Source organism: Pseudomonas sp. 50_B, from assembly GCF_017491625.1.
Lineage (GTDB): Bacteria > Pseudomonadota > Gammaproteobacteria > Pseudomonadales > Pseudomonadaceae > Aquipseudomonas > Aquipseudomonas danubii.
Window position 1 is genome coordinate 1 of sequence record NZ_JAFGYX010000023.1, and the last position, 57,671, is coordinate 57,671.

A 57,671-nucleotide genomic window follows, 5' to 3' on the forward strand; every position below is an offset into this window, starting at 1 on the left:
CTGGGGGTGGCGGCTGTACCTGCGCAATCCCCGGGCACGCTTGAGCTGGCACAGCCGGATTCTGCGCCTGCCGCTGTTCGGGCGTTTTGTCCTGGGGTTGAACACCGCGCGTTTCGCCTCGACCCTGGCGATTCTCAGTGGCGCCGGGGTGCCGCTGCTGCGGGCCCTGGACGCGGCGCGCCAGACCCTGTCCAACGACCGCCTGAGCCAGAGCGTCAGCGAGGCCACGGCCAAGGTGCGCGAGGGGGCCAACCTAGCGGCTGCGCTGCGGGTGGAGAAAGTCTTCCCGCCGGTGCTGATCCACTTGATCGCCAGTGGTGAAAAGACCGGGGCCTTGCCGCCGATGCTGGAGCGGGCGGCCCTGACCCTGTCGCGGGATATCGAACGCCGGGCCATGGGTATGACCGCGTTGCTCGAACCGCTGATGATCGTGGTCATGGGGGGTGTGGTGCTGGTGATCGTGATGGCGGTGATGCTGCCGATCATCGAGATCAACCAGCTGGTGACCTGAACCGCACATCCCGACCTGACCTGACCGCGTCCGGTCCGGTCCGTAGGCGCTGGCTTGCCAGCGAAGGCGTCGGCCCCGGCGATGCAGGTCTCGCGAGCCCCTTCGCCGGCAAGCCGGCTCCTACGAGGGGCGTAGCGAAGGTGTGCTCCGAAGCGCAGGGCAGGGCAGCCAGAAAATTTCACGCGGCCTGCCTCACTCCCGACCTGGCAATCGGCCAAGCTCGGGTTCCTTGTTCTGTCATGTTCCGGCGCTGTCTGCACCCGCTTCGGCGCTTGCAGAGCGATGCCGGCGCCAGCTCGGACAGACTGGCGCTCAGCGACCCGGGAAAGGCCCGGAAAACGGCGCCAAACACCCGAGAATCTTTTGCCAAAACAGTCGGTTTCTCCCGAGGTTTTTTCCTTTATCTGTCACCGGAAGCTGCGAACTTCTCTCTCCATGGCCTCACCCCTCAAGCCCTCTGGATCAAGGCTTCTGGCCCGAGTGCCATGGCGTCATGCAAGAGCTATTCACCCAACGTACGAACACGACGAAAGGAGATTCTTCATGTTTAAGCGCAACGTTCTCGCGGCATCCCTGACCCTGGCTGCCCTGTGCTCGGCACAGGCTGCTCTGGCTGATATCAACGGCGGTGGCGCCACCCTGCCACAACCGCTGTACCAGACCGCTGGCGTACTGACCGCCGGCTTCGCTCCCTACATCGGCGTAGGCAGCGGCAACGGCAAGGCTGCCTTCCTGAACAACGACTACACCAAGTTCGTGGCCGGCACTACCGGCAAGAACGTGCACTGGGCGGGTAGCGACTCCAAGCTCAGCGCTGCTGAGTTGAGCGCCTACGCCACCGGTCACGAAGCGGCCTGGGGCAAACTGATCCAGGTGCCTTCGGTGGCCACCTCGGTAGCCATTCCGTTCAACAAGGCCGGCACTGCTGCGGTCAACCTGAGCGTCAATGACCTGTGCGGCGTGTTCTCCGGCCGTGTTTCCGACTGGAGCCAGATCGCCGGTTCAGGCCGTACTGGCACCATCACCGTGGTTTACCGCAACGAAAGCAGCGGCACCACCGAGCTGTTCACCCGCTTCCTGAACGCCAAATGCGCCGAGACCGGCACCTTCGGCGTGACCACCAACTTCGCTACCAGCTACACCGGTGGCCTGCCTGCCGGCGCTGTGGCCGCTGTGGGCAGCCAAGGCGTGATGGATGCCCTGAACGCCGGCGACGGCCGCATCACCTACATGAGCCCGGACTACGCCGCGCCGAGCCTGGCCGGTCTGGACGACGCCACCAAGGTGGCCAAGGTGGCCGGCGTTTCGCCTGCACCTGCCAACGTTTCCGCCGCCATCGGTGGCGTTCCGGTTCCAGCTGCGGCCGATCGCGGCAATCCGGACAAGTGGGTACCTGTCTTCGGCAAGGCCGGCGCAACCGGCACCGTGCCTTATCCCGATACTGGCTACCCAATCCTGGGCTTCACCAACCTGATCTTCAGCCAGTGCTATGCCGACGCCACTCAGAGCGGCCAGGTGCGTGACTTCTTCGCCCGTCACTACGGCGCGACCACCAACAACGACGCGGCCATCACCGCCAACCGTTTCGTACCACTGCCTACCGCTTGGAAAACCGCGATCCGCACCACCTTCGTGACCGCTTCCAACACCCTGAGCATCGGCAACACCAACGTCTGCAACAACATCGGTCGTCCGCTGTAACGGCGAACCCCACCGAGCGGCAACACCCGATCAGCAACGGTTTCGGCCGTTGCTGATTTTTTTCATCCAGCATCTGTTCAGAGCGCGCATCCAGCGGGCTTACGCCCTCCGAACGGCCAGTGACATCACCGGATAGGACAGGAGTCTTGTCATGCCCAAAGCTCAATGGTTGATCGCTTCACTGTTATACGGCGCGTTCTGCGTCCAGCAGGCCCAGGCGGATATCAACGGTGGAGGCTCGACCTTTACCCGGCCGCTGTATCAGACCGCCGGGGTGTTGACCGCGGGGTTTGCGCCCTACATTGGCGCGGATCAGGGCCGGGACAAGGTGGCTTTTCTACAGAACAACTACAGCGTGCTGGTGCCTGGCGCAGCCCCCAAGACCGTGCACTGGGTGGCCAGTGAGTCGAGGCTGAGCGCGGTGGAACTGAGCAACTACGCCTTGGCCTATCAGGCGCAGTTCGGCAAGCTGATCCAGGTGCCTTCGGCAGCCACGAGCGTTGCAATTCCGTTCAACAAGCCCGGCAGCCATGAACTGGACCTGAGCATCGACACCTTGTGTGGGGTGTTCTCGGGGCGTCTGTCCCGCTGGGAGTGGATCCAGGGTTCCGCACGTAGCGGCCCGATCACCGTGGTTTATCCCAAAGGTAGCAGCGGCTTCACCGAGCTGTTCACGCGTTTCCTGAATGCCAAGTGCAATGAAACCGGGACCTTTGCCGTGACCACCTACTTTGATTCCAGCTATTCGGGCGGGCTGCCGGCCGGCGCGCTGGCGGCCAATAGCGGTGACGCCATCATGACGGCGGTGAATGCCTGGGATGGCGCCATCACCTTCATGAGCCCGGCCCTTGCGGCACCGACCCTGGCCGGTCTGGATGACGGGAACAAGGTGGCCAGGATTACCGGCGTCTCGCCGGCGCCGGCCAACATTGTCAATGCCATCAATAGCGTTGCGCTGCCTCCCATCGCCGAGCGCAGTAACCCGGACAAGTGGGTGCCGGTGTTCGGCAGGAACTGGGAACAGGGCGTCTTGCCTTATCCGCAGAGTGGCTATCCGATCCTGGGCTACACCAACCTGATCTTCAGCCAGTGCTATGCCGATGCCACTCAAAGCAATCAGGTCCGTGACTTCTTGGCTCGCCACTATGGCGCGCTTGAGGCTCGAAACAATGACCAGGCAATCAGGGCTCAGGGCATGCTGCCCTTGCACCCGTCCTGGAAAGCCGCCGTGCGTTCCAACTTCCTGAGCGCCACCAATGCCTTGAGCATCGGCAATCCCAACGTCTGCAACGGCATCGGCCGGCCACTGTGAGCGGGCTCCGGCAGCGGCTTGGGCCGTTGCCGGAGCCCAACGTCGCCTGCATTACACCCGCTAGATGAATTTTTCGTGACATCCGTTCGGTCGCGCTCCGCGCCAACGGCCTATCCCCTAAAGCAGTGACGCGTGCCCTGGGCCCTAGGCTCTGTACGAAAAGATTTGAGACGAAGGTCAGGCAAGGCGAAAACGGTCGAGGAAGCGGAGTTTACGGGTTGTAAATGAGCATTCCGAGACCGTTTTCAACGCAGCATCACCGAGTATCAAGGCTTTTCGTACAAAGCCTACAAGCGTCGCGCTCCCGTGGGCGTCATAACAAAGGATGAGTAGTCATGGTTCGCTGCAAACCACCGGTCAAATCCCCAGCCCAGCGCCTTGATGGCGAGTTGCCGAGCCTGCGGCTCAAGCCCCTGGCCCAGGCCATTGCCTTGCTGATGGTGGCGGGCAGTGCCCATGGCGCCACGGCCTTCAGTTCCGGCTGGTTCGCCGCCAAGGGCGCGTCCCAGGCCGCCACCGCTGCGCGCACCAACGGCCAGGTGCCGGGGATTCCGTCGTTGTCCCAGCAGACCCGGGCCAACCAGCAGTTGCAGCGTTCCTTGAGCAATCTCAACGCCAGCGTCGCCGCCATTGCCGCCCAGCAGGCGGCCCAGGCCGCAGCACGTCAGGCGGCCTTTGGTACGGTGAGCCAGATTCCCGATGGCCTCGGCCAGGGCGGGCTCAAGGTCGACAACAGCCTGGCCCAGGGCTGGATCAACGCCAAGGGGCCGGTGCAGAGCCAGTCCGGCGGCAAGACCACGGTGACCATCGAACAGACCGCCGACAAAGCCATCCTCAACTGGGAGACCTTCAACGTCGGGCGCAACACCACCGTGGATTTTCAGCAGCAGTCCAACTGGGCGCTGCTGAACAAGGTCAATGACCCCAACGGTCGGCCCAGCGAGATCCAGGGCCAGATCAAGGGCGCCGGCACGGTGATGATCATGAACCGCAACGGAGTGATCTTCAGCGGCACCAGCCAGGTCAACGTGCGCAACCTGGTGGCGGCTGCGGCCACCATCAGCGACGAGCAGTTCACCAAGCAAGGCCTCTATGTGGACGCCAACGGCACCCAGCCGACCTTCACCGATGCCCTGGGCAAGGTCCAGGTGCAGCGCGGCGCGCTGATCCAGACCCACCCGGCAGCCAGCTCCACCGAGTCTGGCGGCTACGCCTTGCTGCTGGGGTCGGAAGTGGAAAACGCCGGCACCATTGTCACCGCCAAGGGCCAGACCACCCTGGCGGCCGGCGACAGTTTCTACATCCGCCGCGGGGTCGGCACCAGCGGCAACCAACACTCGACGACACGGGGCAACGAGGTCGCCACCTCGCTCAAGCCCGGCAGCACGGCGGGCACGGTCAGCAACACTGGCCTGATCATGGCGTCCACCGGCGACATCACCCTGACCGGGCACCGGGTGCAACAGAACGGCGTGGCCCTGGCCAGCACCTCGGTGGACACCCGCGGCACCATCCATTTGCTCAACGCCGCCAGCGACAGCACCGGCAGCGTGACCCTGGGGCAGGGCAGCACCACCGCGATCCTGCTGGACAGCAGTGGCAACACCGCCCTGGACAGCCAGCGCAACAATGGCCTGATCAACCTCGACGGCACCCCGACCAACCTGATCAGCGGGCCGTTCAACAACTTGAGCAGCGTGGCCGACCGCAGCGACCAGTCGCGGGTGGAGATCGTCAGCGGCGGCACCGTGGATTTTCAGAACGGCTCCATCACCCTGGCCACCGGTGGCCAGGTGGCGGTCAGTGCCGGGCAGCGCAGCCTGGTGCGCGACGGTGCGGTGATCGACGTGGCCGGCGCGGTCGGGGTCAAGGTGGCGATGGAGTCCAACACCATCAAGATCAACGTCCAGGGCAACGAGCAGCGCGACTCGGCGGGCAACCGCGACAGCGGCCAGTTGATCAACAACGACGTCTGGGTCGACCTGCGCGAGCTGGTGTTCGTTCCGGCCGGTACCAACGGCTATGCCACTGATCGCTGGTACACCGCCGGCGGCCTGCTGGAAGTGGGCGGCTACCTGGGCACCCAGGGCCACAACATTGGCGAGTGGATGGCCCAGGGCGGCACCCTGACCTTCACCGGCAAGGAGGTGGTGACCCAGTCCGGGGCCCAGTTGAACCTGTCCGGCGGCACCGTCGATGTGCAGGCCGGCTATATTCAGCAGACCTGGCTCAAGGGCGTTGACGGGCGCCTGTACGAGCTGTCCCGAGCCCCGGGGGATTTGCTCTACACCGGCATCTACAAAGGCTACGTGGACAGCAGCCCGCGCTGGGGCCGCACCGATTACTACTACAACCCGCTGATCGCCCAGCAGCGCCGCTACGAGGCCGGCTACAGCGTCGGCCGCGACGCCGGCAAGCTGGTGATCGGCACCGGCAACGCAGTGCTTGAAGGCCAGCTGGTCAGCGAAGTGTTCAAGGGCGACCGCCAGACCCAGGCGCCCAACGTCAACCTCGACGGCTACCAGCAATCGCACAAGGCCGCGGCCCAGCGCGCGCAACTGATCATTGGCAACTACACGCCGATCTACAACAAGGCCAGCGGCACCCTGCGCTATGCCCTGAGCCCGACCGTGGACAAGGTGCTGATCGAGGCCAACCAGCAGCAGATTGCCGCCGGCCTGGACCTCGCCACAGCCCTGCCGGCCAACCGCCAGGGCCAGCTGGTGCTCGACAGCGACACCCTCAACGGCTTCCAGTTGGGGGCGATCAAGGTCGGCGCCAAACAGCAGATTCAGGTCAACGGCGCGCTGCAGGTGGCGCACGGTGGCGATATCACCCTGTTCGGGCCAGAGGTCCAGCTCAACGCCAACCTCACGGCCCACGGCGGCAGCATCAACGCCGGCAACGTGCTGAACCAGGTGGATGTGAACCGCAACTTCGTGGTCGGCGATGTGATCCTCGCGCCCAGCGGCGGCGCCCAGGCCCGGGTCAAGGTGGCCGATGGAGTCAAGCTGGATGTCAGCGGACGCTGGAGCAACCTGGCCCTGGACCCGTCGGACAGCAGCGGCCTGGCCTTTATCAACGGTGGCAAGCTGTCGTTGCGCAGCAGCGGCGACCTCAACCTGGGCAACGGCACCCTGGTGGATGCCAGCTCCGGCGCCAGCCTCGGCTATGACGGCAAGGCCAGCGGTGGCAAGGGCGGCGACGTGACCCTGGCCGCCGACGGCCAGCTCGACCTCAAGGGCGAGCTGCGCGGCCATGGAGTCAACGGTGGCGGCACCCTGGCCCTGCAGGCGCACAAGGTGCTGATCGGCGCCAAGGACGTGGCCCCGCCAGCCGGAACCTTGCAACTGGCGGGGGACTTCTTCAACAAGGGTTTCGGTGCCTACGACATCACCGGCAATGAAGGCCTGACGGTGGCCGACGGCGCCCAGGTCGAGGTCAAGATGCCGGTCTACCGCCTCGCTGCCCAGGCTGGCAGCAGTGCCACTGGCAGCGATCCGGCCAGCGTTCTGCAGCCCTGGCTGCCGGACCTGTACCAGCAAGACGCGGCCAAGGGCGTGCTGACCCAGCGCCGTGGCGCCGGGTTGACCCTGAGCGCCGGCAATCAGTACTCCACGGCGGCCCAGTTGGCCACCACGGCGTTGTCCGTGGGGCAGGGCGCGGTGATCAGTGTCGACCCGGGGCAGGCCATCAACCTGCGCAGCGTCGGTCAACTGACGATGAACGGCACCCTCAATGCCTGGGGCGGCAGCGTCAGCCTCGATGGTTTGACGGTGGCCAGTTCCGAGGCCGCCAATGCCGCCGGCCACGGGCGTTCGATCTGGGTCGGCGAGCAGGCGCTGATCGACGTGGCGGCGCGGGCGGTGAGCGCGGTGGACAACCGTGGCCGTCATTACGGTCAGGTGCGCAATGGCGGCAAGATCGCCATCGGCGGCGAGATCGACCTGGCCAGCGGCATTGCCAAGGCCAGCGACCTGTTTGTGGTGGTGCGCGACGGTGCGCGTCTTGACGCTTCCGGGGCCCAGGCGGCCCTGGACATTCCCGGCCAGGGCCGGGTGCAGGTGGCCAGCAACGGTGGCAGCATCAGCTTCGCTTCCAACAACGGCCTGTACCTGGACGGCCGCTTCGTCGCCCGGGCCGGGGGCGCCGGCGCGGCGGGGGGCACCTTGTCCCTGGCCCTGGAAAGCCCGTACTACATCAAGAACGCGGTCAACGACCGGGTGCTCAAGGCGCGGGAGCTGGTGCTCAGCCAGGTCCACCAGGGCAGTGGGCTAGCGGCCAGTGCCGACGCCGCAGCCGCCAGCCTGGAGTACGGTCATGGCCGCCTCGGGGTGGATCAGGTCACGGCCGGCGGTTTTGACAATCTGGCGCTACTGAGCAACGGCCTGCTGAGCTTCGACGGCGATGTGTCGCTGAACATGGGCCAGAGCCTGCGCCTGTACAGCGGCGCGCTGAACCTGAGCGAGAGTGCCGCGGCCAACGCCCGGGTCAATCTGTCGGCGCCCTACCTGTTGCTGGCGGGCATCCTTGCGCCACTGGAGGCCAAGGATCAGTACCTGCGCCCGGTGTCCACCGGGACGCCATCGCAACGGGGCACCCAGGCGCAGTTCAATGCCAGCGCCAACCTGATCGATGTGCGCGGCAACGTGGTGTTCGGCAGCAAGGGCACCTTGCGCCAGGCCGACAACAGCCTGCTGAACGTCGAGCGCCGTGGCTTCGACCATGTGCAACTGACCAGCCAGGGCGATATGCGTTTCCTCGCCGGGGCCGGTGTCGATGTGATCGCCAAGGGCATCAGCACCCAGCTGCTGACCCAGGGCGACATGACCCTGCGGGCCGCGCAGTTGTACCCGGCCACCGAGGTCGGGGCCCGGGTGATTGCCGGTTACCTCAACGATATCTCCGGCACCCGCATCAACTTCGACCCCAGCCGTACCCTGACCATCGGCCGCACCGGAAATGGCGACCCGGCGGTGCCGTACTCGGCCTTCGGCCGCCTGCAACTGGGTGCGGCCAGCATCAAGCAGGGCGGGGTGATTCGTGCGCCCCTGGGCCTGATCGAGATCGGCAACCTGGGCGCCAGTCAGGTGGAGTTGCTGCCCGGCAGCCTGACCTCGGTCAGCGGCAAGGGCCTGGTATTGCCTTACGGCGGCACCGTCGACGGTCAGGTCTACAAGTACAACGGCAAGACCGTGACCTTCCTCGGCCAGGGCGCCCTGGTGAATGAGAACAGCGACCTGAGCGTCGGGGTGATCCTCGGGGGCCAGTCGGTGCAGGTGCAACCCAATGCCACCGTGGACCTGTCCGGTGGCGGCGAGCTGCTGGGGGCCGGGTTCATTTCCGGGCGCGGCGGTTCCACCGATGCGCGCTACAGCCCGCTGGTGCAGATCGGCGCCAACGGCAGCTTCATCCTGCCGGGCCTGGGCAGCAACCCGATCTACGCCATCGTCCCCGGGGCACAGCCGGGCTATGCGCCGGTGGCACCGGAAGGCGGCGCGGTGGACCCGTTGATCGGCCAGCAGATCACCATCGGCAGTGGCGTGCCGGGGCTGGCGGCGGGCACCTACACCCTGATGCCGTCCACCTATGCGCTGATGCCGGGGGCCTTTCGCGTCGAAATCAACGGCTTGGCCGGGCTTGGCAGCGAAAGCGCGGCCCAGCAGCTGCGCAATGGCTCCTGGTCCACCGCCGGGCGCCTGTCGATCGCCAACACCGGGATCAGCAACAGCGTGGCCAGCCAGTTGATCCTGACCTCGGCCGATACCCTGCGGCGCTATTCCCAGTACAACGAAACCGGCTACGCCCAGTTCGCCCTGGCCGATGCGGCGCGCCTCGGAGTGCCCCGGCCGATGCTGCCGGTGGACGCCAAGACCCTGAAGCTGGCGCTGCAAACGGGGGCCGGGGCGCAGGCCTTCTCCTTCCGCGGCATCGGTCGTTTCGACGCCGCCCAGGGCGGCTACGGCGGCACCGTGGCGATCTTGAACATGGGCAGCGGCGGCATTGAAGTGGTGGCCGCCGGCAAGTCGGCCACCAGCGGCTTCAGCGGCGTCACCCTGGACGCGGACAGCCTCAATACCCTGGGCGCGGCGCGGCTGATGCTCGGTGGCCTGACGCTGGTCAAGTACGGCCAGGGCGGCAACTACATCACCCTGGCCGAAGGCATCAACGCGCCCAAGGGCTCCATCACCTTGCGCGAAGGCGTGACCCTGGCCGCGCCGGAAGTGTTCCTGGTGAGCAACAGCGGCGAGATCGTCCTGGAGCAGGGCGCCTCCATCAACACCCTGGGTCGCGGCAAGGCCAGCTATGACGCCCGGGACGGCTTCACCTACCAGGTGGCCAATATGCTGGCGGTGTCCAATGGCCTGCTCAATGTCATCAGCAAGGTCCAGGCCGGCGGGCAAAGCAGCGGCGGCATCAAGGTCGGTTCCTGCGCCAGCGCGCCCTGCAGCGGGCAGACCGCGCTGTATTCCGAAGGCAGCATCGTCGCCCTGACTGACAACACCTTCGAACTGGGTGATCAGGTGCGCTACGGCACCCGTCACCTGAACCTGGGCCTGAACAACATCAATGTCGGCAGCCCCGAAGCCCTGGCGGCCGCGGCGGCGGGCAACCGCCTGCCCAGTGGCATGACCCTGACCCAGCAAGTGCTGGATCGCCTGCTGCGCGGCGACACCCAGTTCGGCGCGCCGGCCCTGGAGACCCTGCAGCTCTCGGCGCGGGACGGTTTCAACTTCTACGGCAGCGCCACCCTGGACACCTACGACCCGCTGACCGGCAAGTCGCTGCTGAGCAACCTGATGCTCTCCACTCCGGCAATCTACGGCGCGGGCGGGGCCAATGACGTGGCCAGCATCCACACCGCCAACCTGATCTGGCAGGGCGCGGTGACCCCGGCCGGGGCGGTGGTGGCCGGAGGGGCCGGGACCGGCAGCGGGCGTCTGCAGATTGACGCCGAGCGCATCGAGTTCGGCTACGGCGCCTTCGCCCAGCCCAGCACCACCCAGAACTTCGACCGCCTGGCCCTGGGCTTTGCCAACGTCAACCTGAATGCCAGCCAGCGCATCACCGCCAACCACAAGGGCAGCCTGGCGGTCTACCAGAGCCAGGGCGCCTTCGACCCGCTCAGCGGCTTTGCCTACAGTGGCGGCAACCTGAATATCCTCACCCCGCTGATGACTGGCGAGGCCGGCTCGGTGAACCGCATCAGCGCCGGTGGCGCCATCGACATCGGTGCCTCGGCGGGCCCCCGTGGCGCGGCCAATGGCCAGGGCGCGGAACTGTCCCTGCAGGGCGACAGCATCCGTCTGGCCAGCGCCGTGGTCCTGCCCAGCGGCAAGGTGACCCTGGGCGCCCGTGGCGATGTGCTGCTGACCGACGCGGCGCGGGTCGATGTGGCCGGTCGCGCCATCGCGTTCAACGACCTGACCCGATACGGCGCCGGCGGCGAAGTGTTGCTGCAAAGCCGCAGCGGCAACGTGCTGCAGGCGGCCGGCTCGACCATTGATCTTTCGGCCAGCCACAACCAGGCCGGCAAGCTGCGGGTGGTGGCGCTGGACAGCGCGGCCGGGCGGGTCGACCTGGCGGGCAGCATCCTCGGCGGCAGCAGTGGCCAGTACGATGCCGGCGGCACCCTGGTGCCGTTCCTCCGCGGCGCGGTGGAAATCCAGGCCCAGCACCTGGGCAGCAGCGGCAGCCTGGACGAGCAGTTCGCCGCCCTCAACCAGCGCCTGAACCAGGGGCAGGTCTTTGGCGCCCGCAGCTTCCAGCTCAAGCAGGGCGACCTGACCATTGGCGACGGGGTCAAGGCCAGCAGCATCAACGTCTCGCTGGACCATGGCAGCCTGCGGGTCAGCGGGCGGGTGGACGCCAGTGGCGCTCGGGTCGGCAGCATCAACCTGGCGGCCAGCCAGGGCCTGACCCTGGACAGCGGCGCGCTGCTGGACGCCCACGGCAGCACGCTGCGGGTCGACAGCTTCGGCAAGATCATCGACTCGCCGAACCGCGCCAGCGTGGTCCTGAGCTCGGGCCAGGGCCGCCTGACCCTGGCCGACGGCGCGCGCATCGACCTGCGCCACGGCACCGATGTGGCGTCGGGCAGCGCCCCGGGGCAGAACGACGGCCGCAGCCGCGGCACCCTGGAATTGAACGCGCCGCGCATCGTCCAGGCGGACCAGAGCAGCAATGACATCGACATCGATGCCCGTGGCCGCCTGGCTATCCAGGGCGCGCGCTCGATCGCGGTCAACGGCATGATCAGCTACGACGATGCCCCGGAAAAAACCGACGCCACCGCCAGCGGGCGCCCTTACCAGGAGATCACCCAGGCCTACCTGGAGGCCAAGCACCTGCAAAGCACCGCCTTTATCAACGCTGCGCTGCAGAACAACGACCTGCTGCACAACAAGCTGGCCGGCCTGAACAACGCCACCTACGCCGATGCCTTGCACCTGCGGCCCGGGGTGCAGATCGTCAGCAAGACCGCCGACGGCGACCTGGTGGTGCAGGGCGACCTGGACCTGTCCGGCTACCGTTACGCCAGCCTCAACCCCCACACCCAGAAGGACGACAACGTCTACGGCTCCGGTGAAGTGGGCAGCCTGAGCCTGCGCGCCGGTGGCGACCTGAACGTCTACGGCAGCATCAACGATGGTTTCGCGCCGCCGCCGGGCACCGATGACGACAATGGCTGGATTTTGCGGGCCGGCATCGACTTCACCGGTGGCGATATCGTGATTCCGGGGGGCGGCCTGTCCCTGGCCGACGGCACCCTGTTCCCTGGGGGCAGCACCCTCAACTACGACTTGCCGATCAAGGCCCTGACGCTGCCGCAGGGCACGCGCCTGCCGGTGGCGGCGACCCTCAGCGAGAGCCTGGTGCTGCCGGCGGGCACGGTGCTGGCCGCCGCGGTGCGCGACAGCAACGGTACGCTGCTGTTCGCCGCCGGCACCCTGTTGAACCAGAGCCTGACCCTGAACCCGGGCAGCGTGCTGGAGGCCGGCACCCTGCTGACCGCCAATACCGCGGTGAATGCCCTGACCTGGCCCAAGGGCGTGCCCCTGCCGGGCGTTGCCGGGGCGCGTAACCTGGTGGTGCTCGACGGTGGCAAAGAGCTGTCCCGTGGGGCGCTGATTCCTTCGGGCACCGATATCAAGCTGCCGGGCGGGGTGGCCTCGGTGCTGTTGCGGCCGGTAAACGGCGGGCGCCAGGGCAAGCTCTGGGCCATCGCGCCGATGCTGACAGAGGGCGCACAGTCCTGGTCCCTGCGCCTGGTGGCCGGGGCCGACACCGCGGCGGCCGACAGCCGCGTGCTGCAGAGCCAGCCCACGGCCGGCAACCTGCACCTGGCGGACAGCCATTACGGGATGTTCGGTCAGGCGCAGTATGTCTGGACCGAAGAGGGCTCCCTGGACTTCTTCGGCGACGACAGCATGGTCGGCCAGCCGGTCAACTTCGACGAGTTCGGTGACCCTGCGCTGTGCGACAACACCCCCAGCTACTGCGCCGTCGGCGACTCCTACGCCCTGGTGCCCAGCAGCACCCGGTTCAGCGTCGTGCGCACCGGTGCCGCCGACCTCGACCTGCTGGCGGCGGGCAACCTGAGCATGGATTCGCTGTTCGGCGTGTACACCGCCGGCACCTCCTCCAGCGCCACCTCGGCCAGCGATCCCTACAACCTGGCGCGGGGAGGCAACGGCCATAAAGTGCTGAACAACGTCGCCGGCGGCTACGAGTCCCTGGTGGACGGTGGCGCCAGCAGTGTCTACCGGGCCTGGTACCCGGACGGCGGCGGCAACCTGCGGATCAAGGTCGGGGCGAACCTCGGCGGCAACATCGTGACCCTGCCCAACCAACTGCCCCCGGGCCGCCCGGTGGCCAGCGACACCGGCAACGACTCCAGCAACGTGGGCAACTGGCTGTGGCGCCAGGGCAACGACCTGAGCGGCGGCGTGGAGCGGGACACGGCCTGGTGGATCAACTTCGGCACCTACACCGCCAACAGCGCCGGCGGTGCCGATCAGATGGTCGGCTTCACCGGCTTCGGCACCCTGGGCGGCGGCAACCTGGAGGTCGAGGTCGGCGGTGATGCCGGTGCCCTGGCGCCCATGGCGGCGCCGGTCTACGCCAGCTACGTCAACCCGCGCAGCACCGGGCTGATCCTGGCGGTGGGCAGCACCGGCCGGGTGGCCGCCGATGGCAGCCGGCAAGTGACCGGCGGTGGCGACCTGACCCTGCGCGTCGGCGGGCAGGTCAACCCCTACAGCCAGGTCGGCTTTGGCGTGTTCAACGGCGCCCTGGTGAACCTGCGCGGCCATGCGCAACTGAGCAGCGCAGCCCTGGGCAGCCTGGATCTGCACTACGGCGCCCAGGCGGCGGACCAGAGCCGCAGCGAAACCCGGGCCTTCGAGCCGCAGCGGGCGACCCTGGCGGTGGCCGCAGGCGGCATGACCCTGATGCCGGGCGATGCCACCTTCAGCCTGTCGACCCGTGGCGACCTGGTGCTGCAGACCGTGGCCGACCCCGGGCGCGCGCCCCTGGCCAATGGCTGGGCCTACCAGGGCGCCAGCGGGGCCACCGGTATCGGCCAGAGCTGGTTCTCCCTGTGGACCGAGCGCAGCGCCATCGACCTGTACTCGGCCGGGGGCAACCTCACGCCGTTGACCAGGGGCACGGAAACCGACATGGCCACCGTCTACCCGCCGACCCTGCGCGCCGTGGCGGCCAGCGGCAGCCTCTACTACGGCCAATCCAGCCTGTATGAGGCGGGGGCGGCGGTGGTTCCGGCGGCACTGGTGCTGGCGCCTTCGCTGTACGGTCAGTTGCAGCTGCTGGCCGGTGACTCGATCTACGGTGGCGAGTTGACCGTCAGCCGCTCCAGCGCTTCGGCGCAGGCGCTGGCGACCCCCGAGCACCCAGCCTTCATGGCCACCAGCGCGACCCTGGAAGGGATTCCCCTGGCGGCCAGCGGCAATCTCTCCGCCGATGGCAACCGGGCCCGCGGCGGGGTGTTCCCGCTGTTTGCCTTCGGTCCCAACACGGCGACCAACCAGTGGGCGGGCAACACCGAGCCGTCGCGGTTCTATGCCATCAACGGCGACTTGCTGGGGGTCAGCAGCGGCCGCGTCCTGACCCTCACCACGGCGTCCGACCCACGCCTGGGGCAGACCTACTATGAAGGCGGTGGCGCAGTCTGGATGAAGGCCGGCCAGGACATCGTCAGCAGCGGCACCGGTCTTGGCGGGGCCAAGGGCGGCAACAGCACCTATGGCGAATACACCTTCAGCGGCAACCTGTTCGTGCAGCACAACCCCAGCGACATCTCCATCGCCAGTGCCGGGCGCGACATTCTCTACAGCAGCTTCAACGTTGCCGGCCCCGGGACCCTGGAGCTGACTGCGGGGCGCAACATCCTCATGGAAGACCGGGTCAGCGTCACCAGCCTCGGCGCCGTGGCGGCGGGGGACAGCCGTCCCGGGGCGAGCATCGTGATGCAGGCCGGGGTCGGTGCCAGCGGCCCGGATTATCGACGCTTTGTCGAAGCCTATCTGGACCCGAGCCGCCTGGCTCAGCCTGGCGAAAGCCTGTCAGCGGGCAAGGTGGCCAAGACCTACGAGGGTGAGCTGCTGGACTGGCTGGCGCAGCGCTTCGGCTTTGTCGGCGACAGCGCCCAGGCCCGGGCCTACTACGCGGCCTTGCCGGCGGAGCAGCAGCGGGTGTTTGCCCGGGATGTGTATTTTGCCGAGCTCAAGGCCGCCGGCCGCGAGTACACCCAGGACGGCGGGATACGCCAGGGCAGCTACGCCCGGGGTCGGGCGGCGATTGCCGGGCTGTTCCCGAGTACCGATGTGGCCGGCAACCCGATCACCTACAAGGGCGATATCACCCTGTTCGGCGGCGCCGGGGTGCACACCGATTTCGGCGGCAATATTCAGATGCTGACCCCGGGCGGCCACCAGACCTTCGGCATCGAAGGCACCGCGCCGCCGGCCTCGGCCGGGGTCATCACCCAGGGCGCGGGGGACATCCAGCTGTACTCCCTGGGCAGCATCCTCCTGGGCCAGAGCCGGATCATGACCACCTTCGGCGGCTCGATCATGGGCTGGTCGGCGGCGGGCGACATCAACGCCGGCCGGGGCTCCAAGACCACCGTGGTCTACACCCCGCCCAAGCGGGTCTACGACACCTGGGGCAACGTCAGCCTGTCACCGTCGGTGCCCAGCACCGGGGCCGGGATCGCCACCCTCAACCCGATTCCCGAGGTGGCGGCCGGCGACATCGACCTGATCGCACCCCTGGGCACCATCGATGCCGGCGAGGCGGGTATCCGGGTCTCGGGCAACGTCAATATCGCCGCACTGCGGGTGGTCAACGCGGCGAACATCCAGACCCAGGGCAAGTCGTCCGGGGTGCCGGTCACGGCGGCGGTCAATACCGGCGCCATGAGCTCGGCCAGTGCCGCGGGTTCGGCGGCGTCCCAGGCAGCGGAGGAGGCGGCGCGCAATCAGCAGGCGGCAGCCAGGCAGGGCCGGGCGTCCATCGTCACCGTGGAAGTGCTGGGCTTTGGTTCCGAACCGGTGCAACGCCAGCGTGAAGAAGCCAGCCGCGCCCCGGGCTACAACCCCGACAGCCCAGTGCAGGTACTGGGGGCCGGGCCCTTGAGCGAACAGGCCCGGGCGCGCCTGACCGATGAGGAGCGTGGGCAACTGACGCTGTAAGGTGCTCTCGTGGTAGCAAGGTGTGGGATGAAGGTGCTGCCCAGGGGGCGTATGGCCCTGGGCAGCGACGGCCCCGCCGTGGCGGGGCCGTTTTGCAGCGGGTGGTCAAACCGTGGCGATCATGCACCCTATGGCGCCGGATTCCTGGTAGATGACCCGGGTGTTGTGGGCGTTGGCGAAGTCCCGCAAGCCACGTTTGGCAACGTCGCTGTACCCCAAGGCCACAGCCCAGCGTGCCGCGACGGGGCTGGTGTACTTGGTGAGTTTTTCGATGTCCTTCTGAGTTTCGGCCAGCAGCTTGTTGCCGGCGTTGGTGGCACTTTCCACCTTCAGCTCAATGGCGTAGTTCTCACCGTTTTGCTGGGCCAGCACGTCCAGGCGCAGGCCTGAATTCGGATTGGGATAGGGCACTTCGCGGGCGGCGGCCACATGGGCCGAACGCAGCAGCATCAGAAACTCCACTTGAAACCACACCTCCCAGGCGGCGCCGGTGCTGATGGCGGCTTCGATGCGGGCGTGGTCGCTGAGGATGAGTTGGCTGAGGTCGGTGTTTTTCATCGGGTATTCCTCTTTGTTGGGGGTGCAAAGAGGAACGTGCGGAAGGGGGCGGGTGTGAATCTGTTGGTTGTGCCAGCACAGGATCAAGCCTCAATCCGCTTCCCTGGCTACAGGCTGGCTCAGGTTGGCCGCGCCCAGGCAGTAGAACAGCCCCCCGGCGACAATGAACGCTCCCAGCATGTAGAAGATCCAGTGCGCCGGCTGGCTGGCCAGGACCATGCCGCAGAGTATCGGGCCCAGGGCGCCGCCGAGGCTGGAGAGGTTCTGGGCGCCGTAGTACAGGCCCCGCAACGCCTCAGGGGCGATCAGGTCGATGAACATGTACTCGGCGGGAAACACGATGATTTCCCCCAGGGTGAACACCACCATCGACAGCACCCACAGCGGCAGGCTGGTGGACAGGCCAAACCCGCTGATCCCCAGCAGGAACAGCCCCAGCCCGGTTGCCAGCCAGCGGTTCAGGTGGCGCGGGGAAATCCTGCGGCCAATGCTGTACTGCAAGGCAATCACCAGCAGGGCGTTGGTCGCCACCAGGGTGCTGATGATGCGGTAGGTGGCCTCCGGGGACGTGGTGACCACCAGGTACTGCGAGAGGTAGGCCGAGAACTGGCCAAAGACCACGGCGCTGAGCAGGCCGCCGAGGGTGAAGCACACCAGGCGGTAGTCCCGCAGCAGCTGTTTGCCCAGGGTCGGGAAGGAGAGTGGCGTGGATGTGGCGCCAGCGGCATCCAGCTGTCTCTCGCCCCAGAGGTGGTGGATGGCCAGGAACCCGGCGCCCAGGGCGGCGGATATCAGGAACGGCAGGCTGATACTCAGGTGCGCCAGCCCGGCGCCGAGAAACGGGCCCACGGCGTAGCCGATGTTGGTCAGGGTGTACTTGATCGAGAAGGCTTCGCTGCGTTGCTCCACCGGCAGGCGCTGGGCAAAGCCGGCCTTGATCGCGATGTCGATCACCGCGTAGGCCAGGTTGATCAGCACCAGGCACAGGTAGAACAGCCACAGCTGGCGGGCGGTGAAGGTGCCGACAAAACCTAGGGTGAACAGCGCGCAGCAGCCGAGGATCAGGCGGTGGCTGGGGGTCCTGTCCACCAGGAATCCGCCATACAGGCTCAGCAGCGAACCGAGGATCAGGCTGCTGCCGATCACCAGGCCGATGTCGCTGACCGGCAGGCCGAAAGCACTGTTCAGGTAGATCACCAGATAGGGCAGGGTGATGGCCCGGGCCAGGGTCAGCACCAGGGTGCCGGTGAGCAGCAGGTTGATCGCCTTTGGGTAGCCTTTCAGGGTGCGCAGCATCCGTGCCTCATCGTCTGTAGCAGGGTCTTGGGAGAATGCCAGCCAGCTTACTGGGGAATCTGATTCTGTTTTATGATGATTTTTACCCAATGAATGGAATCAAATTCATGAATGCGAGGCACCGATGTTTTCTTCCGAGCGCTTGAAGGGGATCGATGTATTTGTCTGCGTCGCCGACTGCGGCAGCTTCAAGGCCGCCGCCGAGCGCCTCAACCTCACCGCTTCCGCCGTCAGCAAGGCCATTGCCCGGCTGGAAGGGCGGTTGCAGGCACGGCTGTTCCAGCGCACCACTCGAAGCCTGGCGCTGACCGACGCGGGGATGGCTTTCTACCGCACCTGCAGCGGTGTGCTGGCCGATCTGGAAGAGGCCGAGCTGGCGCTGAACGCGGAACACACCGAGCTGCGCGGGCGGGTGCGCATCGATCTGCCCGGGACCTTTGGCCGCTCCCAGGTACTGGCTGCCGTGTTGCGGTTTGCCCGGGAACACCCCGGTTTGCAGCCGCACATCACCTTTTCCGATTCCGCCATCGACCCTCTCGAAGCCGGCGTGGACATTGCCGTGCGCCTCGGCGGTTCGGAGCTGTGGCCGGCGGCACTGGGGCATCGCTGCCTGGGCCGCGAGTGGCACCTGTTCTGCGCCTCCCCCGATTACTTGCGGCGCCATGGCACGCCGCTGACCGACCAGGACCTGGAACGGCACCAGTGCATTGCCTATGGCTGGGTGGACGGCCGGGTCAGCCCCTGGAACTTTGCGACCGGACGTCCGGGCGAGAGCGAGCGCCGGGTCATGTCCGCCAGTTGCGTGGTGGGGGATGGCGAGGGGCTGCTGATGACCGTGCTGGACGGTTACGGCATCGCGCAATTGCCTTCGTGGCTGGTCAAGCAGCAGCTGGCGCAGGGCACCCTGGTCGAAGTGCTGCCGCAGTGGGCCAGCGAAGGGCAGGCGATTCATCTGCTGTGGCTGAAAAGCCGGCAGGGGTTGCCCAAGGTCAGTGCATTGCTGGAGGTGCTGGAACGGAGTCTGGGTGGATGAACATGAAGAAAAATGGCAGGGGCGGCTGGATTCGAACCAACGCATGGCAGGATCAAAACCTGCTGCCTTACCGCTTGGCGACGCCCCTGTAGCTGTTGCGACGTTACTTGCTTTGACTGCCGGCCCGGGGAGGGCCGCTGCAAGAACGGGCGCAAATTTATCAACTTATAGACGGGCTGTGAAGCCCCCCAATGCAAAAAAATGAGTTTGAAAACAGCTGCTTAGTCTTTTTCTGAGCGCTTTTATCCGCCCTGGGGCTTCAGGGGGCCAGGTAGCCGGGCTGTGAATCCTTCAGGGGCCGGGCCATGTCCAGGGCGCGGCGGATGGCCCGCAACTCCGCGCCTTGCAGGAGGCGCCGGCCAAAATCATAGTCGTCGCCCCCCGGGCCCAGGTGCACCGAAAGCAGCCCGAACAGTTGTCCGCCCAGGTCCTCGATGAACATTTCCATATAGGTTTCGTCGCGGCGGTAGGCGCTCAGGTAGATCAGCCCCTGGATCTCGGCGCGACCACAGTTGTCGATGGCCTCCCAGGTCAGGCAACTGCCCTGTCCATTCTCGATCAGCGGCATGTGCCAGGCGTCCTGTGTCAGCGGCTGGGCGCGCAGGGCCGTCGGCAGTGGCTGGCAGGACAGGACCAGGAAGCGGTACCTCGGCCGGCCATGGTGGATGGCATTGCGTGGTGTCGGCGGCTCGGGCGCCGGGCCGGTGATCCGCACCCGCAGCAGCTGGCTCAGGGCAATTTCCGAAGGCTGCTCGTTCCAGCCATTGAGGTCGGCAACCGGCGGGCACCAGATCAGTTGCAGGGTGTCGCCGATCAGGATGCCGTCCCGGTGCTGGAAGAAGGCCGAGTGTTCCTCTCCCACCACGGGCAGCAAGTCGTGCAGTTGCAAGGTCGGCGCGCCGTAGTCGATGCCCAGGTCGGTGGACCAGAACAGCGGGGCGCAGGTTTTCAGGGGTGCCGGCATGGACGCGAGCCTGTGATGGGGAGGGTGAGGATTCTTCGGTAATTGGCGCCGGATGTCACCTGTGCCTGACTCAATCGGCTACATCCTCTGGCGCGATGCGACCGTGACAGCGTTCAGCCGCGCACTAGTATAGGGAGCCTGAAGCAAGACCTATAAGAACAGCACAAGGACACACGTATGCGACGCTGGAACGGCTGGGGGGATGTATCCACGGTGGTCGAATTGCCGGCCCAGGGCGCGGGATTTCTCGCCGAGCGCCTGGGCCCGGGGCGCCGCTTGCCGGAGGCGACTCTGGAACAGGCGCTGGCCAAGGTGCCGGCCTCACGCCTTGCTGCCCACCCGCTGTATTGCATCGATCCCCAGGAACGCCTGCTGCATGCCCGCGGCCAGAGCCTGCCGGACTGGCTGGCCCTGCGCGAGGGCGAGCTGGGGGTCTATCCGGATGCCGTGGCCTTTCCGGAAACCGCCGAGCAGATCCGCCAGTTGCTGGCCCTGGCCGAGGACCGCGACCTGTGCCTGATTCCCTACGGCGGCGGCACCTCGGTGGCCGGGCATATCAATCCGGGCTGGTCCGAGCGGCCGGTGCTGACGGTGTCCCTGGCGCGCATGAGCCGCCTGCTGGAGCTGGACGAAGACAGCCTGCTGGCCACTTTCGGCCCCGGTGCCAGTGGCCCGCAGGTGGAGAGCCAACTGCGCGCTCGCGGCTACACCCTGGGGCACTTCCCCCAGTCCTGGGAGCTGTCGACCCTGGGCGGCTGGGTGGCCAGCCGCTCCAGTGGCCAGCAGTCGCTGCGCTATGGGCGCATCGAGCAGCTGTTCGCCGGGGGGACCCTGGAGACCTTTGCCGGGCCGATGGCCATCGCCACCTTTCCGGCGTCTGCGGCCGGGCCGGATCTGCGGGAAGTGGTACTGGGCAGCGAAGGGCGCTTCGGGATCATTTCCGAGGTCAAGGTCAGGGTCAGCCGCTTGCCGGACGACGAGCGCTTCTACGGTGTGTTCCTGCCGGACTGGACCCGGGCGCTGCAAGCGGTGCGCGCCCTGGCTCAGGCCCGGGTGCCGCTGTCGATGCTGCGCCTGTCCAATGCCCTGGAGACCGAAACCCAATTGGCCCTGGCCGGCCATCCGACGCAGATCGCCTGGCTGGAAAAATACCTGTCCCTGCGCGGTGCGGGGCCGGGCAAGTGCCTGCTGACTTTCGGCGTGACCGGCAATCGCCAGCAGAACGCCTTGTCCCTGCGTCACGCCCGGCGCCAGCTCAAGGGGTTTGGCGGGGTCTTTACCGGGACGTTGCTGGGCAAGAAGTGGGCGCAGAACCGCTTTCGCTTTCCCTACCTGCGCGAAAGCCTGTGGAATGCCGGCTACCTGGTGGACACCCTGGAAACGGCCACCGACTGGAGCAACGTTGATCGCCTGCTGCAACGCATCGAGGGCAGCCTGCGTGATGGCCTGGCCGCCGAGGGCGAGCAGGTGCATGTGTTCACTCACCTGTCCCACGTCTATGGCGAAGGGTCGAGCATCTACACCACTTACGTATTCCGCCCCGACGCCCAGTACCCGGCGACCCTGGCGCGCTGGCAGGCCCTCAAGCACGCCGCCAGCCAGACCATCGTCAACCACCACGGCACCATCAGTCATCAGCACGGAGTGGGCAAGGACCATGCGCCGTACCTGCTGCGGGAGAAGGGCGCGTTGGCCGTCGACACCCTGCAGGCCTTGAGCCGCCACTTCGATCCCGCCGGGCGCCTCAACCCCGGCACCCTGCTGGAGCAGTAACGCCATGAGCCAGGACTGGAACGGCCAGTGGCGCCAACAGGCGCTGCCCGGGCTGGGGGCGCAACCCTGGGACCTGATCGTGATCGGCGGTGGCATCAGCGGCGCCGGCATCCTGCGGGAAGCGGCGCGGCGCGGCTGGCGTTGCCTGTTGCTGGAGCAGCGGGACTTTGCCTGGGGCACCTCCAGCCGTTCCTCGAAGATGGTCCATGGCGGCTTGCGCTACATCGCCAAGGGCCAGTGGCGCCTGACCCGGGACTCGGTACGCGAGCGCCAGCGCCTGCTGCAGGAAGCCCCCGGGCTGGTGGAACCCATGAGTTTCCTGATGCCCCATTACCGCGGCAGGTTCCCCGGGCCCAAGGTGTTCGGTGGCCTGTTGACCCTGTATGACGCCCTGGCCGGGCGCCGCAACCACTGCTTTCACGATGCCGCGCACCTGCGCTTCCTGGTTCCGGGGGTGAAGGAGCCGGGCCTGCTGGGGGGCACCTGTTTCCTGGATGCCCTGACCGACGATGCGCGCCTGGTGATGCGGGTGCTGGCCGAAGCCCGGGCCGATGGCGCCGTGGCCATCAATGGCCTGCGGGTGACCCGCCTGCTGCGGGAGAACGGGCGGGTGTGCGGGGTGGCGATCGAGGACAGTGAAACGGGCGCTGTGCACACCCTTGGCTGCGCGGCCCTGGCGGTGGCCACTGGAGCCTGGGCCGAGCGCCTGCGTCCGGCCCAGGCTCCGCGCCAGCTGCGCCCGTTGCGCGGCAGTCACTTGCTGCTGCCGGGTTGGCGCCTGCCGGTGGCCCAGGCCTTGAGCTTCATGCATGCCGAGGATCGGCGGCCGGTGTTCGTCTTCCCCTGGGAAGGCGCCACGGTGGTGGGCACTACCGATCTTGATCACCGCGACGATCTGGACCAGAGCGCCAGCATCAGTCAGGAAGAACTGCGCTATCTGCTGGCCGCCTGTGCCCAGCAGTTTCCCCTGGCTCAGGTAAGCGCCGCCGATGTGCTCTCGACCTGGGCCGGGGTGCGCCCGGTGGTGGCCGGCGCGGGGGGGGAGCAACAGGGCAAGCCGTCCAACGAAACCCGCGAGCATGTGCTGTGGCAGGAGCCGGGCTGCGTGACCCTGGCCGGCGGCAAGCTCACCACCTTCCGGCCCCAGGCCATCGAGGTGCTGCAAGCCTGTGGCGCCATGCTCGGGCGCAACGTGGAGGACGACGGCGAGCCGGTGTTCGCCCCCCAGGCGCCGGTGGACATTCCCGGGCTCAGCGCGGCTCAGTTGCGGCGCCTGGCCGGGCGCCACGGCCGCGACTTGCCCCGCGTAGCGCAACGGGTGGTCGAGCTGGGCGGCGATTGCGTCGGCGCCAGCGACACCCTGTGGGCCGAGCTGGCCTTTGCCGCCGAGGCGGAAATGGTCCTGCACCTGGACGACCTGCTGCTGCGCCGCACCCGCATCGGCCTGCTGCTGGCCGAGGGCGCCGCCCAGTACCTGCCGGCCATCCGCCGCCTGTGCCAGCCCCGCCTGGGCTGGGACGATGCGCGCTGGCTGGCCGAAGAACAGCGCTACCGCGACCTGTGGCAGCGCCATCACAGCCTGCCCCCCGTCACCGATTGAGCCCCAACCAAGAGAGCCCCATGGACACGCACAACAACAATAAGCAGGACTACCTGCTGGCGATCGACAACGGCACCCAAAGCGTGCGCGCGCTGCTGTTCGACCTGTCGGGCAACCTGCTGGGCAAGGGCAAGGTGGAGCTGGAGGCCTATTTTTCAAGCCAGCCCGGCTGGGCCGAACAGCACCCGGACTATTACTGGGCCAAGCTCGGCGAAGCCTGCCAATTGCTCTGGCAGCAGACCGGCATCGACCGCTCGCAGATCCGCGGCGTGTCCCTGACCACCCAGCGCGGCACCCTGATCAATGTCGACGCCCAGGGCAAGGCCCTGCGTCCGGCCATTCTCTGGCTCGACCAGCGCCAGGCCGAGGTCGAGGGTCGGATCAAGGGGCCTTGGGGCTGGCTGTTCAAACTGATCGGCGCCGAGGCCACGGTGGACTATTTTCGGGCCCAGGCCGAAGCCAACTGGGTGGCCCAGCAGCAACCCGAGGTGTGGGCAGCCACTGACAAGTTCCTGCTGCTCTCGGGCTTTCTCACCCATCGCCTGACCGGCAACTTCGTCGACTCCGTTGGCTGTTGCGTGGCGTACCTGCCGTTCGACTACAAGCGCCTGCGCTGGGCCGCCCCCAGCGACTGGAAATGGCAGGCCCTGGCGGTGCGTCAGGAGCAGTTGCCGACCCTGCTCAAACCCGGCGAAACCCTGGGCCGGATCAGCGCCGAAGCCAGTCGCCACACCGGTATTCCCGAGGGCTTGGCGCTGATTGCCGCCGGTGCCGACAAGGCTTGCGAAGTCCTGGGCTCGGGCGTCCAGGATTCCACCACGGCCTGCCTGTCCTACGGCACCACGGCGACCATCACCACCACCCGTTCCCGCTATCTGGAAGTGGTGCCGCTGATTCCGCCGTACCCGGCGGCGGTGCCGAACCACTACAACTGCGAGGTGATGATTTTCCGCGGTTACTGGATGGTCAGCTGGTTCAAGCAACAGTTCGGCCTGCGGGAAGTGCAGCAGGCAGCCGAGCAGGGGCTGGAGGCGGAACAGCTGTTTGATGCCCTGGTCCAGGCGGTGCCGCCCGGGTCCATGGGGCTGACCCTGCAACCCTACTGGTCGCCGGGCATCCGCGAGCCGGGCATGGAAGCCAAGGGCGCGATGATCGGCTTTGGCGACGTGCACACCCGGGCCCATATCTACCGGGCGATCCTCGAAGGTTTGGCCTATGCCCTGCGCCAGGGCATGGAACGCATGGAGAAACGCTCCAAGCTGAAGATCACGCGCCTGCGGGTGGCCGGCGGTGGCTCCCAGAGCGATGCGGCGATGCAACTGACGGCGGATATCTTCGGCCTGCCGGTAGAGCGCCCCCACGTCTATGAGGCCTCGGGGCTGGGGGCGGTGATCGCCTGTGCGGTGGGCCTGGGCCTGTACCCGGATTTTCCCACGGCCATCAGCGCCATGACCCGGGTCGGCGCGGTGTTCGAGCCACAGCCGCAAGCGCAGCAGATGTATCAGCGGCTGTACAGCGAGGTCTACCTGCGCATGTACCGCCAGCTCAAGCCGCTGTACCAGAGCATCCGCGAGATCACCGGGTATCCGGCCTGAGGACACGGCAGGCGCAGGTCGCCGGGGCAAGGATTCCCTGGCGAAAAAAAAGGTCCTGCCGGGCAAGGCTCATCTATCGTCATCAAGGTAGACGGATCTCTCCGAAAACCTGAACCGACGAGCTGAACATGAACCGCCAGGAAGCACTGAACATCCTATGGAAGCGACTGTTCATCATCTTTGTGCTGCTGTTGGCGGCGTCCCTGGGAGCGGTCGCCCTGGCCGACGGCTACACCATCCCCTCGGTGGTGTTCATCGTCGGCAATATTGGTGGTTATGTGGGGTTTCACCGGCAACTGTCACACCTTTGCGAGGAGGAGATCATCAGCCTGTGCAGTTCCTGGTTCAATGTGCTGCTGCCGTCGTTCATTGGCGGCATCCTGGCGGGCCTGCTGTACATCCTGTTCATCTCCGGCGTGGTGCAAGGGGAACTGTTTCCCGAGATCGTCAGGGACAAGAGTTGCAACTACCCCGAGAACAGCTTCTATGTGATTTTCTGCCAGCACGCTGACGGCTACGCCGCCTACGGCAAGTTGCTGTTCTGGTCCTTCGTTGCCGGTTTCAACCAGAACTACGTGGTCGATCTGATCGAAAACATCAAGGGCAGTAAAAAAGCACAGGGTGAAGCATGAGCAAAGACGGTAAGACCCAAGACAACAAGAGCCAAGCCAGCCAGGTCAAAGGCCCGGCGTCGTACTTTCCTTCCATTGAAAAAAACTACGGTCAGCCCATCAGCCACTGGCTGGAGCTTCTTGGCGCCCTCAGCGGCAAGAAGCACATGGAACTGGTGGCCTGGCTCAAGTCCGAACACGGCATGGGGCATGGTCATGCCAATGCCTTGGTGGCGCACTTTCTGGCGGGGGCCAAGACCCCTTAGCGCTGCGTGCTGGACGCTGTGGCTTCGCCAGTGAAGGCGTGACTGCCGACATCCGCTTTCCTGGCGAAAAAAAGCCCAATTCCCCTGTGTTCTCTTGGTTCTTTCCTGCGTCGCAACTTGCATTGCCCCCTTTCTGCCTGTCGGAGTTTTCTCGATGTCTTCGCCAAAATCCTTGCCCACGGCCCTGTTGGGCCTGGCCCTTGCCTGCCCGGCAATCGCCGAGACCCGGAGCGTGGAGCTGGCCCCGGCGCAGGTCCTGGGGCAGGAGCAGGGCGCTGAGGGACAGCAGGTGGCAGAGGCCGAGGCGGGGCTGGCCCAGGTGCCGGGCGCCAGCAATGTGGTGGACATGCGCCGGCCGCTGCAGGGGCGGGTGGCCAGCAACCAGGATGTGCTGGCCTATCAGCCCGGGGTCTATGCCCAGTCCGCCGGGAACGAAGGGGTGAAGATCTCGATCCGTGGTTCGGGCATCAACCGCGCGCCGGGGGCCCATGCCTCGGGGCTGTACACCATGCTCGACGGCTTGCCCCTGACCGGTCCCGGCGGCACCCCTTATGAATTGCTCGAGCCCCTGTGGGTCGATCACGTAGAGGTGCTGCGCGGCGCCAATGGTTTCGACCGTGGCGCCCTGGCCCTGGGGGGCGCCATCGACTACATCAGCCACACCGGCTACGACGCACCGCTGTTGCAGGTGCGCTACGCCACTGGCAGCCACGGTTATCAGCAGCGTCAGCTCAGCTCCGGGCAAGTGCTGGGGAATTTCGACTACTACGTGTCGCTGACCGACGCCAACGCCGACGGTTACCAGGACCACACCCGCAGCCAGAGCAAGGGGCTGATTGGCAACTTCGGCTACCGCTTCAACCCGAACCTGGAGACGCGTTTCTACCTGCGCTACCGCGAGACCGACAACGATCTGGCCGGGCGGGTCAGCAAAGGTTCCATCGAGCACGACCCACGGGCGGCCAACCCGGCCTATGTCAACCGCGACGACCGGCGCAAGCAGCCGGGCAGTACCTTTGTCGGCAACAAGACCACCTATTACATCGACGACGATTCGAGCATCCAGACCGGTCTGGTCTACCACGATTACCCCATGGACCTGCGCGAAGGTCCCAACCGCCTGAAGGTGGCCTACAGCGACGTCAGCGGCACCTTCGACTACAAGCGCCGCGACACTCTCTGGGGCCGGGAAAGCCGCAGCACCCTGGGCCTGCGGGTCACCCAGCACCTGCCCAATGATGGCGCCAGCGAATTCGTGCGGATTCCCACAGGCAACACCGCCAGCTATGCGCCAGGCACGCGAATCCGCAACTTCACTTACCAGGGCTCGGATACGGTCCTGCACGTTGGCAATGACCTGGAAGTTGCCGATGACCTGTGGCTGACCACGGGCCTGGCGGCCATCTACACCCGGCGTGAAAGTGCGGTGACCTACCCCGAGGGCGGCGGCAAGACCAGCCTCGGCGATTGGGACTACGCGCCGCGCCTGGGCCTGCGCTACCAGCTGACACCGAATGTGCAGCTGTTTGGCAATCTCAGCCGCTCGGTGGAAGCACCGCACCCTTGGTCGTTGATCTACAGCTCGAACCTGCGCTTCCCGGCTGGCAGCGGCGTCGCCACGGGCGCCCAGCGCGATCCGATCAAGCTGCGCAACCAGACCGCCACCACCCTGGAGCTGGGCGGCCGCGGCGATAGCAGCCTGGGCGAGTGGAGCCTGGCCTGGTACTACGCCCAGGTGCGCCACGAACTGCTCTCGGTATGGCCGGACGCCAACGCCACCATGCCCTACGAGCTCAACGCCAGCCCCACGGTGCACCAAGGCGTGGAGGCCAGCCTGCAGAGTGAGCTGTGGTCGCAGCCAGGCGTCGGCCGCCTGAGCCTGCGCCAGGCCTACACCTTCAGCGACTTCCACTATCGCGATGACGCGCGTTTTGGCGACAACCGCCTACCGGGCCTGCCGATGCACTATTACCAGGGCGAGTTGCGCTACGACTGGCCCCTGGGTTTCTTCGCCGCCGTCAACACCCAACTGGTGTCCAAGGTAGCGGTGGATTACGCCAACAGTTACTACGCCGACCCTTACGCGCTGTTCGGCGCCACCCTGGGCTACAACGCACCAAAGAACGACTGGCAGACCTGGGTCGATGTGCGCAACCTGACCGACAAGCGCTACGCCGCCACCGTTACTCCGGGCTACGACGACAAGGGGCTGGACGCGGCGCGCTCGACCCCGGGAGAAGGCTTGGGGGTGTACCTGGGTGTGTCCTGGAGCTTGCGCTGACTCAGTTCCGAAAATACAGCTCGTCCAGCTGCCGCCGGCGGATCACCAGGTACTCCTCCCAGACCTTGGGAAAGTCCTCGTCCCGGGTGAAGGGAAATGTCAGGTAGACGGTGCGACCGATGACACTGATGTACTCCCGCACTCGCTTGTACGCCGGTTGCTCCAGCAGCGAGATGTATTCGTCATAGGCGTAGTGGTAGTGGGAAATGGTCACCCGGTGGGGCGCGATCATGCAGCGGGAGAAGTCGATCACCCAGCCGTGACTCATGCCGTTGCCCAGGTACCCGTAGACCCCGTCCTCGGACAGGCTGATGAAGTTCCGTGCCTGCTCGCCATCCTCATCGTTGACCAGCACGATCTGGGTTTCGAAATAGCGGATGGCCTGTTGCTCGGGGCCGCGCAGGTGCAGGTTCCAGCTGATGGCGCCCATGCGGAATTCACCTTGTTCGGCAAATTCGGCAATCCAGCCGTTGGCGAGGGTAATGCGGTGTGTGGTCATGGTGAGTGGTCCGGCTCGGGCGGTGCATGGGGGAAGGGCGCTAGTGGCGTGGCGCGGGGATTGTAACCACCCGGCTGGGTGCATGGCTTTATATCAGGGGAGAAAATGGAGCGCTGCAAACAATGCTTCTATAGTGTTTTTGCAGCACAAAAAAAGCTGAAAACAAACCCCCAACGGTTGCCGATAGCAAAGAGTCTCTCCTTTAGCAGGATGCGCCCATGTTCAATACTCGTTTGAAAATGCAGTTGCAGTCCCTTCAGTCGGAGCTTTCAGTGGCTCGACAGTTGCTCAAGGGGATTGAGACTTGCCTTGTGCGTGCGGTCCTTGACGCCAACTACAACGTTATAGATGCCAATGAAGGCTTTCTGAACATGTTGGGGTGTGGCGCCAACCAAGTACTGAACAAACCGATCGACAATTTCATTCCGCAGTATGTACGGCAGATGGATTGCTATCGTCGTTTGCTCGACAGCGTGAACAACCACGACGCGGTTATCGATACTTACCGTTTTCAGCGTCCCGATGGTGGACTGTCGTGGTTTCGTGGCCTCTGGCAGCCGATTGTCAATCAACAGGGGCAATTGGAAAGTATTCATGCCTTTGGTTCGAACATCACCGAGACCGTTGACACTTCGGCGGAGAATTCGGCGTTCATTCAAGCGCTGCTGCGCTCCACTGCGGTGATCGAGTTCGATCTTCAAGGCCATATCCTGCAAGCAAACGAGCAGTTTCTGCGCTCAATGGGCTATGAACTTGGGCAAATCAAAGGCAAGCACCACAGCATGTTCTGTGACCCAGCCGATGCCGCGTCCAGTCATTACAAGGAGTTCTGGGCGACCCTCAATCGCGGTGAATTCGTGGCTGACCGTTTCAAGCGCGTCGATGCCCATGGTCGAGTCGTTTGGCTGGAAGCGACCTACAACCCGGTGCACAACGCACAGGGCGTCCTTTACAAGGTGGTCAAGTTCGCTACGGTCATTACCGAGCAAGTGGCTCGCGAGCAGCAGGTGAACGAGGCGGCGACCATCGCGTTCGAGATCTCCCAACAAACCGACATCAGCGCCCGCCGAGGTGCCGACGTGGTGCAGAACACCGTGCAAACGATGCGCATGATCTCGGATGAAATGCAGGCGGCATCCGCCGGGATTGAAGCGTTGGGCAAGCAATCACTGCTGATCAGCTCGATTGTCCAGACCATTGGCGGCATCGCCCAACAGACCAACTTGCTCGCGCTCAACGCCGCAATCGAGGCGGCGCGGGCCGGTGAGCAGGGCCGGGGGTTTGCCGTGGTCGCCGATGAAGTGAGGCAGTTGGCGGGGCGCACCAGTGCCGCTACCGAAGAAATCGTCAGCGTTGTACAGCAGAACCAGAGTCTGGCGGATGCAGCCGTAAGCGGCATGGCCAACAGTCGCGGGCAGGCTGAAGAAGGCCTGGCACTTGCCAACGAGGCCGGCTCGGTGATTCTCGAAATCCAGGAGGGCGCGCGCCAGGTTGTGGGGGCCGTGGGGCGTTTCGCCAATCAGTTGAAATAGCCTGCGCAACATACCGTCGCGCGCCCCTGGCGGTGCATCGCTGAGGTGCGCTGTCAGGCGGGTAAAGGCCCGGGGCGCCTTATGGGCGCCTCGGGCCTTTGCGCTTAGCGAGCGAGTGACAAGGCCGGTGTGCGTGGTGGAATCAGGCGCTTGCTGCCGGTGGATTCGAAGGCCGACGCCAGGCGCAGCAGGCTCGAATCGTCATAGGCGCGGCCAGCGAAGGTCAGGCCGACCGGCATGCCGATGTCTGCCATCACGCCCATCGGCACGGTCACCGTGGGCACGCCCAGGTGGCGGATCGCAAGGTTGCCGTTGGCCACCCACACACCGTTGCTCCAGGCAATGTCCGCCGACTCGGGGTTGATATCGGCATCGGCCGGGCCGACGTCGGCCACGGTGGGGAACAGCACCGCGTCCAGCCCCAGGCGATCCATCCACTCTTCCAGATCGATGCGCCGGGTCTGCTCCAGGCCGCGCAGGCCGTCAGCCAGGGAGGCGATCTGGTCCCAGGTCTTGAGCCCGCGCTTGGCCATGGTCACGTACTGGTCCATGCCGGCGGCCAGGTCGTCTTCGCGGTTGGGCAGGGTGCCGGGGTCGTGGGGGAAGATCTGCGGCCCGTCGACATCCGCCAGGCGGTTGAGCTTGGGGTCGTCGTTGGCCCGCAGGAAGTCGTCGAAGGCCCAGCCCGACAGTTCCCACAATTCGTCATGGAGGAACTCCTTGCTGACCAGGCCGCGGTTGTACACGGTCGGTGCGCCGGGGCGGTCGCCTTCGCAGTTGGACACCAGGGGGAAGTCCACTTCCAGCACTTCGGCGCCGGCGGCTTCCAGGGCTTGACGCGCCTGTTGCCAAAGGTCGATCACCGAGGGCCGGGTGTGAATGCGCTGGCCGGTGGGGCCGCCGATGCCGGGTTTGTCGCTGGTGCCGGCTTCCGGGTCGGCATTGATGTACATGCGCGGCACACCAAAGCGTTTGCCCTTGAGCGCCGTGGCGTCGGCCGCCAGTTGCGGGTAGGACGCCGGGCGCACCGAGCTCACGCTGGGGATCGGCACCCAGGGCTGCAGGCGCCACAGGTCGCCGCGGGTGTCCGGGTCTTCGGCCACCACCACGTCCAGCACTTGCAGCAGGTCGGCCATGGTCCGGGCGAAGGGCACCACCACGTCCATGGTCGGGGTCAGCGGCCAGTTGCCGCGCACCGAAATCACTCCACGCGATGGTGTGTAGGCGCACAGGCCATTGTTGGAGGCCGGGCCACGCCCGCTGGACCAGGTTTCCTCGGCCAGGCCGAAGGCGGCGAAGCTGGCGGCGGTGGCCGTGCCGGCGCCATTGGAGGAGCCCGAGGCGAAGGGCGCGGTCAGGTAAGCGGCGTTATAGGGACTTTCCGCGCGGCCATAGACGCCGCGCTGCATGCCGCCGTTGGCCATGGGCGGCATGTTGGTCTTGCCCAGGCAGATGGCCCCGGCAGCCCGCAGGCGCTCGATGGTGAAGGCGTCGCGGTAGGCCACCAGTTCGGCAAAGGCCGGGCTGCCCGAGGCGGCGGTCAGGCCCTTGACCAGGTAGCTGTCCTTGGCGGTGTAGGGAATGCCGTCCAGCGGGCCCAGGGTCTGGCCCTTGGCGCGACGCTCATCGGACGCTGCGGCCTCCTTCAGGGCCTCGGGGTTGCGCACCACCACGGCGTTCAGCGCGGTGGCGGTCTGCGGGCCATCGTAGGCATCGATCCGCGCCAGATAGGCCTGGACCAGTTCCACGGCGGTGGTCCGGCCTGATTCCAGGGCGGCGCGCAGGTCGGCAATGGACACTTCGGTGACTTCGATCATGGGGCTACCGCCGTTGGCTGGTGGGTGAGGAGGTCAAGAGGGCGCAACGGAGCGCGGGTGTTCGGGTAATGGCTGTGCATGGTGATTCTCGTGGTACGGCTGGGCACGACAAGGGGTGCAAGGGAAAACTGTGGGCCTTTTTAGCATCTAGTGCGGGGCAGAGGAACCGTTGAACTCGCCCAGGTAGTCCAGTGTCGGCGTGCTTTGCGGCGGGCGCTGATTGGGCCCGGAGGCAACCGATCGCTGGTCGCCATCAATCGACTCGCTGCCGACGATGATGAAGTGGCTGTAATGCGCCTTGATCCGCGAGCGCAGCTGCTGTTGCTCGGCATCACTACGGATCAGCGACTCGAGGTATTGCGGGCAGTCGTCTTTGCCGATCAGCTCGACGAAATCGGCGTCCATGTAGTAGCCCAATTCCTGCCTGAGGCGCCAGCTGGGATTGCGCGCTTCCCAGGCGCTGAATTCGGCGTCGCTGGCATCCGCCGCAGGTTCGGGCTCCCACTGTTCGAAGGCGAACAGCTCAGCCTCGGCCTGGCTGGGGAAGGGGGCGGCGAACAGGTGAAAGGCGAAGTAGGCATCGGCGGCTTCGAGCAGGGCCCGGTTGGCGGCCCCGGCCTGTTCCTGGGGCTGGACCGGATCGGGCGTTGCATGCGCTTCATGGGGCGCCTGGAGTGTGTCAGTGGCCGACGGTGCCGGCTTTTCGAGAGGGTCGAACAAGGTGCTGAAGACGCTCATGGGCGGTCCTTGCGATCAGTGAGGCGGGCGGTTTGGGGGCAACTCTGGCCTGAGGCGGCGCATTGTGACGGGTTGGGGCTGGTGTGAAAACCATGGGCCGTGCGCCACTGGACGCCTGGTCATTTTATCGATTGCCAATCGGAGCAACCCGGGTAGACTGCGCGGCTCTAACAACTGACGCCTTTATAGCCAAACAGTGCAGGCGTTTCGACGATGTTCGACGGATGATTATCCATGTGTCTAGGGCGCACGGACGTGAATGATCCATAGCCGGCAGGCAGTTGGCGCAACATCGAAATCCACTGTCTGCTTGCTCATCCGGACTTTTTTACATGCCTACCCGGCCCAAGCCCAAGCTTAATCTTCGTGTGCTGATTCTGGTCTTCGTACTGTTTGCAGCATTGGCCACCCTGGCCAACAGCTTCTGGGTCATGTTCAAGATCCAGAAGCAGGAGCTCATTGAAAACGCCCTGCAAGTCAACCAGGCCTATGCCGCTCGGATCGCCTCCGGTGTGGAGCAGGTGCTCAGTTCCGATCAGGATCGCTTGAAGTATGCCGCCGCTGTTCTGGGTGGAGACTTTGACGATTCGCAACGACTGGCCGGCGAAGCCCAGCGCTTGCTGGGGCAGGACAACAGCTTCAACTCGGTACTGATCACCAACGCGACCGGCACCATCATCGCCTCAATGCCCGAGCACCTGCATCTCAATGGCCAGTCCCTGCAAGACCAGACACCGCTCAGGCTGCGTCAACCGATCATCAGCAAGGCCTTCAAGTCCATTGCCGGCAATCTGCTGGTTTTTGTATCCCAGCCGGTGTTTGACGGCAAAGGGCGGTACCTGGGGCTGGTCGGCGGCAGCATCCGACTTGAACAGAAGAACGCCCTTCAAGATTTGATGGACCGGCAGGTCCGTGAGGATGGCGCCCATGTCTATCTGGTGGACAGTAATCGGCGGGTTCTCTATCACCCCTATCCCGAGCAGATCGGCCAGATCGTTGCCGATGACCCGATCGTCGATGCGGCCTTGAGCCAGGGCGGGGGTTCATTGCAGGCGCTGGATGCCCAGGGCGTGGAAATGCTCGCGGGTTTCACCCATGTGCCCAGCAGCGGTTGGGGGGTGATCGCCCAGCAGCCCCTCGGCAACATCCAGGCCACGCTGCAGGTAACCATGTCCAAAGTCGCCAAGGGCATACTGCCGCTGGCGCTGTTCGGCCTGGTGCTGATCTGGTGGTTGGGGACGAGGATTTCGGCGCCGCTGTCGCGGCTGGCCGAGAGTGCCAGGCGCCTGGACAGCCCTGAGAGCTATGAGCGCATCAGCGCGATCCCGGCGCAGTATTCTGAAAGTTGGCAGATTCGTCGGGCGCTGCTGCTGGGCACCAGCCTGCTCCAGGAAAAGATCGGCCGGCTCAACCAGCAGGCGCAAAGTGATGCGCTGACCGGGCTGGCCAACCGGCGGGCGATGCAGGACACCCTGGCGCATTGGCAGCAGGCCAATCAGCCGTTCGCCATCGTTTCCATGGACATCGATCACTTCAAACGGGTGAACGACACCTTCGGCCATGGCGTGGGGGATGAAACCCTGAGAGCGATTGCCGACCTGATGAAGCAAAACTCGCGCACTGACGACCTGCCGTGCCGGGTGGGCGGCGAGGAGTTTGTCCTGCTCTTGCCGAACAGTTCGCTATGGGCTGCAACCGATGTCGCAGAGCGCCTGCGAGCCTCGATCGCCGCGGCGCAGATCGATACCGTCGGGCACATTACGGTTTCGTTGGGCGTCAGCGTGTGGCAGCCGGGAAGTGGTTCGATCACCGCCGCGTTGGAAAAGGCCGACCAGTTGTTGTATCAGGCCAAGCAGAAGGGACGTAATTGCGTGGTAACCGAACAGCGCTCGCTGGCCGTCAGTTGAACACGGCGGCTGCCGTCGACTTGCTTGCACAGCGGCCAGTACCGGAGAATCCACCCGGTCCGATACCTAGCAGAGGCAAGCCGCATGCTTTACCCGAAACAACTCAGCCCGGAGTTTTCCGGAGCGTTGCGCACCTTCAGTTTCTGGGTAGCCAACGGCACCCTCGGCTACCCGCTGCTGGAGGGTGTCGACTATCGCAGTTGCCTGAGCGAAGAGCCGAGCATGCTGGAGATGGCCTACGCGATTTTTGCCAATGTGCTGGAGCTGGACGAAGAGGGCGTACCGGTGAATGCCAAGTACGCCGAGTACCGTGCCGCCCAATACATTCGCCAGTACTGCGATCCGGGATACAGCGCATCGCCGGCGTTCGAGGACTGGGAGCAGGAGCTGTATGGCCCGCCTGATAGAGAGGACCGCAAGCCCTGGCCGCCCGGGCTGCGCGATGGCTGACGAGTCACTGTAGAAGCGAGCCGGCTGGCGATGGTCGCCAACGAAAACGCCGCGTTCATTGGGGAACGCGGCGTTCTTGAGGGCTTCGCGGGCTACAGGTTCGGGGCGCTGTGTCAGCGGTTGGCTGCGCTCCACTTGGCCCGTGCCGCGTGCAGCTTCTTGTAGCTGTCGATGAGCCGCAGGTGACGGTCCAGGCCTTCGAGCTGCAGGTTGGTCGGGGTCAGGCCGTAGAAGCGCACGCTACCGTCCACCGAGCCGATCACCGCGTCCATCCGTTCGTTGCCGAACATGCGCCGCAGATTGGCTTCGTAGTCGCCCAGCTCCAGTTCGTCGTCCAGTTCCACTTCCAGCACCGCGTTCAAGGCCTGATAGAACAGCCCGCGCTCGACGGTGTTGTCGTTGTATTGCAGGAACATCTCCACCAGTTCCTTGGCCGGGTCGAACTGCCCCAGGGCCACGTGGAGCAGCAGCTTGAGTTCGAGGATGGTCAACTGGCCCCAGGCGGTGTTGTCGTCGAACTCGATGCCGATCAGGGTGGTGATGTCGGTGTAGTCGTCCAGCTCGCTTTCTTCCAGGCGCTCCAGCAGTGAGCGCAAACCGTCTTCGTCCAGGCTGTGCAGGTTGAGGATGTCTTCACGGAAGAACAGCGCCTTGTTGGTGTTGTCCCAGATCAGGTCGTCCACCGGGTAGATTTCCGAATAGTCCGGCACCAGGATGCGGCAGGCGGTGGCCCCCAGGTGCTGGTACACCGCCATGTAGACTTCCTTGCCCAGGCCTTCGAGGATGCCGAACAGGGTCGCGGCTTCCTCGGCGCTGGCTTTTTCCCTTTCGCTGAAGCCGCTCTGGCTGGTGAAGTCCCACTCGACGAATTCGAAGTCCGCCTTGGCACTGAAGAAACGCCACGACACCACGCCGCTGGAGTCGATGAAGTGCTCGACGAAGTTGTTCGGCTCCATCAGCGCCTGGCTTTCAAAGGTCGGTTGCGGCAGGTCGTTCAAGCCTTCGAAGCTGCGGCCCTGGAGCAGCTCGGTGAGGCTGCGCTCCAGCGCCACCTCGAAGCTTGGGTGGGCGCCGAACGAGGCGAACACGCCGCCGGTGCGCGGGTTCATCAGGGTCACGCACATCACCGGGAACTCGCCGCCCAGGGACGCGTCCTTGACCAGCACCGGGAAGCCTTGCTCTTCCAGGCCCTGGATGCCCGCCAGAATGCTCGGGTACTTGGCCAGCACTTCCTGGGGCACGTCCGGCAGGGCCAGCTCGCCTTCGAGGATCTGGCGCTTGACCGCCCGCTCGAAGATCTCCGACAGGCACTGCACCTGGGCTTCGGCCAGGGTGTTGCCGGCGCTCATGCCGTTGCTCAGGTACAGGTTCTCGATCAGGTTGGAGGGGAAGTACACCACCTCGCCGTCGGACTGGCGCACGTAGGGCAGGCAGCAGATGCCGCGCTCGATGTTGCCCGAGTTGGTGTCGTACAGGTGGGAGCCGCGCAGCTCGCCATCCGGGTTGTAGATGGCCAGGCAGTGTTCGTCGAGGATCTCCTTGGGCAGCTCGTCCTTGCGCCCCGGCTGGAACCAGCGCTCGTCCGGGTAATGCACGAACTCGGCGTTGGCGATTTCCTCGCCCCAGAACTGGTCGTTGTAGAAGAAGTTGCAGTTCAGGCGCTCGATGAACTCGCCCAGGGCCGACGCCAGGGCGCTTTCCTTGGTCGCGCCCTTGCCGTTGGTGAAGCACATCGGCGACTGCGCATCGCGGATATGCAGCGACCAGACGTTGGGCACGATATTGCGCCATGAAGCGATTTCGATCTTCATCCCCAGGCCCGCGAGGATGCCGGACATGTTGGCGATGGTCTGCTCCAGGGGCAGGTCCTTGCCGGCAATGTAGGTGCCTGCGCTGGCGCCCGATTGCGGCATCAACAGCGCCTGGGCATCGGCGTCGAGGTTTTCCACTTCCTCGATGATGAACTCGGGGCCGGTCTGCACCACCTTCTTCACGGTGCAACGGTCGATGGAACGCAGGATGCCCTGGCGGTCCTTGTCGGAGATGTCCGCCGGCAGTTCGACCTGGATCTTGAAGATCTGGTTGTAGCGGTTTTCCGGATCGACAATGTTGTTCTGCGACAGGCGGATATTGTCGGTGGGGATGTTGCGGGTCTGGCAGTACAGCTTGACGAAGTACGCCGCGCACAGCGCCGAAGAAGCCAGGAAATAGTCGAACGGACCCGGCGCCGAACCATCGCCCTTGTAGCGGATCGGTTGGTCGGCCACCACCGTGAAGTCGTCGAACTTGGCTTCAAGTCGAAGGTTGTCGAGAAAGTTGACCTTGATTTCCATGGGGGGCACCGGCATCACAAAGCAAAAAATGGCGGGCATTATCCGGGATTTTGCGCGGGAAGTGTTGCGGTTTTCGGCGCACGGGTGGATCGCCAGGGCTGGCTGCCGGTCACAGACACCGGCACCCGGCCCCGGGCATCACTCAGGCATTCAGTCTTTGAGGATGAAACGATTGGATATCCGCGAATAGCCCAGGGGCAACAACTCGGCTTCGTGCTCCTTGATCAGTTCATGCAGCGCGTTGGCGGTTTCGGTCACCGGCCTGGCTTGCTCCCTGGCCTGTTGCATGACCTGGCACGACTGCCTGAACAGGCTTTCGTAGGCGGGCGAGTTCAGGGACAGGCAGCCAGGGAAGCGCACCGCCTCAAGCGCTGCATCGAACTGGCGGGCGTCGCCACTGTGTTCCAGGTCGTGCAGCAGCTTTTGCAGAAAGGCACTGCCCAGGTTGGAGCCACTGAGCCAGACCCGATGCCACACGTTCCACAGGTGAAAGTCGCTGAAGGCTTCATAGGAGCAGGAAACCAACTGGTCATTGGTCGCCACCGCGTTCAGGCAATGGCGCTCGACTTCGATGAACTGTTCCCGTTGCCAGCGGTTGCTGCGGGCGGCGTCCAGCACCTTGGGGGCCAGCCTGAGGATGGACTCGAAGGTGGTGATCAATCCCCTGGAGAACAGCGGGTCGATAAACCCTGTGGCTTGCGGCAGCAGGCAGAAGCGATCCCCGACATTTTGCACGCTGCGGTAGTTGATGCGCGGCGCGTAGATCCACTCCCGGGCATTGACCGCATCCTTGAAGTGTTCGCCGATGGCCGGGTACTTTTTCAGCAGTTTGCGAAACTCGATCTCCGGCGCCTCGGTGGGACGGTACTTGGCGTTGTTGAACTGGAAGCCGACGCTGCACAACTGATTGGTGCCCTGCGGATGGTTATTGAAGGGGATGACCCACAACCAGCCCTCTTCGAAAATGTGGTGCAAGGTGCTCTTGAACAGTTCGATGGGGGAACGAGTGCGGGACAACGGAGCCAGGGCATCTTCGTAGCTCTTCACGTTGAGCATGTGGGTGAAGAATGAGCAGGTGTCGGTCGCCAGCCCTTCGGTGGTGCGCAAGCCCAGTTGGCGGGAGAGCGGAGAGCCCTGGGCAGCAGCGTCAATGATGAACGCGGCCTTGACGGGGGCGGCGTTGGACAATGCCACCTCGACCCCGTCGTCGTTGAGGCTGATCGACTCGATCTTGATGTTCTGTCTGGATTCGGCGCCGTGTTTCAGGGCAATCATCAGAGCGAAATAGTCGATGTCCTGCCGGAAAAGATGGGCTTCCGGCGCCTTCAGCGGCGGGGCCACAAGGTGGTCGGGGGACGACGGCGCGTTCTCTTGATGCCAGGCAAAACTGAAGCCCAGCTTGATCCCGCAGGCGCTCGAACCGACGTGCTGGATGATCTTGTCGGGGTGCGAGAGGTAGGCGATTTCAGGGATGTCGAAGCGCTTTGCGAGCAAGCGCAGCAGAAAACCGCTTTCCGGTGTCGCCGCTTCGCCGACGGAGAATCGTGGGTGCTGGGCCGAGTCGAGGATCAGTACGTTCAGCCCGGACTTCGCGAGGACAGCGCCGGTCAGCGCGCCGGCGATACCACTACCGATGATAATGACGTCGTACTGATTCATGATGTCTGGCTCTTGTCGTGCAAGGTGGTGGCTCTGGAAAGCGCTGAATGCATTGCCGTATCGAAATGCAGGGTGGCCAGGGTCTGCGGTATTTCCTTTTCAAACGGCAAGTCCCAGTAAGGCGTGCTGCCGATCGAGCGTTTCAACTCATTGATGAACAGGCGGGTCTTGGCCGGGACAACGCTGCTGCGTGCCCTCAGTGCGTAGATCGCTCCCTGTTGCGGATCGGCCTCGCAATATTCGTCGAGCAGCGACACCAGTTGGCCGCTGGCGATCTGTTCATGCACCAGCCAGGTGGGTGCGTGGATGATTCCTATGCCTTGAAGGGCGCCGTCCACCAGCAACTCGGAACTGTTGACCGATAGCCGGCTGCTGGGCATGAGCTTCTTGAACAGGCCATCGACCTTGAATTGCCAAGTCAGTGAGAAGTTGCTGCAGGTGCTGTGGATCAGGCAGGCATGTTGGTACAGGTCTTCAAGAGTTTGCGGACAGCCGTGTTGCCGGATGTATTCCGGGCTTGCGCAGAGCACGCGCCGCATATCCGCAAGTTTCGTTGGAATCAGATTACTGTCCGGCAATATGCCCAGCTTGATACAGATATCGACGTTATCGATGCTGGGGTCGAGAACGTTGTCGTTAAGCGAGAATTCAATGTTCAAACCGGGATGATGGTTCAGTATTCTGCTCAACAAAGGCGCTACATGGCGCCGTCCAAAGGCCACGGGTGCTGAAACCTTGAGAATGCCAAGGGTCGATGCAGTGTGTTCTTTGACTTCTGATCTAGCATGCCCAATGCATCTCGAGATGTTCTTTGCATGTTCGAGAAAGAGCAGGCCTGTTTCGGTAAGTACCAAGCATTTTGTCGATCGATTGAATAGGCAGGTTTCAAGTTCTTTTTCGAGGCTATTGATTCTGCGCATCACCGAAGAAGGTGGGATGCCAAATAGTCTTCCTGTTTCGGAGAAACTACCAGTTTTAGTTACGGATATATAAAGGTCTATGTCATTGACAACGCCTAGCGCCTTCATTACTAAATCCTTTTAGAGTTTTTAGTGTCTTGTTTTTGTAAAGACAAATTACAAATAGATCATGACAGCCTCCTTAGTACGGCTAGGCTTTTTGTTTGTCAAGCAGTGCTGGGCCCTTGATTAGTTGGCTTTGATAAAATTGATTCATAATATTTCAGGCTCCGCAGCTCCACCCGGCGCAGAGCGGAACACCGCCCAAGTGCAAGGCTTGGTTTGCACTATCTGGATACAAAAATAGTTCTAGTGGCCAATTGCGCAGAGCGCCAAAACTATGCTTTGGCGCTCGAAAATGACTTTCTGAAGATCGTCATACAGGCCTGTGGAACACCGTTAAGTTGTGTTGATTTCGATGTTGTCGGGGCTGTTTTGCCTTTGCGGATATGCAAAGGCCTTTTGCAAAATCGGCTATTCACAAGTGCATTCTGATTGAGGATTGTAGACGGGTTTTCCCAACCCACGATTGTCGAGTGCAGGAGCGTACGTCTATGGACGGAGAGGAAGTTAAAGAAAAGATTCGTCGCTACATCATGGAAGATTTGATCGGGCCAAGTGCAAAGGAAGATGAGCTTGATGACCAGACTCCACTACTGGAGTGGGGCATTCTCAACTCGATGAATATCGTCAAGCTCATGGTCTACATCAGGGATGAAATGGGTGTCTCGATTCCAAGTACCCATATCACCGGCAAATATTTTAAAGACCTGAATGCAATATCCAGGACTGTCGAGCAACTAAAGGCCGAGTGCGCCTAACAGGGAGTGGGCAATGAGCGATCATGATTATGATGTAGTGATTATCGGTGGCGGGCCGGCGGGTTCGACCATGGCCTCCTACCTGGCAAAAGCCGGTGTCAAATGCGCGGTGTTCGAAAAAGAACTGTTCGAGCGCGAGCATGTTGGCGAGTCGCTGGTACCGGCCACCACTCCGGTGCTGCTGGAAATCGGGGTGATGGAAAAGATCGAGAAAGCCAACTTCCCGAAGAAGTTCGGCGCTGCCTGGACCTCGGCAGATTCCGGCCCCGAAGACAAGATGGGCTTCCAGGGGCTGGACCACGATTTCCGTTCGGCGGAAATCCTCTTCAACGAGCGCAAGCAGGAAGGGGTCGATCGCGACTTCACGTTCCACGTCGACCGCGGCAAGTTCGACCGCATTCTTCTGGAGCACGCAGGTTCGCTGGGGGCCAAGGTCTTCCAGGGCGTGGAGATCGCTGACGTCGAGTTTCTCAGCCCGGGCAATGTCATTGTCAATGCCAAGCTGGGCAAGCGCAGCGTCGAGATCAAGGCGAAGATGGTGGTGGATGCCAGCGGTCGCAACGTGCTGCTGGGCCGCCGGCTGGGCTTGCGAGAAAAGGACCCGGTCTTCAACCAGTTCGCGATTCACTCCTGGTTCGACAACTTCGACCGCAAGTCGGCGACGCAAAGCCCGGACAAGGTCGACTACATCTTCATTCACTTCCTGCCGATGACCAATACCTGGGTCTGGCAGATCCCGATCACCGAAACCATTACCAGCGTGGGCGTGGTTACGCAGAAGCAGAACTACACCAACTCCGACCTCACCTATGAAGAGTTCTTCTGGGAAGCGGTGAAGACCCGGGAAAACCTGCATGACGCGCTGAAGGCCTCGGAGCAGGTCCGCCCGTTCAAGAAAGAGGCGGACTACAGCTACGGCATGAAAGAAGTCTGTGGCGACAGCTTCGTGCTGATCGGCGATGCCGCTCGGTTCGTCGACCCGATCTTCTCCAGCGGCGTCAGCGTTGCACTCAACAGTGCGCGCATCGCCAGCGGCGACATCATCGAGGCGGTGAAGAACAACGACTTCAGCAAGTCCAGTTTCACTCACTACGAAGGCATGATCAGGAATGGCATCAAGAACTGGTATGAGTTCATCACGCTCTATTACCGCCTGAACATCCTCTTCACCGCGTTCGTTCAAGACCCACGCTACCGCCTGGACATCCTGCAATTGCTGCAAGGGGACGTCTACAGCGGCAAGCGCCTGGAAGTGCTGGACAAGATGCGCGAAATCATCGCTGCGGTTGAAAGCGACCCGGAACACCTCTGGCACAAGTACCTGGGCGACATGCAGGTTCCTACCGCCAAACCCGCGTTCTAAACACTCAACACCCAGTCGAAGGAGATGACTGAATGGATGCTCGTGCGCCCATGGATTTTGAACCCATTGCAATCATCGGGAGTGGATGCCGCTTTGCCAAAGGTGCATCGACCCCCGAGGCATTCTGGGAGCTCCTTCGTGCTGGGACCGATTTTGTCGGACCGGTTCCCGCAGAGCGCTGGGACACAGCAGCGATCTACGATGAGAACGCTGCTGAAACCGGTACGACCTACAGCAAGGTGGGGGCGTTCCTCGAGCACATCGACCGCTTCGATGCGCATTACTTTGGCATCTCGGCCTCTGAAGCCAAGGAAATGGACCCGCAGCAGCGCCTGCTGCTGGAGGTCGCCTGTGAAAGCGTGGCCCGGGCCGGCCTGACCCGCGAGCAGCTCAAAGGCAGCAGGACCGCGGTCTATGTCGGCATGCTGGGCATGGATTACCTGGCGCTGCATTCCCGCGAGGCCGGCATCGAACAGATCAATCCCTACTATGCCGCCGGCAAGGAATTCAGCTTCGCCGCCGGGCGCATTGCCTACCACCTGGGTGTTCATGGGCCGGCAATGACCGTGACCACGGCATGCTCTTCGTCCCTGGTGGCCATGCACCTGGCCTGTCGCGCCTTGCAGGCAGGGGAGGCGGACATGGCCCTGGCCGGAGGGGTGAACCTGATGCTGGCGCCGGACCTGACGATCTACATGAGCCAGATCAGGGCGATCTCGCCCAGTGGCCGCTGCCGGGTATTCGATGCGGCGGCCGACGGGATCGTCCGGGGCGAGGGCTGCGGGGTCACGGTGCTCAAGCGCCTGGCAGATGCCCTGCGCGATGGCGACCCGATCCAGGCTGTGATCAGGGGCTCGGCGATCAACCAGGATGGCGCCAGTGCCGGCCAGACCGTGCCCAACGCCAATGCCCAGGCTGCGGTGATCCGCCAGGCCCTGAAAGTGGCCGGCTTGAGCGTGGACGACATCGACTATGTCGAGGCCCACGGCACCGGTACGCCCCTGGGCGATCCGATCGAACTCTCTTCGCTGGACCGTGCCTTCCAGGGGCGTGAGCGACCGCTGTGGGTGGGCTCGGTCAAGGCCAACATGGGCCATCTGGATGCGGCCGCCGGAATGGCCAGCGTGATCAAGACCATGATGGTTCTCAAGCACGCCGAGGTGCCTGCGCAACTGCATCTCGCACAGTTGAACCCACTGGTGGACTGGAAGCGTTCCCGGCTGGCGGTGCCCACGGCGATCGAGTCGTTGCCCGACCGGCCGCGCCTGGCTGGAATCAGCGGTTTCGGGCTCAGTGGCACCAACGTCCACATGATTCTCGAAGATGCCAGCGCCTATCGGCAGGCACAGCCGCAGCAGGAACCATCGGCACCGGGCCGGCCCTGGGTCCTGCCGGTATCGGCCAGGTCCGCGCAGGCCGTGGTGGAGCAGGCCAGGGCCTATGCCATTCATCTGCCGCAGCAGGACGATGGGCAATTACAAGCCTTTGTCGCCAGCGCCATTCATCGTCGTGATCACTTTCCCTACCGGTCGGCCGTGGTGGGTGCGAACGCCGCGCAATTGAAGAGCCAGCTGGAGCAGTTGCCGGCCCCGACCTTGGCCTGCGCGACGGACGAAGAGGATCGGCGCGGGCCCGTGCTGGTGTTTACCGGGCAGGGCGCCCAGTGGGTGGGAATGGGCCGCGACCTGCTTGAACGGGAGCCGGCCTTCCTGGCGATGATCCGGCGTTGCGACCAGGCGCTGGCCCAGTGGGCAAACTGGTCGGTGGAGGCCGAGCTGCGCAGCGACGCCAGTGGGTCCCGCCTGCACCTGACCGAATTTGCCCAGCCCTGCATCTTTGCCATCCAGGTGGCGATCAGTGAATGCCTGCGCCAGTGGGGTGTGATCCCGGCGGCGGTGGTCGGCCACTCCATGGGGGAAGTGGCCGCGGCCTATTGCGCCGGAGCACTGAACCTGGAGTCGGCGGTGCGGGTCATCCACCATCGGGCCCAGGCCATGAAGGACACCCTGGGGCAGGGGCGGATGCTGGTGGTGGGCTTGCCCGCGCCGACGCTCCAGTCGCGTCTGGCGAACAACCCGCAACTGGAACTGTCGGTGGTCAACAGTCGAAACAGCTGTGTGGTGTCCGGCAGCCCGCAGGCTGTACAGGCTCTGGATCAGCAACTGCGTGACGAAGGCATCTTCACTTACCTGATGCCGGCGGAATATGCCTTCCACTCCTGCCAGATGGATGAGTGCCTGACGCAGATCCGCGCGGGGCTGGAGGATTTGCCGGTGGTTGCCGCGCACACGCCCTGGATTTCCACCAGCGCGATGCCCGAGGAGCCGATCCTGGCAGATGCCGACTACTGGGCGAGGAATGCCCGTGGCATCGTGCGCTTCGATCGCGCCATTGAACAGTTGATCGAGCAGGGGCACCGGCTGTTCGTCGAGATCGGCCCACACACCGTGCTGGCGGCGTCGATCAACCAGGCCCTGGCCGACAAGGGAACCCAGGGGCTGGTGTGCGGCGCCTTGCACAAGCAGGGCGACGCCGCCCTGGAGCTGGCCAGTATTGTTGCCCGCCTGTACGAGTGGGGCGCGGGTCCCGACTGGCAAGCCTTCCAACCCAGGGAGGCGGCGCTGGAGCTGCCGGCCTATCCCTGGCAGCAGGAGCGTTTCTGGTTTGCCCCGGCGCCGCGGCCGCAGCCGGCGGGACTCGTGTCCCAGCTGCGGGCGCAGGTACTGGTGTATGACGCCCAGGGCAATCTCTGCGCCCAGGCCAACGATGTGGCGCTGAGCGTGCCGCAGCTGGCACAAGTCGCAGTGCCGGCACCGGCCAAGGTGCCCGCTGCGGCGCAGCCGGTGGGGGATGTGCGGGCGCAGATTGGTGCACTGCTGACGCAGATCATCGGCGTGGCCTGTGCCGACCCGGACCCGGATCGAGGCTTCTTCGAACTGGGCCTGAGCTCGATTTCCCTGGTTGAATTCAAGCGCATGCTGGAACGCCAGTTCGCCCTCAAGCTGTCGGCGACCGTGGGCTTCGACTATCCCACCATCAACCGGCTGGGCCAGTACCTGGAAGGGCTGCTATCCCGGGAGCCGGCCAGTACCCCGGTAACGGTCGATGCCGGGGCGACCGACGCCGCGGGGAGCATCGCCGTGGTGGCCATGGCGTGCCGGTTTCCCCAGGCCGACAGCCCCGAGGCCCTCTGGAAGCTGATACTGGAACAGACGGACACCGTAGGGCCGGTACCGCCGTCCCGGCTCGCCGGCGCCAAACCGGAGGAAACCTTCCCGCGGTTTGCCAGCCTTATCCAGCGCCCCGAAGGGTTCGACGAAGCGTTCTTCCGCATTTCCCCCAAGGAAGCCCGGAGCATGGACCCCCAGCAACGGCTGTTGCTGATGGTGGCCTGGGAGGCTCTGGAACGGGCCGGTATCCCTCAGGAGAAGCTGCTGGAACAGAGGGTCGGGGTGTTTGTCGGGGCCAACGCCCACGACTACGAAACCCGGGTCCTGGGTAGCGCGCAAGGCGTGGATGCCCACTACGGCACTGGCAGTTCGTTTTCGGCGATCTGCGGGCGCCTCTCACATTTTCTCGGCGTGCGTGGGCCGAGCCTGACGGTGGACACCGCATGCTCGTCATCGCTCACGGCCATCCATCTGGCGTGCAACAGCTTGCGTGCCGCGGAGTGCGACATCGCGATTGTCGGTGGGGTGAATGTCATCGCCTCGGCATCGATCTTTCAATCCATGGGGCAGGCCGGCGCATTGGCCCCGGACGGCATCAGCAAGGCCTTCGACGACAGTGCCGACGGTTACGGTCGAGGGGAGGGCTGCGGCGTGGTCATTCTCAAGCGCCAGGCCCAGGCCGAGCGGGAGCGTGACCCGATTGTCGCGACGATTCTCGGTTCGGCGGTCAATCACGACGGTGCCTGTGCCGGGCTGACAGTGCCCAATGGTCCGGCGCAAGAGGCGCTGATCAGCGAAGCACTGGCCAACGCCGGCGTGCATCCGGGGCAAGTCAGCTACGTCGAGGCCCATGGCACCGGCACGGTGCTGGGTGACCCCATCGAGCTCAACGCCTTGCACAACGCCTATCGCCAGGCCAGCCCCGACAGTCCGGCGCTGACGGTGGCCTCGGTCAAGGCCAATATCGGGCACCTCGAGGCGGCAGCGGGCATCGCGTCGCTGATCAAGGCCTGCCTGGTGGTGGAGCACGGCCGGATTGCCCCGCAAGCCCATCTGCAGCGGGCCAACACCCGTGTCGATTGGGCGGCCATGAACCTCAAGCTGGCGCATCAGGCCATGGACTGGCCGGGCCGGCCGGAGTCGCGGGTGGCCGGGGTCAGTGCCTTTGGTTTCACCGGAACCAACGTGCATGTGCTGCTCAAGGGCTACACGGCGCCCGCGACAGCGCCTTTGCCTCCCGCCACCGCGCCAGTGGCCTTGTGCCTGTCCGCGGCCACCCCGGCGGCATTGGCGGAGCTGGCCCAGCGCTATGTGTCCTTCCTGGGCACTACCGAGCACTGCCCACAGACCATCTGCTACAACGCGCTGGTGCGGCGCACGGCGTTCAAGGAACGCCTGGTCGTCCAGGGCCAGGATTGCCGCGAGCTGGCTCAGGCACTACAGGCCTGGCTGGCCGGCAGCCCCATCGCCAATGACCGCAAACCCGCGGCCGGCGAACCCTGGGCAACCCTGGCCGAGGCCTTTGGCCGCGGCGTCCAGGCGCCGGGCCCCGAGCGCTTGCCGGACGGCTGTCTGGCCATCGGGTTGCCCACCTATCCGTGGCAGCTCAACGACTACTGGATCGACGCTGGGCAGCCGGCCACGGCGGTGCAGCCCGCCCGGGCAGCCTCGGGCCACCCTTGCCTGCAGATGCTGGTACGGCCGGCCGGGCAGCTCTGGTACTGGTCGGGGGCTCTCGCTCCCCAGGCCGGGCATTACGACCCGCTGGGCGAACAGGGGTACAGGGTCAAGACTCACCTGTTGCTGGATGCCGTGCTCCAGGCGGTGCGGGAAACACCGCGGGGCGTGCAGCAGATCCGCGACTTGCAGATTGCCCAGCTGCGTCTGCGCGGCGAACAGCACCTCACTTCGCACCTGAGCATCCACCTCAGCCAGGCCGCTGACGCCTGCTTCGAACTGGCCTTGCAAGGGGCCGGCGACGAGCGCCGCCAGGTCTGCATGAGCGGAACCCTGGTTGACTGTGCAGCGCAGTTGCAGGAGCAAACCCTGCGCGCGGTGTCGATGCTCGATGAGCCTTCAGCGCCGGCGCCGGACGTTGGCCTGTGCCCATGGTCCGGGTGTGCGGCCACGGGCGGGCAGCGGGCCTTGTACCGCTTTGCCCACTCCCTGACGGCGGCCGAGCGCCAGACCCAGTTGCTGGCCAGTGTGGTCGAGCTGTTTGAAGGCGCCCACGCCGCCGCGCTGGTCGGGTTCTCCGGGCTCCAGGTATGGGCAGACCTGCCGGCGCAGGTATGGATTGTGCTGGCCGGCCATGACGCCGACAAACCCGACAGCCTGCAGGTAGTGGATGCCCGGGGTTGCCAGCTGGCACTGTTCGAAGGTCCGCAGTTTGGCCATCCTGGTTCGTGGTACTTGCCCGACCTCCAGAGCGCACCCCTCGAGCTGCCGATGATCGTTCGCCAATGGCAGGACTATCCGATGCCGGGCGAGGGTGCTCGGCAACGCGAGGGCTACTGGATGGTGCTGGCCTGGAGCACCGCCGAAGTCCAGCCACTGGCTGCGGCGTTCGCGGCTGAACAGCGTCCGGTCGAAGTCATCGAGCTGCACGCCGGGCAACAACCTCTGGCCCGCCAACTGTCCTCGGCGTTGCGCGGGGCAGTGGCCGATCCGTCCTGCCTGGGGGTGATCGTTGCCGGCGCTGATGCTCAGGAGGCCGACGACCTCGGTTTATCCCTGGTGGCCTCTGCGGCGCTGGTACAGGCCTTCGCCGGTGCGATTGCCAGCGTCGGAACACCGGCAAAGCCGGTCTGGTTCGCCCTTCATGCCAGGGATGCTGCATCGCCGGCCATGGGCGCTGCCCAGGCCACCTGGCAGGGCGCCGCGCACATTTTCGCCCTGGAGCATCCTGCCTGGTGGGGCGGTCTGGTGACTTTGCAGGGCAGCGACGGAAGAAGCTACGCCAGCCTCTGCCGGCTGTTGCACGGCCAACCTGGCCATGATCACTTTGCGATCAGCGGCGCCCGGGTCGAGGTGCAATACCTGGTGGAGGATCAAACCGACCCGCTACAGCGCCTGGAGCCGCCGGCGCTGAACGGAACCGTTGTGCTGCATGCCGTCCCGGGATGTGACCTGGAGCTTGCGCTGACGGCACTCGGGCAGCGGGGTGTGCAGCGTGTGCTGCTGCTCTGCGAGGCCCCCGGGCAACTGCACATGCCTGAGCGGATGCCCGGGGCGATGGCGATCAGCAGCCTCTCGGACCTGAGCCGGGAAAACCTGGCTGACACCTTCGCGACGCTGCGAGCGCAAGACCGCATCGCCGGCTTTATCCACCTCGATCTTGACTGGCGCACGGTTGCGCTCAAGGAGCCAGAGTTTGTCGTGCGAATGCAGGAAAGCGCTCGGCCGCTTGAGGTCTTGCAGCAGGTTCACCAACTGATCGATGACCCCGAAGCGTTCTTCCTGATCCTGGGCAGTGTGTCTTCCCTGCTTGGCGGGGCCGGCTTCGCCCGCTCGGCGATTGCCGATGCGTATGCCTCGTGGGTGCATGCACAGCGCCGGCGCCAGGGGTTGAACTGCCAGCTGCTGCACCTGACGCAGAGCGAACAGGAGCTTGAGCAGGACGCCGCCGCCCGCACGGCCATGCAAGGCAGCGGCCTGCAGCCTTTGCAGCGCTCGCAGATAGTGCAAGCCATAGCTCGCGTGCTGGGCGGCCAGGGCCAGTGCGGGCTGCTCAATGTCGACTGGCAACAACTCAAAGGGCTGTACCTGAGCGTGCTGCGCTGGCCCCTGCTCGAACACCTGGGCGCCGCGGATAGCGACGCGGATCAGCGTCTGGCCGAGCTGATTGGCCTGCCACCGCTGCAGCAGCGCCGGGCCATGCAGGCGCTGGTCTGCGAGGTAGTGGGGCAAGTGTTCGGCGTTGCCGATGGCCTGGAGCTCGATGTCAGGAAGGGCTTCTTCGACATGGGCATGTCCTCGGTCATGTCGCTGGACCTGCGCTCACGGCTGGGCCGGGCGTTGAGCATCGACCTGCCTTCGACCTTCGGCTTCGAATACACCTCCATCGAACAGGTCACGGACTACCTCATGGGCCAGCTCCTGGCGCCTGAAACCCGGGAGCCGGTGACGGCGCCCGAACCTGTGTCGCCAGCGTCGCGGCATCAGGACCTGCATGAACTGTCACGGGCCGAGCTGATTGGTGCTCTCGAAGACGAGCTGCGCGATATCGCCAATTACTAGCCCTGGGGCTGGATGACCACTGCCAGAGAATCACTGATCGAGGCCTTTATGGATAACGATGTCCGCGATGTAAGCAAGGAACAGCTGCAAGAGAGTCTTGCTCAGGCAATCACCACCATCCGTGCGCTCAAGGAAAAGGTGGCCGGCAAGAGCTCGGCGCCTGTCGAGCCGATCGCCGTAGTGGGCCTGGGGTGCCGGCTGCCGGGCAGTGCCGACACACCGAAGCGGCTGTGGAGCCTGCTGAAAAATGCCACCGATGCGGTGGGCGACATGCCCCGCGACCGTCTGTACGGCACCGACTATTACCATCCTGATCCCCAGGCACCCGGCAAGGCCTACGTCATGCGTGGCGGCTTCATCGAGGGGGTGGATCAGTTCGACCCGGGCTTCTTCGGCATTTCGCCCAAGGAAGCCGAAGGCATGGACCCCCAGCAGCGCCTGGCCCTGGAGGTCGCCTGGGAGGCCCTGGAGAACGCCGCGATCGCCCCCGACAGCCTGCATGGCAAGAAGCTCGGCGTGTTCATGGGGGTCAGTACCAATGATTACGTGCGCCTGCGCCAGCAGTTGGGCGCGGTCGAGGACGTCAACGCCTACCAGTTCTATGGCGAAACCAGTTTCGTGGCCGGACGCATTGCCTACACCCTGGGCTCCAGGGGCCCGGCGGTGGTGCTCGACACCTCCTGCTCCTCATCCCTGGTGGCCCTGCACCAGGCCTGCAACAGCCTGCGCAGCCGCGAGAGCGAGCTGGCGCTGGCCGGTGGGGTCAATCTGATCCTGTCGCCCTACGGTTTCATCCTGGTCAGCAAGCTGCGGGCCGTGGCCCCCGATGGCCGCTGCAAGACCTTCGACGCTGCGGCCGATGGCTACGGGCGTGCCGAAGGCTGCGTGATCCTTGCGCTCAAGCGGCTGAGTGATGCGGTACGCGACCAGGACCCGGTGCTGGCCGTGATCGAGGGTAGTGCGGTCAACAACGACGGCGCCAGTAGCGGCATCACCGTGCCCAACATCCACGCCCAGGAAGAGGTGATCAGGCTGGCGCTCGGCCAGGCCGGGCTCCAGGGCAGCGAGGTCGACTATGTCGAGGCCCATGGCACCGGCACCGCGCTGGGCGACCCGATCGAACTGCACGCCCTGCATGCGGTACTGGGCAAGCAGCGGCCCGTGGATGCGCCGCTGCTGGTGGGCTCGATCAAGGCCAACATGGGGCATCTCGAACCGGTCGCCGGGGTGACCGGGCTGGCCAAGGTCCTGTTGTGCCTGCAACAAGAGGCCCTGGTGCCCCAGGTGCATTTCAACACGCCCAATCCGCGGATCGAATGGGATCGCCTGGCCCTGAAGGTGGTCACCGAATCCACCCCCTGGCCACGCCAGGGCAAGGCGCGGCACGCCGGTGTCAGTTCGTTTGGTGTCACCGGCACCAACGCCCATGTGCTAGTGGGCGACGCGCCGCTGCGCGAACGTGCCCAGGGGCGCGACAACCCCTGGCAACTGATCACTCTGTCGGCCAAGGGCGAGACACCCCGGCGCCAGATTGCCGGACGCTATGAACGTTTTATCGCCGACAACAGCCAGCTCGAACTCAAGGACCTGTGCTACACGGCGAACGTCGGGCGGGCGCACTTTGGCCATCGTTTCGCGGCCGTAGCCGATAGCCGTGAGGGGCTGCGCGAGCAACTGGCGGCCTATGCGTCACGCAAGGTGGTGGGCCATGTATTCGAAGGGCGCTGCCAGGGAGCGGCGGCGCCGCTGGTGATGCTCTTTCCGGGGCAGGGCTGCCAGTACCGGGCGATGGCCCAGGCACTGTATGACAGCGAACCATTCTTCAAGGCGCAGATCGATGAATGCCGCGCCCTGTTGCAGCCGCTGATGGACGTGGACCTGCTGACCCTGGTGCTGGACGCGGGTGCGGCCAGTGACAGCTACCTGCAACAGACCCGCTATGCCCAGCCGGCGATATTCGCGGTTGAATATGCCCTGGCGCGGTTGTGGATGCATTGGGGGGTCGCTGCCGATGCGCTGTTCGGACACAGTTTCGGCGAGATCAGTGCCATCTGTGTGGCCGGGGCGATATCCCTGGCTGACGCGTTGCGTATGGTGGAGGCGCGTGGGCGCCTGGCCCAGCAACTGATGACGGCCGGCGGCGCGATGTACGCACTGGGCATGAGCGAGGCGCAACTGCTGGAGCTGCTCAAGGACCGGCCCGGCAGCGCAATTGAACTGGCGGCGGTCAACAGCCCGCAGGACGTGGTGGTGGCCGGGCCGCAGGCCGAGGTCCAGGCGCTGGCCGAAGCGGCGCTCGCCAGCGGCTGCAAGGTCAAGAAGCTTGCGGTTTCCCATGCCTTCCATACCGCAGCCACCGAGCCGATGCTTGAAGCGTTCCGCCAGACGGTGGCGCAGATCACCTTCAGCGAGCCGCGCTTGCCGGTCATCAGCAGTGTCACTGGCCGGGTGCATACGCTCTCTAGCCTGGGCTCGCCCGATTACTGGTGTACGCACACCCGCCAGGCCGTGAGGTTCAGCGAAGGGGTCAACACCCTGATCGCAGAGCTGGGGGTGAAAACCTTCCTTGAAGTGGCCTCCGATGCTGTGTTGACGCCGCTGATCGGCCGTCACCCCCTGGCGGACGACAGCCTGGTCCTGGCCAGCCTGCGCCGGGCCGGCGATCCGCCCAGGGACCTGCGCCTGGCCGCCGCGCAGCTCTACGTGGGCGGCCATAACCTCGACTGGGCCCGGCTGCACGAGCATGACGGGGCCTTGCGCCAGGCCTTGCCCGGGTATGCGTTTCAGCGCCAGCGCTACTGGTTCGACAACGCCAGCGGCTCGCCCCTGCAACAGCTCGCTGCGGGAGCGGTCGGCCGGCTGCTGGGGCACTCGGTCAATGCACCCACTCCGGCATTCGAGTCGAAGCTGGATAGCGCGCTCCTGCAGGCCGTGGGCGGCGAGATCCGCGATGACCTGGCGCTGCTGCGTCCTGACCGGTTGCTGGCAGCCCTGAGCGATGAGCTGGCCGGGCACTTGCAGCTGGACACCTATGGGGTGAGCCTCGCCAGCATCACCCCGGCCCTGGCGTTCCATGTCGATGACCAGTTGCATCTGTTTACCGAACTCAAGCCGCTGTCCGGGGCGGCCTGGGAGGTCAACTGCTCGGCCCTGAGCGCAGCGGCCAAGGTTGCCGGTGCCGATTGGCAGCCGGTCCTGTCGCTGACCCTGGAGGGCATGCCGGCGGTCACCCGTGGCGGCCTGCCGGACCCGGGCCATGCCGCCGCCCAGGACGCAGGCTTTGTCTATCACATGCAGTTGCCGGCAGAAGCCGATCCGCACGGCAATCGCCTTGGGCAGGTCCTCGAGTACCTGGGGCAGGCGGCGCCGGGTGATGCGCCGGGCTCGATAAGCGGCATCCGCCGCTGGGTCGCCAGCCGGTCCGCTTCGCCCCGGGCACAAAGCCTGGTGATTGCCACGAGCCAGGCACATCCGCAGCAGTTCGACTGCGCCTTGTACGATGCCCACGGCCAGTGTGTAGGCAGCCTGGAAGGGCTGACCCTGGCTGCCGCGCCGAGTGAGGAGGCGCTGCGTGGCATGCTTTACCAGCCCGACGTGCTCTACAGCCTGGATTGGCTCGAACGCCCTCGCCAGCGCGCCGAAGTGCCGCAGCAGGACCGCTTGTTCACCCTGGTCAGCCGCTCTCCAGAGACCGCCGCTCCCCTGGTCGAACACCTGCAGCGTGGCGGGCATCGTACCCGGGTCCTGTGCCCGCAGCAGTTGCTCGATAGCGCTAGGAGGGTGCTGGCCCAGGACCCGAGCCAGCCATTGACCGATGAAGGCGAGGCCTTGGCCGCCGATATCATCGTGCTCGATGGCAAAGACATCGAGGATGCCGGCTCGACCACGCTGCAGAGCCTGTCGAGCCTGCAGGCGACACTGTTCCACCCGTTGCTGGAGATGGTCCAGGCGCTCATCGAACTGGGCCCGCGCGGTGGCCGGTTGTGGCTGGTGACTCAAGGGGCAAACGCCGTTGGCCTGGATCGCGAACAGCCCTTGCAAGTGGCGACCGGGCCGTTGTGGGGGCTGGGCAAGACGCTCGCCCTGGAGCACCCCGAACACTGGCGCGGGCTGATCGACCTGGCCCCCGACGATCCTCACTGGGCAAGGGCCCTGGCCGAAGAAGTCAGCGACCCCGATGGCGAGGACAAGATCTGCCTGCGCCCGGGCAAGCGCTATGTCCAGCGCCTGAACCATTTCAGCGCTGCGCAGTTGCCAGCACAGGCCTATGCGCCTTGCCCGCAGGGCAGTTACCTGATTACCGGCGGCATGGGCGGAATTGGCCTGGCCATGGCCCAGTGGCTTCTGGATAAAGGCGCTGGCGCTGTGCTGATCACCGGCCGGCGGCCACTGGAGGATGTTGCTACGGGCCTGGAGCGCTTCGGCGCTGCGGCATCGCGGGTGAGTTACGTCCAGGCCGACATCACCTCGCCCCAGGACATGCAGCGGCTGTTCTGCGGTCTGGAGGCGTCGGGCGCGAGCCTGAAGGGCATCTTCCATGCCGCCGGGATTTCAATTCCGCAGGACCTCAAGGACGTCGACCGTGACAGTTTCGATCAGGTGATGCGGCCCAAGGTCGAGGGCACCTGGTTGTTGCACGAACTGTCCCTGGGGCTGGACCTGGACTTCTTTGCCCTGTGTTCGAGCATCGCCAGTGTCTGGGGTTCGCAGCATGTCGCCAGCTACGCAGCCGCCAATCAGTTCCTCGACAGCCTGGCGTGGCAGCGTCGGGCCATGGGCCTGAGTGCCCTGGTGATCGACTGGGGACTGTGGGCCGGCGGCAGTCACCTGTTCGACGAACAGGTGCTGAATTTCCTCACCAGCGTTGGCTTGAAACAGATCGCCCCAGTGCAGAACGTCGGCCTGCTGTCGCGGATTCTGGCCAGCGAGCTGCCTCAGCTGGTGGTGTCAGGGGTGGACTGGAATCGCTTCAAGCCACTGCTCGAATCCCGCGGCCCGCAACCGCTGCTGCAGTACATCCGCAGCCAGGCTCCGACCGCCAGGGCCGGCGACAGCAGCAACGTGGAGATCCTGCAGCAACTGGCGGGCGCCGACGAAGCCGCCGCCCTGGCATTGCTGGATGACTACGTGTGGGAGCAGTACGCGCAGTTGCTCGGGGTCAAGACCGAACAGGTGCGGGCCAAGCTCGAGGATGGCGGCAGCCTGATGGACTTCGGCCTGGACTCGCTGCTGGTGATGGACATGGTCGCCCGCTGCCGGCGCGATCTGAAGCTGGAGATCAAGGCCCGCGAGTTTCTTGAGTGTCCGGGCCTGATGTGGCCGGACTTCCTGGCCCGTTCGATAAAGGAACAGGGCTGCGTGGCCGAGGCCTGACGGGCCGCAGGCAGTGCAACCCAGACCCATGATCTGTGATTGAGGTGGTTATGAACGATGTGCAGTCTGGCAAGGCGCCAGAGCATTACGACATTCTCTTGGCGGGCAACAGCATCAGCGTGATCATGCTCGCCGCCTGCCTGGCCCGGAACAAGGTCCGGGTCGGTTTGTTGCGCAACCGGCAGATGCCCCCCGACCTTACCGGTGAGGCGACGATTCCCTATACCTCGATGATTTTCGAGCTGATTGCCGACCGCTATGGCGTGCCGGAAATAAAGAACATCGCCCGCACCCGGGATATCCAGCACAAGGTGATGCCGTCTTCCGGGGTCAAGAAGAACCTCGGGTTCATCTATCACCAGCGCAGCCGGGCGGTGGACCTGGGCCAGGCGCTGCAATTCAACGTGCCTTCCGAGCATGGCGAGAACCATCTGTTCAGGCCCGACATCGACGCCTACCTGCTGGCGGCGGCCATCGGTTATGGCGCGCAGCTGGTGGAGATCGACAACAGCCCCGAGGTGCTGGTCGAGGACAGCGGGGTCAAGGTAGCTACGGCGCTGGGACGCTGGGTCACTGCCGATTTCATGGTCGATGGCAGCCAGGGTGGCCAGGTGCTGGCGCGGCAGGCGGGCCTGGTCAGCCAGCCTTCGACGCAGAAGACCCGGACCCTGGAATTCTCCACTCATATGCTCGGGGTGGTGCCGTTCGATGAGTGCGTGCAGGGCGATTTTCCCGGCCAGTGGCATGGCGGAACTCTGCATCACGTGTTCGATGGGGGCTGGGTGGGGGTCATCCCGTTCAACAACCACCAGCACTCGCACAACCCTTTGGTCAGCGTGCTGGTTTCACTGCGTGAGGACCTCTGCCCGAGCATGGACGGCGATCAGGTCCTGGCCGGCCTGATCGAGCTGTACCCCGGCCTGGGGCGACACCTGTCCGGCGCCCGGCGGGTACGCGAGTGGGCGCTGCGCCAGCCGCCCCGGCAGGTCTATCGCACGGCGCTCGAACGCCGCTGCCTGATGTTCGATGAGGGCGCCGCGAGCAACGATCTGTTGTTCTCGCGCAAGCTGTCCAATGCTGCGGAACTGGTTCTGGCCCTGGGGCACCGGTTGATCAAGGCGGCGCACAGCGGTGACTACCGCAGCCCGGCCCTGAATGATTTTGTCCTGATCCAGGACAGCATCATCAGCTTGAGTGACCGGATCGCCTCAGCGGCCTATGTGTCGTTTCGCGACCCCGAACTGTGGAATGCCTTCGCCCGTGTCTGGCTGCTGCAGTCGATTGCCGCCACCATCACCGCGCGCAAGATCAACGATGCCTTTGCCAAGGACCTGGACCCGCGAGTGTTCGATGAAATCGACCAGCTCGCAGAGGACGGTTTCTGGATGCCTCTGTATCAGGGGTACAAGGATATTCTCAACACTACGCTGGGCCTTTGTGATGACGTCAAAAGCGCCAATGTCTCAGCTGCGCAGGCGGCGAGCAGCATCTTTACGGAGCTTGCCAACGCCAGTTTTGTGCCGCCTATTTTTGATTTTGCTAATCCTCACGCTCGTGTCTATCAACTGACCACCTTGAGAAAGCTCAAGGCGCTCTGGTGGGGCCTGATGCAGGTGCCCTCAGAGGTCGGACGGCTGATTTTCTATCGATCCTTCAGAAAACCTTCCCTGCGCAAGGAGAGTTGAAATGGACTTCAACTACGACGATACCCAGAAAAAACATGCGGCCATGATCGCCCAGGTGTGTGCCGAGCAACTGGCGGCCTGTGGCAATGAACACTCGCGGTATTTCACCGCCCGGCAATGGGCGATCTGCGGCGAGGCCGGGTTGCTGGGGCTGTCGATTCCCCGGGAATACGGTGGCCAGGGCCTGGGTGCACTGTCGACGGCCATTGCCATGCACGCCTTTGGCCTGGGTTGCACCGACATGGGCCTGGTGTTCGCGGCGGCGGCCCACCAGTTTGCCTGTGCGATGCCGATCGTCGAGTTCGCAACACCGGAAACCAAACGCGATGTGTTACCCAAACTCGCCAGCGGTGAATTCATCGGCTCCAACGCGATCACCGAACCCGAGGCCGGCTCCGACTCCAGCAATTTGAAGAGCCGTGCCTGGCCCCAGGCCGATGGCAGCTATCGCCTTGACGGCCACAAGAGCTTTGCCGGCAATGCGCCGATTGCCGACATCTTCGTGACCTATGCCACCACCCAGCCCGAGTACGGTGCCCTGGGCGTCAGCGGTTTTATCGTCCACCGCAGCACTGCGGGGCTCAGGGTCAGTGAGCCCCTGGACAAGGTATGCCTGAGAAGCTGCCCTGCGGGTGAAGTGTTCTTTGACGATTGTGTGGTTCCTGAGGTCAACCGCCTGGGTGAGGAGGGGCAGGGCCGGCAGGTGTTCCAGAGTTCCATGGGCTGGGAACGTGCCTGCCTGTTCGCAGCGTTCCTGGGGATGATGGAGCGGCAACTGGAACAGGCCATCGAGCATGCGCGCACCCGGCGCCAGTTTGGCAAGCCGATTGGCGACAACCAGGCGGTTTCGCACCGTATCGCGCAAATGAAGCTGCGCCTGGAGTCGGCGCGGTTGCTGCTGTTCCGGGC

Annotated in this window: 29 protein-coding genes and 1 tRNA gene (1 of these 30 running past the window's edge); 20 read left to right on the forward strand and 10 right to left on the reverse strand. The window is 64.8% G+C overall.

All coding sequences use genetic code 11. The annotated features are described in order from the left end of the window. From J5M73_RS25285 to J5M73_RS25300, 4 genes are all read left to right on the forward strand, one after another. Nucleotides 1–511 (forward strand): type II secretion system F family protein (locus J5M73_RS25285; RefSeq protein WP_207816326.1); only part of this gene is annotated, 511 nt, incomplete at its 5' end. 543 nt (nucleotides 512–1,054) lie between these two features. Further along, nucleotides 1,055–2,212, forward strand: coding sequence for a substrate-binding domain-containing protein (locus J5M73_RS25290; protein WP_115580195.1), 1,158 nt, complete (start codon nucleotides 1,055–1,057; stop codon nucleotides 2,210–2,212). A 151-nt stretch (nucleotides 2,213–2,363) separates the two neighbouring features. After that, nucleotides 2,364–3,524, forward strand: a complete 1,161-nt coding sequence (locus tag J5M73_RS25295) for a substrate-binding domain-containing protein (RefSeq protein ID WP_102863340.1) — start codon at nucleotides 2,364–2,366, stop codon at nucleotides 3,522–3,524. Nucleotides 3,525–3,859: 335 nt separating this feature from the next. Next, complete coding sequence (locus J5M73_RS25300; RefSeq protein WP_207816329.1) at nucleotides 3,860–16,240, forward strand: filamentous haemagglutinin family protein; 12,381 nt, start codon at nucleotides 3,860–3,862, stop codon at nucleotides 16,238–16,240. 105 nt (nucleotides 16,241–16,345) lie between these two features. Here the strand turns inward: J5M73_RS25300 and J5M73_RS25305 are convergent, their stop codons facing one another. Continuing rightward, nucleotides 16,346–16,798 (reverse strand): hypothetical protein, encoded by a 453-nt coding sequence (locus tag J5M73_RS25305; RefSeq protein ID WP_102863342.1) that lies wholly within the window; start codon nucleotides 16,796–16,798, stop codon nucleotides 16,346–16,348. Nucleotides 16,799–16,888: 90 nt separating this feature from the next. After that, on the reverse strand, nucleotides 16,889–18,094 hold the full coding sequence (locus J5M73_RS25310) for an MFS transporter (RefSeq protein ID WP_207816331.1): 1,206 nt from the start codon (nucleotides 18,092–18,094) through the stop codon (nucleotides 16,889–16,891). A 124-nt stretch (nucleotides 18,095–18,218) separates the two neighbouring features. On the opposite strand from J5M73_RS25310, the gene J5M73_RS25315 reads away from it, so the two are divergent. Next, nucleotides 18,219–19,127, forward strand: coding sequence for a LysR family transcriptional regulator (locus J5M73_RS25315; protein WP_207165980.1), 909 nt, complete (start codon nucleotides 18,219–18,221; stop codon nucleotides 19,125–19,127). Between the two features lie 13 nt (nucleotides 19,128–19,140). On the opposite strand, the gene J5M73_RS25320 is transcribed toward J5M73_RS25315, so the two are convergent. Continuing rightward, nucleotides 19,141–19,215, reverse strand: a tRNA-Gln gene (locus J5M73_RS25320). 171 nt (nucleotides 19,216–19,386) lie between these two features. Continuing rightward, entirely contained in the window at nucleotides 19,387–20,091 is a 705-nt protein-coding gene (locus tag J5M73_RS25325; protein ID WP_207816332.1) for a hypothetical protein, read from the reverse strand. A gap of 177 nt (nucleotides 20,092–20,268) precedes the next feature. Between J5M73_RS25325 and J5M73_RS25330 the strand changes: the two genes are divergently transcribed. The 6 genes from J5M73_RS25330 (at nucleotide 20,269) to J5M73_RS25355 (ending at nucleotide 28,217) form a co-directional block, all read left to right on the forward strand. Further along, nucleotides 20,269–21,864 carry an FAD-binding oxidoreductase gene (locus J5M73_RS25330; protein ID WP_207816333.1) on the forward strand — a complete coding sequence of 532 codons (1,596 nt, stop codon included), beginning with the start codon at nucleotides 20,269–20,271 and terminating at the stop codon, nucleotides 21,862–21,864. Between the two features lie 4 nt (nucleotides 21,865–21,868). Next, nucleotides 21,869–23,464, forward strand: a complete 1,596-nt coding sequence (locus J5M73_RS25335) for a glycerol-3-phosphate dehydrogenase/oxidase (protein ID WP_207816334.1) — start codon at nucleotides 21,869–21,871, stop codon at nucleotides 23,462–23,464. A gap of 20 nt (nucleotides 23,465–23,484) precedes the next feature. Beyond that, nucleotides 23,485–25,059, forward strand: a complete 1,575-nt coding sequence (locus J5M73_RS25340) for an FGGY-family carbohydrate kinase (RefSeq protein WP_207816335.1) — start codon at nucleotides 23,485–23,487, stop codon at nucleotides 25,057–25,059. Nucleotides 25,060–25,187: 128 nt separating this feature from the next. Then, nucleotides 25,188–25,691: a hypothetical protein gene (locus J5M73_RS25345; RefSeq protein WP_102863349.1), complete on the forward strand. Its 504-nt coding sequence runs from the start codon at nucleotides 25,188–25,190 to the stop codon at nucleotides 25,689–25,691. Then, nucleotides 25,688–25,936: a DUF4287 domain-containing protein gene (locus tag J5M73_RS25350; protein ID WP_102863350.1), complete on the forward strand. Its 249-nt coding sequence runs from the start codon at nucleotides 25,688–25,690 to the stop codon at nucleotides 25,934–25,936. Before J5M73_RS25345 ends, J5M73_RS25350 begins: the two co-directional genes overlap by 4 nt. A gap of 154 nt (nucleotides 25,937–26,090) precedes the next feature. Beyond that, on the forward strand, nucleotides 26,091–28,217 hold the full coding sequence (locus tag J5M73_RS25355; RefSeq protein WP_207816336.1) for a TonB-dependent receptor: 2,127 nt from the start codon (nucleotides 26,091–26,093) through the stop codon (nucleotides 28,215–28,217). 1 nt (nucleotide 28,218) lies between these two features. On the opposite strand, the gene J5M73_RS25360 is transcribed toward J5M73_RS25355, so the two are convergent. Beyond that, nucleotides 28,219–28,716: a hypothetical protein gene (locus tag J5M73_RS25360; RefSeq protein WP_102863352.1), complete on the reverse strand. Its 498-nt coding sequence runs from the start codon at nucleotides 28,714–28,716 to the stop codon at nucleotides 28,219–28,221. Between the two features lie 218 nt (nucleotides 28,717–28,934). On the opposite strand from J5M73_RS25360, the gene J5M73_RS25365 reads away from it, so the two are divergent. Beyond that, complete coding sequence (locus tag J5M73_RS25365) at nucleotides 28,935–30,248, forward strand: PAS domain-containing methyl-accepting chemotaxis protein (protein WP_060843739.1); 1,314 nt, start codon at nucleotides 28,935–28,937, stop codon at nucleotides 30,246–30,248. A 104-nt stretch (nucleotides 30,249–30,352) separates the two neighbouring features. Here J5M73_RS25365 and J5M73_RS25370 read toward each other — a convergent pair whose 3' ends face one another. Further along, nucleotides 30,353–32,065, reverse strand: coding sequence for an amidase (locus J5M73_RS25370; protein WP_102863354.1), 1,713 nt, complete (start codon nucleotides 32,063–32,065; stop codon nucleotides 30,353–30,355). Nucleotides 32,066–32,212: 147 nt separating this feature from the next. Further along, nucleotides 32,213–32,803, reverse strand: coding sequence for a hypothetical protein (locus J5M73_RS25375; protein WP_243433930.1), 591 nt, complete (start codon nucleotides 32,801–32,803; stop codon nucleotides 32,213–32,215). A 332-nt stretch (nucleotides 32,804–33,135) separates the two neighbouring features. Here J5M73_RS25375 and J5M73_RS25380 point away from each other — a divergent pair, with 332 nt between their 5' ends. Both J5M73_RS25380 and J5M73_RS25385 read left to right on the forward strand, forming a co-directional pair. Further along, nucleotides 33,136–34,710 (forward strand): sensor domain-containing diguanylate cyclase, encoded by a 1,575-nt coding sequence (locus tag J5M73_RS25380; protein WP_207816343.1) that lies wholly within the window; start codon nucleotides 33,136–33,138, stop codon nucleotides 34,708–34,710. 84 nt (nucleotides 34,711–34,794) lie between these two features. Further along, nucleotides 34,795–35,160: a hypothetical protein gene (locus J5M73_RS25385; RefSeq protein ID WP_102863356.1), complete on the forward strand. Its 366-nt coding sequence runs from the start codon at nucleotides 34,795–34,797 to the stop codon at nucleotides 35,158–35,160. A 113-nt stretch (nucleotides 35,161–35,273) separates the two neighbouring features. Here the strand turns inward: J5M73_RS25385 and J5M73_RS25390 are convergent, their stop codons facing one another. The 3 genes from J5M73_RS25390 to J5M73_RS25400 all read right to left on the reverse strand — a co-directional run bounded on the left by J5M73_RS25390 (nucleotide 35,274) and on the right by J5M73_RS25400 (nucleotide 40,180). Further along, on the reverse strand, nucleotides 35,274–37,493 hold the full coding sequence (locus J5M73_RS25390; protein WP_102863580.1) for an OsmC domain/YcaO domain-containing protein: 2,220 nt from the start codon (nucleotides 37,491–37,493) through the stop codon (nucleotides 35,274–35,276). A 150-nt stretch (nucleotides 37,494–37,643) separates the two neighbouring features. After that, on the reverse strand, nucleotides 37,644–39,152 hold the full coding sequence (locus J5M73_RS25395) for a tryptophan 7-halogenase (RefSeq protein WP_102863357.1): 1,509 nt from the start codon (nucleotides 39,150–39,152) through the stop codon (nucleotides 37,644–37,646). Beyond that, complete coding sequence (locus J5M73_RS25400) at nucleotides 39,149–40,180, reverse strand: LysR family transcriptional regulator (RefSeq protein ID WP_115580182.1); 1,032 nt, start codon at nucleotides 40,178–40,180, stop codon at nucleotides 39,149–39,151. The genes J5M73_RS25395 and J5M73_RS25400 overlap by 4 nt, the downstream gene beginning before the upstream one ends. Nucleotides 40,181–40,665: 485 nt before the next feature. Here J5M73_RS25400 and J5M73_RS25405 point away from each other — a divergent pair, with 485 nt between their 5' ends. The 6 genes in view from J5M73_RS25405 to pltE are tightly spaced (at most 50 nt apart) and all read left to right on the forward strand, a layout consistent with a single transcriptional unit that may run on beyond the window. After that, nucleotides 40,666–40,932: a phosphopantetheine-binding protein gene (locus J5M73_RS25405; protein WP_011061078.1), complete on the forward strand. Its 267-nt coding sequence runs from the start codon at nucleotides 40,666–40,668 to the stop codon at nucleotides 40,930–40,932. A 13-nt stretch (nucleotides 40,933–40,945) separates the two neighbouring features. Then, nucleotides 40,946–42,295 carry a tryptophan 7-halogenase gene (locus tag J5M73_RS25410; RefSeq protein ID WP_011061079.1) on the forward strand — a complete coding sequence of 450 codons (1,350 nt, stop codon included), beginning with the start codon at nucleotides 40,946–40,948 and terminating at the stop codon, nucleotides 42,293–42,295. A gap of 32 nt (nucleotides 42,296–42,327) precedes the next feature. Continuing rightward, nucleotides 42,328–49,704, forward strand: coding sequence for a type I polyketide synthase (locus J5M73_RS25415; RefSeq protein WP_207816348.1), 7,377 nt, complete (start codon nucleotides 42,328–42,330; stop codon nucleotides 49,702–49,704). 48 nt (nucleotides 49,705–49,752) lie between these two features. Further along, nucleotides 49,753–55,077, forward strand: coding sequence for a type I polyketide synthase (locus J5M73_RS25420; RefSeq protein ID WP_207816352.1), 5,325 nt, complete (start codon nucleotides 49,753–49,755; stop codon nucleotides 55,075–55,077). Nucleotides 55,078–55,127: 50 nt separating this feature from the next. After that, a complete protein-coding gene (locus J5M73_RS25425) occupies nucleotides 55,128–56,762 on the forward strand; it encodes a halogenase (protein ID WP_102863361.1) in 1,635 nt (544 codons plus the stop codon). Nucleotide 56,763: 1 nt separating this feature from the next. Beyond that, nucleotides 56,764–57,671, forward strand: partial view of an L-prolyl-[peptidyl-carrier protein] dehydrogenase gene (pltE, locus tag J5M73_RS25430; RefSeq protein ID WP_102863362.1) — the 5' portion only. It continues 235 nt past the right edge of the window; only the first 908 of its 1,143 coding nucleotides appear in the window; its start codon is at nucleotides 56,764–56,766; the stop codon falls past the right edge of the window.

Excerpts from the sequence above, each read along its gene's own strand:
- J5M73_RS25290 (WP_115580195.1), top strand. The coding sequence starts at position 1,055 with ATGTTTAAGCGCAACGTTCTCGCGGCATCCCTGACCCTGGCTGCCCTG.
- J5M73_RS25295 (WP_102863340.1), top strand. The coding sequence starts at position 2,364 with ATGCCCAAAGCTCAATGGTTGATCGCTTCACTGTTATACGGCGCGTTC.
- J5M73_RS25300 (WP_207816329.1), top strand. The coding sequence starts at position 3,860 with ATGGTTCGCTGCAAACCACCGGTCAAATCCCCAGCCCAGCGCCTTGAT.
- J5M73_RS25305 (WP_102863342.1), bottom strand. The coding sequence starts at position 16,798 with ATGAAAAACACCGACCTCAGCCAACTCATCCTCAGCGACCACGCCCGC.
- J5M73_RS25310 (WP_207816331.1), bottom strand. The coding sequence starts at position 18,094 with ATGCTGCGCACCCTGAAAGGCTACCCAAAGGCGATCAACCTGCTGCTC.
- J5M73_RS25315 (WP_207165980.1), top strand. The coding sequence starts at position 18,219 with ATGTTTTCTTCCGAGCGCTTGAAGGGGATCGATGTATTTGTCTGCGTC.
- J5M73_RS25325 (WP_207816332.1), bottom strand. The coding sequence starts at position 20,091 with ATGCCGGCACCCCTGAAAACCTGCGCCCCGCTGTTCTGGTCCACCGAC.
- J5M73_RS25330 (WP_207816333.1), top strand. The coding sequence starts at position 20,269 with ATGCGACGCTGGAACGGCTGGGGGGATGTATCCACGGTGGTCGAATTG.
- J5M73_RS25335 (WP_207816334.1), top strand. The coding sequence starts at position 21,869 with ATGAGCCAGGACTGGAACGGCCAGTGGCGCCAACAGGCGCTGCCCGGG.
- J5M73_RS25340 (WP_207816335.1), top strand. The coding sequence starts at position 23,485 with ATGGACACGCACAACAACAATAAGCAGGACTACCTGCTGGCGATCGAC.
- J5M73_RS25345 (WP_102863349.1), top strand. The coding sequence starts at position 25,188 with ATGAACCGCCAGGAAGCACTGAACATCCTATGGAAGCGACTGTTCATC.
- J5M73_RS25350 (WP_102863350.1), top strand. The coding sequence starts at position 25,688 with ATGAGCAAAGACGGTAAGACCCAAGACAACAAGAGCCAAGCCAGCCAG.
- J5M73_RS25355 (WP_207816336.1), top strand. The coding sequence starts at position 26,091 with ATGTCTTCGCCAAAATCCTTGCCCACGGCCCTGTTGGGCCTGGCCCTT.
- J5M73_RS25360 (WP_102863352.1), bottom strand. The coding sequence starts at position 28,716 with ATGACCACACACCGCATTACCCTCGCCAACGGCTGGATTGCCGAATTT.
- J5M73_RS25365 (WP_060843739.1), top strand. The coding sequence starts at position 28,935 with ATGTTCAATACTCGTTTGAAAATGCAGTTGCAGTCCCTTCAGTCGGAG.
- J5M73_RS25370 (WP_102863354.1), bottom strand. The coding sequence starts at position 32,065 with ATGATCGAAGTCACCGAAGTGTCCATTGCCGACCTGCGCGCCGCCCTG.
- J5M73_RS25375 (WP_243433930.1), bottom strand. The coding sequence starts at position 32,803 with ATGAGCGTCTTCAGCACCTTGTTCGACCCTCTCGAAAAGCCGGCACCG.
- J5M73_RS25380 (WP_207816343.1), top strand. The coding sequence starts at position 33,136 with ATGCCTACCCGGCCCAAGCCCAAGCTTAATCTTCGTGTGCTGATTCTG.
- J5M73_RS25385 (WP_102863356.1), top strand. The coding sequence starts at position 34,795 with ATGCTTTACCCGAAACAACTCAGCCCGGAGTTTTCCGGAGCGTTGCGC.
- J5M73_RS25390 (WP_102863580.1), bottom strand. The coding sequence starts at position 37,493 with ATGGAAATCAAGGTCAACTTTCTCGACAACCTTCGACTTGAAGCCAAG.
- J5M73_RS25395 (WP_102863357.1), bottom strand. The coding sequence starts at position 39,152 with ATGAATCAGTACGACGTCATTATCATCGGTAGTGGTATCGCCGGCGCG.
- J5M73_RS25400 (WP_115580182.1), bottom strand. The coding sequence starts at position 40,180 with ATGAAGGCGCTAGGCGTTGTCAATGACATAGACCTTTATATATCCGTA.
- J5M73_RS25405 (WP_011061078.1), top strand. The coding sequence starts at position 40,666 with ATGGACGGAGAGGAAGTTAAAGAAAAGATTCGTCGCTACATCATGGAA.
- J5M73_RS25410 (WP_011061079.1), top strand. The coding sequence starts at position 40,946 with ATGAGCGATCATGATTATGATGTAGTGATTATCGGTGGCGGGCCGGCG.
- J5M73_RS25415 (WP_207816348.1), top strand. The coding sequence starts at position 42,328 with ATGGATGCTCGTGCGCCCATGGATTTTGAACCCATTGCAATCATCGGG.
- J5M73_RS25420 (WP_207816352.1), top strand. The coding sequence starts at position 49,753 with ATGGATAACGATGTCCGCGATGTAAGCAAGGAACAGCTGCAAGAGAGT.
- J5M73_RS25425 (WP_102863361.1), top strand. The coding sequence starts at position 55,128 with ATGAACGATGTGCAGTCTGGCAAGGCGCCAGAGCATTACGACATTCTC.